Genomic DNA, 45,275 nt, shown 5'->3' on the forward strand with positions numbered 1-45,275 from the left:
AATCCGTTGGTTCAAAGTGATGTGCATGGCGGATAAAGAGTTCATCTTCCAATTGAGTACGTAGGCGAGTTAGGTATTTGCTGATAGAGGCTTCGCTCTTGCCCAGTGCTTTCGCAACGGGTTTCAATTGACGATGACGCTCCAGTAGCACCAGTATTTTAAGTAGGTTTAGGTCGAGATCTTTATTCACAGCACAGCTACCAAATAGGGTCAGAGATGAAAATTGAGTTCTTTATTTACCTTCAGCCAAATACACAGAAAGCAGCCTAATGAGTAAGGCTGCTTTACTATAGAAGACCAAAGTCACGTTTTGGTCAAGTTTATCAAACTCTTATACCGTTGCTTAATGACATTAAAGTCAGTTAAAGCAATTTTCAGGTTTAAGACACTGTCTTAAGTTAGTTACTTAGCTACTTAACCTACTTGGATACTGAGTTACTTGTTTACTTGGTTACTTAACTACGGTGACGCTTAGATTCATAAAGGTCCTCATCAGCGCGCATGATGACGTTGTTCAGCGTCTCATGTTCAGTGCTCATTGCAATACCAGTACTGACACTCACTTCTACGTCCATACTTTTTAAGCGATTTTCTTTCACTGCAGCGCGTAATTTCTTCGCCAAAATTAACGATTTGCTCTGACTGCAATCGGGTAATATCGCAATAAACTCATCGCCTCCCGTGCGAATAAGATAATCCGTCGACCGAAAGACCTTTTTCATGGAGTCAGCAATTATCGATATGACTTCATCTCCAACGTGGTGCCCAAATTTATCGTTAATTCGTTTAACTCGATCGCCATCAATGGCAATCACAGTAAACGGTGTCATCTTAATCTTGTTCTTAAAAGCCTGCTCTTTGAACACTTTTCGATTAAACAACCCGGTTAGCTCGTCTTTCGTTGCGTCGCTGATTGCGTTAGCCAGTTGAATTTTGCTCTCTTTTGACTCTTGCGCTTTTGAATAATACGCAAAGATCACAACAAAAAAGACAAAGAACAAACAGCCAAAATCGATAAGTATCTTGCTAAACGGGTATTTGTACACAATCAGGTTATTATTATCTGCTACGTACGTTTGAGTGTATGCAAACTCAGGCCAAGGATAATGAGGAAAGTACACCACAATGTGCTTATTTCCGTTATTAATATCGACTTTGAGTTGCTTTCCTTCTGCCTTTAGCGAATCGAGAAAGATTTGCTCTCCAAATTCACCAACCAACTCCCCTTTGAAGTAAACAGGGCTAATAATGCTAAAGGCTCGACTATCCGAATAGGTGGTTTTAAAAGGTTTAGAAATCAGAATGCGGTCAGACAACTGATCTTTCCATGCCGCCAACGAACAAGAATTTGTCTCTTTACACCAATCAATATCAAAAGGCTCCGTCAAATCTTGTAGTCCATCAATAGCATTTTCAAGAATCAACTTGTTTCCTGTGTATGAACGAAAATAAAGGACGATATCAATCCGCTCGTAGACATTGGATAGATAACCTTCAGCTTCATGTAGCACTTTACGCGCAACGGCTTCCACAAAGTCTAGCTCGCTCTTTGGCTCAAGCTTATAAATCGCATCTTGAAAGCTGAACTCGGTCGCATCAGTAATCTCCTTAGCCGAAATTCCTTCATAACGCGCTAGCTCAGACTCCAATAAGAGCCCTAGCATGATGACTTTTTGTTTGGTTTTTGAAATGCCTTGTGTGTAGATTTTAAATTGCTTCACCTCATGAGAAATGAGCATGGCTCCAATCATGGTCATTGAGGTCACAAACAAAAGCACAGCAAAGAAGAATGACAAATAAACGTTTCTCAGGTTCATTCTTTCTCCTATTACGTACCGAGGACTTTAGAGAGTTCAACGATATTCTTCACATTGTACTTATCCAAAACTCGGCGCTTGTAGGTACTTACCGTCTTATCACTGATCGAGAGTACATCCGCGATGTCTCGATTGGTTTTCCCTTGCAGTAATAACTTCATCACGGCACTCTCACGGCTGGATAACGCTGGTACATTACGATGCTCTTCAACGCTTTGCTTGAATTTGAAAAACGAATAACCTTTGGAAACAGCCTCAATCGCGTCTTTTAAGATTTCGTGGTTTTCTGATTTACATACATAACCATCAGCACCAGAGCGAAATGCCATTTGGCTATACATATGACTTGTCTCCGCAGAAAAGAAGATCACTTTTCCTGCAAAACCGTGCGATTTAATGCGCTTGTAGAAATCGTAGCCATCGCAATCAGCGAGATTTACATCCAAAATGAGCAGCCCAATTTGTTGCTCTTTCAATATTTTTAAGGCGTCTTTTGAATTGGTTACCGTTAAAACATCATTTGCAGTGCCTAGGCTCTCGACCAAAGATTTAATGGCAATGCAAACCAGCGGGTGATCATCAAAGATCAGATAGTTCAGTTTATTCATCATGCTTTTATTTCAGTATCGTTATTGCTTCTAATGGCATTGGTTTATCGATGTAATAGCCCTGACATACGTCAACCGTGTATTGGCGCATCGCGTTTAGCGTCGGTTCGTCTTCCACCCCCTCTGCGACAACACTAATGTTTAAGCTTTTTGCGAGTGCACAGATGGCTAATACTATATTTTTCTTTTTTGGGTCATTGACCAAACCTTGAATGAAAGATCGGTCTATTTTCAGTTCGTTAAAAGGTAGTTGAGCGAGCTTTTCCAACGATGATGATCCCGTACCAAAATCATCAATGCTGACCGTTACTCCACTCATTCGGAATTTAAGTAGGTTCTTGTAAAGTGCGGCATTGGTCTCAAACGTGTCTCGCTCAGTAATTTCTATCGTAAACTGGTCTGGACTGATGCCATGCTCACGGCAACGTTCGATAAAGCGAGTCGCAAATTCCGGATCTTCTAAGTTGTCATGATCAACATTCAGTGAAACATGTAACCTCAGCCCACGGTTTTTCATGTCGTATAACGCATTACTAAACACCGCATCAAACAACTCCGCAGATAAATGGCAGCGCTTGACAATAGAAAGGAAGTTGTACGGAGCTAAAACGCCGTAAATGGGATGAAACCAACGCGCTAAGGCTTCATAGCCTATGATCTCTCCCGTGTTTGCGTCCGCTAGTGGCTGGTAGTAGTTTTTAACTCGCCCCTCAGCCAAAGCAAACAAAAACTCTTGGTCTTGCACGCAAACTTGTTGCTGAAATGAAGTGAACTTCGCTGGTTGAACACCCGACTTGTTGAGCATTTCGACCACTTGCTCTTCATCGTAAGGTTTCAGAAGTTTACCGAGAACCTCGAAACTGAACGATTCGCACATCGCTCTAACGGTGGCGACAATCATCAGTTCCATTGCGCTCACTAACACAACCTTTCCCTGGTAGCCGATTTGGTTGAGCATCATCATCATGTCGACACCATCTTTATTCGGCATCTGCAAATCACAAAAAATAATGTCCACGTCCGATGTTTTGACGTGCTGAATCGCGCTATCAACATTATCGAATGTCGAGACGTCAACCCCATGCCGAGATAACATTTGCTTTAGCAAAGTGATTTGCAGTGGATGGTCATCAATCACCATCGCTTTAAGATCTTTATTCATGTGCTCTAATCCAATGTTCTGCAAGGTTGATTTCTTGTTCTATGCGCTCAATAAGGTCGGTGACATGAGCTTCAAACTCACCATCATTGGCCCTCTCGGCTTCAATGCATAACTCCGCTAAAATGGTTACTCCAATGGCGCCAAGCGCGCCTTTTATACCGTGAATAATGCGTTTTTTATCTTGTTTGCTTTTCGCAGCTTTTAGGTTTGCCACATCGTGCGCCATTGAGCTTTTAAAAACGTTGGCTATCTCCTTAGCGTCTTGCTTTCTAAATTTCTCAATCCAATCTGGCCACTGTGCCATTTTCTCTTGCCCTAAGAACGGCAGCAGTTTTGACCTTAACTTTTCAAGGTCATAAGGTTTATAAAGAATGTCATCGATGCCAATGTGTTTAGCCCGTTCGTTTGCTAAGCGAGAGTCTTCCGCGGTGACACCAATAACAGGTATTGAAGCCAGCTCTGGTGCTGCTTTGAGCTTCTTCACCAACTCAAAACCGTCCATTTCGGGCATGTGAAAATCTGTAAGAACCAACGCCACCTGATGATCGCGATTCACGTATTGCCATGCTTCAAGACCATTACTTACGATGACAGGCTCAATGCCAAGTTCTCGCAGTTGCATCGTGATCACGCTTTGGTTGATCGGGTTATCTTCCGCGACCAAAACAGTGCCGTGCTTCCAATCAAGATTGCTATTCGTGTCTTCCGTTTCAGCTGTCGGCTTTAAGGTGCAATCTTGACGCAGCAACGCCAGTAAGGTATCTGGATACTTGGCTTCTGACGGTGTTAACTCGCAGCTTCCTTTACTGCCACAATCAAGGTTTAGTCCTTGGTATTTCCCTTGCGGTGAAAACTGCCCCACCAAATTTGGCTTCACATCTGTCGACGCCATCCCCCACGCAAGGCACCAATCACGGACATTGGCAGGCAACATCGGTGAAAATGTATAAGACAGTGCCGCTTGAGGCTCTGGTTCACAGAAGGTAATAGGCAACTTCACAACCATCGTGGTGCCAAGACCGAACTGGGAATTAATACATAACTCCCCTCCCATGCAGTCCACGAGACGGTCGACAATACTCAAGCCAAGCCCTGTTCCTCCGTACTTGCGCGTAATGGTGTCATCTGCTTGAACAAACGGCTGCAAAATACCTTCAAGTTGCGCTTCCGTCATACCGATACCTGTGTCCGCGATTTTTAAGATCAATCGCCCTTCATGAACGGCAATGCTGACGCTGATTTCTCCTTCGTTGGTAAACTTAACGGCATTGGAGAGTAGATTGGTCGCGATTTGGACTAAGCGCACTGCGTCCACTTTCAACCATGGATTCAAGAAGGGTTTGAAGGTCACTCGATACTCTAACCCTTTACTGGACGCTTTTGGTTCAAAGCTACGAATCACGTCACACAAGGTGTTTACAACATGAGTTTTTACTGGCGTCACTTTCAACTGACCAGCTTCTAGCTTGGAATAATCAAGGACTTCATCCACCAGCAGGTTTAAGTGGTTTAGTGAGCGCATCGCTTGGGTGATAAGCTCTTTACTCCCCTCACTGCTGGTCTGACGGTCTAACAAGTCGAGTAGACCATGCGCAGCGGAAAGTGGTGTTCTTAACTCATGGCTCATGGTTGCCAAGAAATTCTCTCGAGAACGAACCGCAGTTTGCGCTTTTTCTTGCGCATCAATTAACGCAAACTCTCGCTCTTTTTGCTCAGTGATATCTTGAAGTACGGTCAGGACAAATTTCTTTTTGCTACTTGGAGAAAGAATGGCTTTACGTTCTCGGTAAACATGCTGAATACCAAGCTTACAACCATTGGATGCTGTTATATCTGCGATGCGTTTACCTGCAATCACCTGACGCAATTCGATCACATTGTCGACCAAAGGTTTGGCACTTTTTCGACTTTGAATCGTGCAGCCTTTGCAACGATGGTTTTTATATAAAGAGCAATTGCTCATTTGAATTTGGTTATCTTCGCCGTGAATAAAAACAATGCTGTTGATTTCTTGAATAATCTCCATCAACCACTGCTTCTCTTTCTCCTCATTCGTTGCGTTTAGCTCTGCCAAATTGACTTTGAGCTTAAGGTGCGCCAACACGAAATACGCAACCGCCAAGAGGATCACAAACACAACCACAACAATCAGTATCATGGTGAAGATATGTTCTTCATCGTAACCGTAGACGAGATTGAAGTTTCGGTAAGTTCTATTAAGCTTTTCTATCTCTTTGGCATCAATGGTATCAATGATGCTGTCGAGTATTTTCTTTAGCTTGGTGTTATGGTCCGCTACCGCAAAAGCAATCGACAAGGTCAGTGTATCTTTTTCACTGATCAGCAACCCATCAATGTTGTCCTGCGCGATCATGCTATGCACGATGTCATCAGGGATATACGCAACTTCAATCTTGCCCTGTTTGAGGTCAGTCAACAGTTGCCTAAGGTCTTCATAGCGAGTAAAGCGCTCTTCCTTCCATGAGTCGAGATTGACCAAACCTTGTTTTTTTAAACTCATTAGAATGCCAGATCGCGCGTCGTGTGCGGGATGCTCTTTCGGGTCCAATGCTTCTATTGCAACAAAGTTGTTGTGCATGAACGGCTTGGTGACTAACCAATCTGATAAGGGTGGATTCTCTACATAAGCCACAGGAACTAAGTCGGCATTGAACGCCGTCAATCCACTGTTTAAGCTGCTGCTAGGCTTTTGATATTCGAACTTCAAGCCAGTGCGAGACTGGATCAAATCGATGAAATCAGGCAGAAACCCGTCCAACTCATCGGTGTGAGGGTTTCTAAATAAGAAAGGAAACGCTTCTTCACTGCTGCTGTAGGTAATGATTTGCTTGTTTTCTAAATCTCTTCGGTATTCCACCAGCAGTTTGTCGTTGACATGATATGGGTTCGTAGACGCAACCGAGCGAATGTTTTTACCATTGCGTTCCCAGCTTAAAATTTTGTTAATACGGTCAACAAGCGCTTGGTTTGATTTGGAAGCTATAAATCTCGATTCTTCTTCATTCAGCCAATTGGGAATATCAACCGCACCATTGACAATGTCGTTCTCGTCTAAATATTGGTTGATAGCAACGTAACTTGAGATCAAAGCGTTTGCGCGACCGCCTCTGACTTCTTCAAAGGCTTTAAGGCGACTTTCCACTGTGCGGACTTTCGTCGCTCCCATGTCTTCGAGGTATTCACAGTAAACGGTGCCGATAACACAAACCCATTGGAGTTCTCGTGGATCACGTTGGTAATAGCTGTCTTCACGATACCAAACCGCGATGGTGCTAGAGAAAAAAGCATCCGAGAAGATAAAGCGAGATTCTCTGTCCGGCGACTTACTAAAACCAACAGCACCGTCTATCGTGCCATTCTCAATATCAGCGAACAGTTCTGGAATCGTATTGTATGAACGTAACTCAAGTTCAAGATTGAGCACTTTGGCGATGTTAGTCAGGTAATCGAGGTTGATCCCATAATAAGTGCCAATTTTGTTGCCGATTTCTGGATCTTCTGAGCGTAGCGCTATCACACCGACAAGCACGGTTTCACTAGACTCATCGCTAGCAAAGGAATATGACGGAGAGATTGTGCCGATAAATGCGACAAAAAGTATGACGGTTTTTCTTAAAATGCTGAACATAACGACTTCCACAACTTGGGAGATCAGACTAATTTGCACAGCATAAATGTCAAACTTCGACAATTTTTGAATTGTGTTTACTTCATTGTTATAAAAGCATTTTTTTGATTTTAGTCAGGACATTCTGACAAGATTATCCACCTTGGACTACAACATATTTGGGTAGGATATCCCATCATTAAACTGAAATGTGCTGTTCAACAACTAAACAGCTCAACGTTTATCGCATGTTCAACAAATTGCGTAATATAAAAACCATGCCCAAGGACATGGTTTTCCGTCAATCAAGTAAACAAACCGTTTCAGCGCCGCTGTGGTACCGGTTTTTCCCCGCTTTTTTCGCTAAATACATCGCAACATCCGCTTCGTTGATCTTTTCATCTAACGTCGCAGAGTCTTCACGAGACCAATAACTGATACCTATGCTTGCAGAAACTTCACACGTCACGTCTCCCAGAAGAAACGGTTTTTCGAGGCTCTCGATGATCCTCCTAGCAATAGGCTTACTGCTCGACGCATCACGGACCCCAATCAAAAACTCATCTCCTGCCAAGCGCGAAACCAGATCGCGTCGTGCGACACAGTTCATTAATCGTTGCGCCACGACCTTCAACAATTGGTCTCCAACTGCATGTCCATATTGGTCATTAACGGCCTTAAAACCATCCAAGTCCACAAATAAGATGTGTTGTGATGCGCCAACATCATGCTTCTCTTGGAGTCGACGAACCGCTTTAGCGCGGTTGGCAAGACCGGTCAGGGGATCATGGTTTGCCTGATAATTGAGACGTTTGAGTTCAATATCTATCGTCAAATCAGTAAAGGAAACCACAAAGGCTTCAGCTCTGCCCGTTTCACTTTTTAATACTCGCACTTTCAACTCACATGGTATCACCCGACCTTGCTGGTTTTTCAGCTCCACATGCGTTTTGTAATGTCCTGTTTTTAATAAGCGTAACTTGATCGCTTTTGTTGCTTCAAATGGAGAAAGCAATTCCAGTGTTTTAAGCGCATCCACTTCACCAAACCACTGCGTCGCTGAGTTGTTCTGCGTCTTAATATTCAAAGCACGATCGAGTACTAAAATAGCGTCTTGGTTTTGGTCAAACATCAAATCCAAAAGTTTGCGTCTTTGTTCTGACAGCGCGTGCTCCGTGATATCTCGAAGCTGAATCAGACTGCTCTTTTCAGTATCCATCGGGTTGCAAGAAATAAGGTAGCGCTTAGTTTTATCGACACTGCGTACCTCGATTCCTTCTACCGTGGTATGCGTGTCAATAGCAAACATAATGCGCTCGATTTTTAGCTGAGGCTCAAAGTAGTTCATCAACAAATTGCGGGCATTGGAGTTCACTTCTATGCCACGAAGTTCGCTTTCTGCCACTGGGTTGAAATAGGTTACTTGCTCATTCGACGATACAACAAGAACGCAACGTTGCATCGCATCGAGCGCGCTTCGAATATAACGGTTTTTGTCTTCAACTCGTTTCAATACTTGAGCCACTTGAGATTCTCGCTCAGCAAGGCTCATTGTCATTTCGTTAAAACACTCGGTCAGTTTCCCCACTTCATCTTGATGATAAACCGGTAATGCTTTGCGAATAACACCGACCCGCCCCATATGTTCAACTGAGCGATGTAAAGACAACAAAGGAAGCGAAATTAATGAATGCAATAATTTGGCTAATGCCCAAGCACAGATTGAGAGTAACAGGACAATCACACCCAAGGATAACCACATTTTACGTTCATGAATTAGCAAGCTTTCAAGCGAAACCCAAATCTCAAGTGCACCGAGCTTCTCCCCTCCTAACAATACATCATTGTGGCGCATGACTACGCTTTGATTAGCGCACAACAATTCACGACCATGCCAAGCACACTCTTTTGGTAAATCTTCAATAGAAGCGATGGTTTGGTCGTGTTGGTTGATCACCACAGCAGAAATAATATCTGGGTCAAAGCTTAAGTTAATCAATTGCTCTTTTGCAGAATACGCATCGTCAAACATCAGGGATGCTTGAAGTGTATTTGCCACGCCTTGACCAAGGATATTGATTCGGCGATCTAAAGCACTCTCTTGCGCAATCACCAAGTATTGTATGGCTAAGGTGCCTAAACCAATCACGATCAAAGTTATCATCAACCATGTTGGAAGCATCATTTTGTGGCGCAAAGGCAGCCGAGCAAGGCGAGAACGGATCATGGAGCCACCTCATCTTCAGCTAAGATAGAAATACTCAACAATTGCGCGCGTAGTTGGACTTTTGTTGGAGCAATGTGGCTGCGAGATATCATGGGCCGGATGCGGTTGTTCTCTTTCACAAATGCCACCATACCGCCTTTTTTAATAAACTTATCTCCGTCACCAATTAAGAGTGAATGGGGAAACTGTTTTCGTCTGGTGGCTATTTTTGAACTATCCGCCTGAGTTAAATATAAAATATGGCAAGAACTTGGCGTCTCGCCTTTGGATAAATCATAAAACCGTGACAATTGAGGTTTGCGTGCGACGATCCGTTGGAGGTGCTCTGCGACCGAGTCATTTTCAGATACGCAATATTCTACAGGAGCAACAGGTTCGCCCGTCGCCACCCAATCCGCCAACAGGGCAAAACGATACAAATACACGGCTTTTAAATCCGCATCTTCGTAGTGAGCAAACGCAAATGTTGCACTAAGCAGCGCCCAAAAAGCTATCAGCCATTTAACGACGACAACCTTTTCTGTTCGTTTTACCATTTGGCGTAATTCCAATCTAGCGTTAGCCAATATTGAGTGCCATTAGCAAAAGAGCTGTAGTTAGTTGGAAACTCTTTGCTCTGGTCAGCGCCTAAATTCTCTACTGATGCCGTGATCTCTGGCAGGCAGTCGTTATACTGCCAGCTAATGGATGCATCAAAAGACACGACTTCGGGCCAGTTATAATCTTTGTTCGCCACGTTGATTGGGTTTAGTGCAGACTCGTAGTCTTTATGCAACTTGGATTCAGACACATATTGCCCGCTGACACTCACCCACCATTGAGCTGTGATATCCCACATCACTTGCGCGTTCACAAAATGATTTGGCTCGTTTTCGATACTGCGTTTTACCGCATTGTTTGTACCACAAATATCACCTTCACAATGACCAACAATGCGTTTGTAACTGTAGTTAGCATTGATCTGTACATCATCTCGGGGCTGCCATTTGACCGCAACTTCACCACCAAAGCTTTCACTCCAAATAGGATCAACCAGCATGGAGGTATATTGCTCCACAACGGTGCCAACCGTACCTGGAGAAGAACCACCCGTGATGATGTTCTGAGTAGCAGATTCTGTCTTATAAACTCGAATATTCTCATGGCGGGTATAGAAACCTCCCACGCTAAATTGCAATGCATTGTCATCCCAAAGACGATAGCCCACTTCATAAGTCGAGACTGACTCTACATCTAAATCTTCATTTCCTTCGAGAAGCACACTGTAGTAATAATCGTAATATTGGTTATTGCTAAATAGCACATGTTGCATGTACTGATTTTCACGCATGTAGGTACTCAGCTCCAAACGCGATGGGGTTACGATTGCTTTACCCCAGCCAGCCCAAATCCTTTGGTTATCGGCAAGCTCATAGCTCAAGCGGACTTGGGGTTGTGGGTCGATATCATGAGTAAGGTTGTTATATTGCCATCGACTACCAAGGGTTAATTTGGTTCTGTCCGTCAGTGGCACACTCCAGTTTGCGTATAGACCATAAGATTGATTTAAGAAATCAGGATCTTCTGCCACGCGCAAATATGGCATGGTGAGTTCATCATACTTTGAAAACGTACCGAACTTTTCGTCAATAAGGCGAATGTTTCCACCAATGGTAAACTCCGTTCCCCAAAGATCGGAAAAGGTATAGTGAGAGTCTAAGTCGGTTCGAAAAAACTGCGCATTGGCATGAGTGCTATTATTAGAACTGTACGTAAACCAGACTTCGTTTTCCCAGCTATCACCATTGGCACGATCGAAAATATGATGACCGCCGACGAAATACTCCTGCATCGTCATTTCTGTTTCGTAGGTACGCATGGGTTCAGAGCCCGGCATGATCATATGCGGCTGATAATTACCCCAGTTGTAATCTTCACGAGAACGAATACCGCCGGCTTGGACACTTAGGGTGTGTTCACGCTTCTGGTAATCCAAACGCCCACCAAAACGCTCGGTATATACATTGAAATGTTGAAACGGTTGTACCCTAGCCTCTTCACTGGTCCAAGGCATATGGTCTACAAATTCACCATACAGACTGTAATTGGCATACTCACCAACTGCACCAGCATGATGAAGTTGATACTCACGATAGTCGTAGTTGCCGAAACTGGCGGCTAGCTGCCCTTTTGGTGAGCCCTCTGCTTCTTTTGTAATAACGTTAATTACCCCAGTGACGGCATTCCCCCCCCAAACCGTCCCAACAGGACCGAGTACAATCTCGATTTGAGCAATGCTGTCCATACTGACTGGAATGAGATCCCAATCCACACCAGACGACATCGGGTTGAACACGCTACGTCCATCGACCATCACCAACATTTTATTGTTGAGCGTTTCGTTATTGCCTCGAACCGTCACGCCCCAATCATAGTTAGAATATTTAGCGACATGAAGACCGGGTGCCAAAGATAACGCATCAGCGACAGAGCGAGCTCCTGAGCGCTTGATCTCTTTAGCGGTGATAACATAAACGGACGCTGGCGTATCCGCCAAAGACTGAGAGGTACGAGTAGCTGAGACCACTTTGGTTTCCGCTAGAGAGCACAAAGGCATCTCCAACAGAGAATCGAGGTCATAGTTGGCAAACACAGGCGTAACAACGCCAAATGAAGAAGCAAAAACGAAGCTGAACAACAAACGCATAAGGTATTTCTCAACGTTTGAACGCTTGGTTAGCTAATTAGCGGGGGGAGTGGTTCAAACGCTAAATGACAATGTATCTATATGAGTACAGTGTACCATTAGCACCCTATCGGTTCATTTTAAACCACCTTATTTTACGCTGAGTAATTTTTATCGAAACGATTAAACTTGTAGCAGTTTTCAATCAACAGCAACCAATAATTGGTCACTGTTGAAGGGCAAGTTATCTTGCGTCTATTAGACAGCAACACACATCGGAGTATCAGAAATCGGGTCACGGAATACTTTCGCTTTCAGGTCAAAAACCTCATCAAGTAATGACTCAGTAAACACTTCATCCGGTGACCCCTCTGCAATAAGTTGACCTTGTTCAAGGACAATGAGATGGTCGCAGTAACGGCATGCTTGGTTAAGATCATGCAAGACAACCACCACGGTTTTTCCATTGGCATTCATTTGTTGCATCAAATTCATCAACTCGACTTGATGCGACATATCAAGGTAGGTGGTAGGTTCATCTAACATCACGACCTCTGTATCTTGTGCCATGACCATCGCAATCCATGCTCTTTGACGTTGCCCGCCGGATAATGATTCAACCGGTTTATCGGCAAATTCGAATACGCCTGTATCATGCATTGCTTGTTCCACAATCGTTTTATCATCCTTCCCTAACCTTCCCCAATGGGACAAATAGGGAGAACGCCCGTACTCAACCAGTTTTCTTACTGTGATTCCTTCTGGGCTTACTAAGATTTGGGGCAATAGTGATAACGAGCGAGCTAGGCGTTTATCTCCATAACTCGATAACGGTTTTTCATTAAAAAAGACATCACCAGATAAAGGTTTGTTAATCCTTACTAAGGTCTTCAATAACGTCGATTTACCGCAGCCGTTTGGTCCTATCAACGCGGTAATTTTCCCTTTTGGGATTGAGACTGACAAATCCGGAATGATTGTATTTTTGCCATAAGTGACGGAAAGGTTCTGCGTCTTTAGCATGATTACCAACCTCGATAACGATATAGAAGAAAAATAAAATAAGGCGCTCCGATAACGGACGTAAGCACACCGGCAGGTAATTCAATCGGTGGTTGAAGCCCACGAGCCAAGGCATCAGCACAAGTAACCAGTAATGCGCCAACCAATGCAGATCCTGGAATCAACAATTTATGGTTATGCCCAAACAACAAACGGGCCAAATGTGGCGCTAATAGTCCGACGAAGCTAATCGTTCCGGCAACAGATACACTGATACTGGCTAGAAGCACCGCTGCTAACAACGCAACCACTTGGATCTGCGTTGGCTTCGCCCCTAAAGTGGTTGCGCTTTCTTCACCCAACCCCATGACATCTAATCGCCATGCTAACCACAGCGCTAGCGGTATCAGCAATAAGAGCGCCCCCCAAATGAAAGGCACTTGCTGCCAGTTTCGCCCCCAAAGGCTACCTGTTAACCAAACCATCGCAGTGTTGATTTCAATGGGATGCGTGACCAACAAGAAGTCGATACCACTAGCGAGAAAAGCACTAACGGCGATACCAATTAACGCTAATCTTGCAGGTGTAGGTTTTGAACGCCAAGCCAGCATCGCAATGAAACCTGCTGCAAATAGACCTCCTGCCATTGCAATCAAAGGTAGCCAACTGAGTGAGGTATTAGGAAACCATACCAAACTTGCCGTTGCCGCTAACCCCGCTCCTGCGCTAATTCCCATCAAGTCCGGAGAAGCTAGCGGATTTCTAATCACACCTTGAACTAATAATCCTGATAACCCGAGCCCAGCTCCAACGCCAATTGCGAGTAAAGTGCGAGGAAAGCGGTATTGATGAATAACAAAGTCGTCGTTTGAAAATGAAACAAGGAGCGTCATGACTTGAGAAGCAGAAAGCGAAGCGGCTCCAACTAATAAGCTCGCAACAGCAGCCAAAGCAACAAACCCAAACAACAATGCCAGTTTTGTTTGATGAAGCATTAAGACCTCCTCATCGCAACAAGGATAAAACAAGGTGTGCCAATCAACGCGGTAAGCACGCCAACCGGTGTTTCAGTGGGAAACGCGATGGCACGTGATAATGCATCAGACCAAGCAACCAGAGCTGCCCCGATCAGTGCCGAGCATGGGATCAGTAAATGATAGTTATGACCGACTATTGGTCTTACTAAGTGAGGAACAAGAAGACCAACAAAGCCAATAGGCCCCGCAATGGCAACGCACGTTCCCGCCAATAAAACAATAGTGATGCCCGTAACGAGCCGAGTCATCTGGATGTTGCTACCTAATCCAACCGCGACTTCTTCTCCAAGAGCCAGTAAATTGAGATTGCGAGCCAACCCCATTGCGAGAACCAATCCAGTCAATGCTGGCGGCCACAGTTGGTTCCATTGTTCCTCGTCCACACTTGCTAAAGACCCCGTCAGCCAATGCAATACACTGTAAGCCATGTCATCCGCAAGAATAAGCGCCGCTCGGGTAAGACCAAGCAGTAGAGCGCTAACTGCTATACCTGCTAAAACCAAACGCAGAGGATGCGAGCGAATAGAAAAAAAACCACCAAGCATCATTACAGAAACGCCACTAAGTAGTGCGCCAAGTACAGCATTAAGAATTGGGTTGATATCGCTGACTATCGGCACGCCAATGGCAGCGAAAGCCATAAAACACGCTGCACCAGCGTTAATACCTAAAATTGAGGGCGATGCCAACGCGTTGCGCGTCAAACCCTGCATCAATAAACCAGCAACAGCGAGGCAAGCTCCAATTGTTAACCCAGCAAACGCTCTCGGAGCACGTAACGTAGCAAGGATTTGATGGCTCATGTTGGTTTCATCAAATGAAAACCAATACCCCATTAAATCATTGAGTGTGAGTGAAAAGTTTGACCAGCCAAGCATTGAAGCTACGTACCCTGTCAGAACCAAAGCCAAAACAATAGCGACAACAAACATCGCTTTCCATGGCACATGAGGCTGATGAGGGCTTTCTTTCAATATCGTTGCTTTGTTCATGACGAACCCAAAATCTGTTCTAAGTTCTGCGCCATTTTCTCTGCTGCTAGCATGCCTCGATTAAGAGACCAAAGCTCCGGTGATACTTCAACAATATGTTGTGCTTTTGCCGAAGATAACAACTTGAACAACGGGTTCTTTTTCCATTCATCAATGATGTTTGGTTGCGAGTATGCACCAATCAGCAACCAATCCGGGTTTGTTTTTAATAGCAATTCAAAGCTCGCAGGCAGATAAGCCTTTTCCGTAGCCTGCACTAGTGGGCTCGTAATGCCTAGCTCGCTAAGAACACCACCAGCATAGGATTTAGGACTGTGGAGCCACATACCTTTGTCTGACACCACCGCAAACTGTACCGTCTGTTTAAGCGCAAAATGCCGCTTATACTCAGCCATGGTTTGTTGATGCAATTGAATACGCTTGTTCATCGCTTTTTGCTTGTTAAGTGCGATTCCTATCTTACGCGCAGACTCTAGATTTTCATGATACGTTTCACCACGGCTTTTTAGCAACAACGTGGGTGCGATGCGATTGAGGTCTTGATAGATCGTGCGGTGGCGCTCTGCATCCGCAATGATCAAATCCGGTTTTAGCACAGCGATAGCCTCTAAACTCGGCTGAGAACGCATACCAACAGATTGCCATGGCTGAACTAAATCACGTACTGCTGTGATCACTCTTGATGCATCGTTGTCATCTGCAACACCGACGGGCGACACACCAACTGCTGCTAACGCATCCACAAAAGAAAACTCCAAAACGACAACGCGTTTGGGTGTGCTTTCTAATTTAAATGTCCCCTGTTCATCTTGTACGACACGAGTTTTTGCTGAACTTGGAAAAGACATAACGCTTATGAACAATAAGAGAAATGTAGCAAGCCGTAAGTTCATCGATAGAAACCGAGATTCGTTTTCCATGTTTTTATATCCCCAACACTAAGATCGTGAAAGTCGCCAACGTAAATTGGCGACTTTGAATTGTGTTAACATCAAACAATAACGAGTTAGAACTGGTAATTCAGATCCAAAGTGTAAGAACGTCCCGGCGCCGAGTATCGACCAACAGGGCTGGTATCAATACCTCGGAAATAGTAGTCCTCATCAAACAAGTTGTTCACGGCAACATTCATACGTAGCTTACCCTTGTCATCCTTGTACAGATCAGTACCAAGGTTGAAGTTCCAAACCATGTAAGCCGGTACTTTACCCTTCGCACCTGTCGCGTCTTCGTCACTCGTATTTGCGTTGTCAGAATATGCGTCACTGAAGTAGTAGCCAGATAGTGTTGTATCTACTTTTGAGAACGCGTAGGTAGCATCCCAGCTAAGCTGATGTTTTGACGTATAAGGAAGTTGATTGCCCTTATTTGCGCCCTCTTCTTCTAACGTTGCGTCTAAGTAGTTGTAGCTTGCACCTAGGCTAAGTGCTTGTACGGATTCAGGAACGTAACGAGCCGATAGCTCAATACCTTGGTGAAGCGTCTTACCAATGTTTTCAAAGGTTTGGGTTGCACTTTGCCATTGTAGTTGGTCTTTAAAGTCAATGCGGTACAAAGCAGCGTTAAAGCTGGTTGAATCATGTGTATAACGAGCACCCAACTCGTAGTTCCACGCAAGCTCACTACCCTCTTTACCTAAACCTCGAATGTATGCAATTTGAGGTGCGCGCAACGATTTCTGAGCGTTCGCATAACCAACCCATTGCTCAGTCAGATTATACGCGACCGTTAGACCCGGTAGCCATTCCGTCACTTTGTTATCTGTACTCTGTGCTTTTCCTAAGTCATCAAACGTCATGTCGACAGACTCGTAGCGAATGCCCGGAGTTACTTTTAACGTATCATTAAACAGACCTACTTCATTGCTAATATAGCCAGCAAATGCATCGGTATCCAAATGCCAATCACGAGGTACTTTCGTCGCACCGCCAGCAATTGGAGTTTGAGTCAGCTTGTAGTCGATGTCTTCATTTACATAGCGAGCACCAACGATCCAGTTTTGCGTCACCGCACTGCCTTCGCCAAAGTGCATCGCGAGCTTAGGTTCTACTCCATATACTTTGAACTCTCGTGGAGAAGTACGCACGTCAGTTGAAGGCAAAGCTGGATCTGCCCAGTGACCACCTGCGCCATTAAAGCCCCACTGGAAGAAACGCTCAGAGTTATGACCAAAGGCTTGAACTTGCAGCTCTGCACTGTCCGCAATGTTTAAGTCTTGAATGTATTTCAAACTCCAACGCGTTGATTTCCCCTGATATTCATCGTAAGGACGCTTAGATTGGTTGCGATCTTTTTTATAATCGTCTGGCGACAAGGCACCGGGCATTTGTGTGTCCGCATCATACCTTTGAATGAATGCTTGCAACTCTTGAGTGTCGCTCAATAACCAGTTTGCTTTAACTTGGAAGTTTTTTACGTCTGTATCAGAATGTTCTCTGAAGCTTTCGCCTTTTAAAAAGTTACCTTCTAATTGAATTGCAAACGTATCCGTTAACCACCCGCCCGTTCTTAAATAGAAGTCGTTCAGTGGCGTATCGCCGCCTTCAAACACAGTTAAGCGGTTACTTATTTCAGTCTGCCAAGTGTTTGGAATCGGTTTAGTCACCAAGTTAATGACACCACCCACGTTGTTTGGACCATATTGAACAGCCGCACCACCACGTACAATATCGATGCGATCAATCATGGATAACGTTGCTGGGAAAATGGATTGTCCGGTGTGACCATATGGCGCCAGCGTAAGAGGGACACCATCCATCAAAAACTGAGCATGACCACTGCGACTTGCTTTTAAGCCTCGAACCGAAATGTTAGGCAGTACACCGGTGCCAGTTTCATCTTGCACCTTAATACCAGGTACACTTTGCAGCGCTGAATCGATTGAATGAGCAGCCGTCTTTTCGATTTGCCCACTCGTCAGGACCGTACGTGCTCCTGGGTATTCTTTTACATCTTCTATTGCTGAATTGCCGATAACACTCGCAGTGACAACAACCGTCTCCATCGTAGTGGTTTGAGGTTCAGAGGCAGCAAGTGCATTCATGGAGGTGACAGAAGCAATCGCGGTCGCAAGCACGCTTAAACGCAGCTTAGCTTGGGGGTTACCATCCATATTTTGGTAAAGCATGGGGGTCTCCTTTAAGAGAAGTAAGGGTCAAAGAGAAAAAAGCGGCTTTGACCCTATGGGCTATCAATCCTCAAAATGAGGCAAGAAAGCTCGCTAACCAGTAGCGAGAATTCGAAAATAATTAGAATCGGTATCCATAGCTGAGCATGAATTCTGCTGGCGCACCGTAACCAATCTGGTTCAATCCAGACTTGCCATTGGTGGCACCTAGGATGTATTTCTCATCAAACACGTTGTAAGCGTTTGCTTGGATTTTGTGACGGCCTGTTGTGTAGGCAGCCATCAAATCCACTGTAGTGTAATCACCCAGTGCTACAGCTTCATCGTTACCAGCGTAGCGGTCACCTACGTACTTAACACCACCGCCTAAACGCCAGTTGTCATCAAGCTGATACGTGCTCCACAATGAGAACAGATGGTCAGACACGTCATTTGGTTTTTTACCCGTGTCTTTGTCTTCCGCATCAAGGTAGCTATAACCAACTGAGATATCCCATTGCTGCGTGATCTGACCGCGCGCTTCCAATTCGATACCCTGATGGCGAGCTTCAATCTTATTGATCACATCACCATCGATATTGGTTTGCGGTTGTTCTTGGTCGATTTGGAACACAGCAGCGTTCAGCATTAGAGCGTTGTCTAATAGATAGGCTTTTGCGCCAACTTCTTTCAGGTCGGTATGGAAAAATTCAGCCAGTTTTGGATTGATGTAAATACCAGAGTAAGGTAACTGCCATGAACGCGCTAAACTCGCATACACAGACATGTCATAGTTAATTCGGTAGACCAAACCAGCACGGTAGCTGACTTTGTTATCGTCGAGATCTTCTTTCGCTGCCCCGGCTTTTTGCTGCTCAAGATCCATTGAGTCATAACGCACGTTACCAATCACAGAAAGATCACCAAACGTGTAAACATCTTGAATGTAGATGCCCGCTGTTGTGGTCGTGTTATCACGGAAAGGTTTAAAGCCAGGGTTTGGCGTTGGTCCTACTGTAGGGTTGTAAATATTTTTTGGAGGCAGCGTCTTGTCACTGGCTAAAGTCAAATCAATATTGATCTGGTTATAGTCTGCGCCAATCATCATTTGGTTGGATTCTGTCTCCCAAACTAACTCAGATTGCAGAGTCGTTGTTGTGCGAGGGTCGTAGCCAAAATTGTTCACCGTTTGAGAAACTTCATCACCCACAACAGCACCTTGACGAGTGCCCTTTTGTTCCAGTTCAATGCGGTTGTATGAAGCACGGTTTGTCCAAGCCCATTCATCGTTTAAACGCCATTCATAATTAACTGCAATACGAAGGCTGTCCGATTCTTGGTAGTCATTGGTTCCACCAAAGAACGTGCTTTCTGAAACGTCAACTGGCTTGCCGTTTTTTGATGGCACACCTCGGTAAGGAACTAGCTCTTGATGGGCATATTCAACATCAAAATCAATGGTATGCCCATCAGCAGGCAATACGCGAATCGTCGGTGCAATAAAGAAATCATTAGAATCGATATGGTTTACGTAAGAGTCTGCTTGGCGATACTCTAAGTTAATACGACCATTGACCTTGTCGCTAAATGCCATAGAACTATCAATCTGACCAACAAATTGATTGTTACTGCCAACACTGCCATTCACATTCGTGAAATTGTCACCATTAGCACGTTTGGTCACCAAATTAATGATGCCACCCGCCGAGCCTCTGCCATACAGCGCACCAGCAGGTCCTTTTACCACCTCGACACGTTCAATGTTTGCCAGACTACGGTAGGACTGCAATGTACCGTCATCTCTCATTCCATCACGATACATATCATTAAGGGCGTCGAATCCACGAATCACAAACTGATCTCGGCTACCCTCGCCTAAGGTATTGTTCACACCAGCGACACCATCTAGCGCATCAACTAAGCGCACTGCTCCGCGATCTTGCATTTCAGTCTTAGTCACAACCGATACCGCTTGCGGAACGTCTAACCATTCAACGTCCGTTTTGGTGCCTGACTGTGGCATGTGCTCGGCGTAACCTTCGTACCTATGACCAACAACTTGTACGGTTTCATTCGCTTCAACGTTTTCTGATGCCGATACACTCGGCACGACTGCCACTGCAGTTAACGTTCCACCTATAGCTAACGCTAATGGGGACAAGGTCAACTTCATTTCCATTTTTTTAATTCCGTTAGTTTATAAAATTGCCAACAGGTGCGAATGTAAACCAATATCATTTGTGTTTGCAATATAAAAATTATGATCTATATTTGTTTGCCCCATGTAACTGGGGAAATAACAAAATAATCAATAAAATCAGAATAATAATAAAACCTTTCCCTAAAATACCGCGAAAGAGACGCATTGGAAGCCGGCTGTGAGCACGCAGTAACAACGTTAGAAAAATTAGGAAAGTCCCATGAAATCAACGATGATCATCGTGAGTCATGTCGTTAATGATGCAGTCACCCACGGCTTCGTACCTGCAGCAAAAGCGATGGGTCTTCACGTCGTGTTGATCACTGACCATAAGCTCAACCATCTCAAGTTGGCCAGTGAAGATAACCAGTTCAACCCCGATGACATTCTAGAATGTGATGTTTTCAATCCACTTGAACTCATCGAGGTCATCACGGAGCACGAATTACACCCTAGCGCTATTTTTAGTAACAGCGATCACTTGCAAACCTCAACGGCTATCTGTGCTCAATTCTTTAACTTGCCGGCTAAAGACTGGACTGTGACGCTAAAAGCTAAGAACAAGCACCTAACTCGCCAAGTCCTCAATGACAAATCATTGCCAAGCACACCAAGTATCTTGCTGCATCAAGGTGACTCATCGCCTCGCAAGACACTCAATTTCCCTGTCGTCGCAAAGCCAAAGGAAGGCGTTGCAAGTTTGGATGTTCAACGCTGCGACACCGATGCCGCACTTGGGGATTATTGCGATGCATTCTGGCAAAAACACCCAACCACTCCTGTCTTGGTTGAAGAGTTTTTGCAGGGCCCGCTTATCACAATAGAAACATTAGGGGATGGCGATAACTTACTCGCCGTTGGTGGGTTTGATGTCGAACTGTCTGCCCCACCGCACTTTATCGAGATGGCGGCGTGTTGGAATGGTACTCACAGCGTCCAATTTCGTGACGAATGCCTCCGCCAGTTGAAAGTCTTTGGTGTCGGATTCGGCGTGTGCCATAGCGAATTTATTATCACCGATTCCGGTCCCGTGTTGGTGGAGGTCAATTATCGCAGTATCGGAGATGGACGCGAGTTTCTACTTAATAACCTGAGCCATCATCAGTGGTTTAGCACCATTTTAAAACTGCATCTTGGCGACAAACTTGAACTGGACTTCACTATCCAAGGTAGCGCTCAAGTGCACTATGTTGTCGCCGACACGAGCGGAACCATAGCAGGTACATCAACATCTTTCATTCATCAAGAAGGCGATATTGTTACGCAACAACAGATTCTTAAGCCCGCTGGAGAGCACATCCAACAAAGCTATTCAAACAAAGACTACCTAGCCAGGATTTCCATTAGCTCACCATCCGGACAGTCATTGCAGCCTTCACTCAAACAGGCTCTCGCCACTTTCAACCTTGTGCCAGTCGAAGAGGTAACGGCATGAACGACAACGTTTTATATCTCACCCAGCGTTTAATCGATACGTGTCTACGCGAAGATTTATTTGGTTTAGTTTCTCAAGGCGCTTTCATTAATGCTTTACCCAACAAATTGAACATCAATGCTTATGGCGCAGACCAAACTTGGCTCGCCTTCTCAACACAAGATTTAAATCTTTACTTACCTGTTACGCCTTTTTATTACATGCAGCGATGGGTCTACGGCGTGACTAACCACCATGCGCCAACCTGCTGGTTTGTAGAGAAAAATGGAACCGTTGAATCACAGCAACATTACCGCGATTGGATTGAAGTATTAAAAGCTTGTGCTCACGAAAGCTCTCATTCGTTACTCGATGGATATCTACAAGAACTCGAATGTGCGGAAAAGCATAAAGGCTTATGTGACAAAGCATTCGAGCAAAACTCAGCAGCATTGATGCAGCCAATATCGGAACTCAATGGTTGGGAACGTAAACTGTTACAAGCAGACCAAATCGCTTCATATTTGGATCATCCATACTATCCGACAGCTCGAGCAAAATTTGGACTGAGTGATAATGACTTAGCGCAATATGCACCGGAGTTTGCCAAGAGTTTTACTTTGCGTTGGTTAGCCATTGATAAATCACTAGTGACCTTAACCTCTGCGCCTCCTGAGTGCTGGCCGACAATGGAGCAAGTTGGATTGCCTGCCGACTTTTCACTGAGTCATGACTTGTTCCCTGCTCATCCATTGACTTTACGCAGTTTAGAGTCACTACCTGAAGGCGTGATTGAAGCGCCACTCGCTTTTCTCGAGGTGACACCAACCTTATCGGTGCGCACTGTGGTAGTGAACCAAACACCGAATGTTCATATAAAAGTGCCACTTATTATGCGTTCGTTAGGAACTAAGAACATTCGTCTTATTAAACCATCGACACTGTATGACGGTCATTGGTTTGAGCGTTTGTTAACGCATTTAGAGCAAAGTGATAGTGAGCTAAGTGGCACGCTTTTCCACTGTAACGAAAAGCATGGTGGGCACGTTGGCGATGATAAAACGTTCGCTTACATTGTGCGCGAATACCCTGTTCACCACTGCGAAGACCAAGCATTAGTGCCTGTTGCAGCCCTTGCCAGTCCAATGCCTGATGGTCGCTTATTCCTTGAGCATCTCGCTGAACAATACTACCAGCAAGATACATTGGCTTGGTTTACCGACTACGTTGATCTGTTATGTAAAGTGCATCTGACTCTTTGGTTGCGTTATGGCATTGCTTTGGAATCCAATCAGCAAAACGCCATCATTGCATTCAATAAAGAAGGCAAAATGACGTTAGCTATGAAGGACAATGACGCCGCTCGTATCTGGTCAAATCGTTTCAAAGCGTTTGAACAGCATTCCCCTGTTCAGTGCGATCAACTACTGGATCAACGAATTAAGGTCGATAATGAACTCGCGTTGGGTCAGATGTTTACCACGATTACGCTACAACTGGATATTGCCGCGATTGTAGAGGCAATGGCAGCGAAAGGGATTGCTTCAAGCGCCTCTTTGTACGCAGTAGTCGCACGAAGCCTCACTTATTATATCGACAACTTAGGCGCACAAGGTCACGAAACAAAATTGGCACGCGAACTCTTGTTTGATTCCCCAGATTTGTACGCCAAATATTTGTTGAGCTCAGGGAGCCTACTTTCCAAAGAAGCATCAGGTGCAAGCGATATCAACAAATATTATGGGTTATCCGCGCCCAACTTCTTGTTGTTAACCAGCGAAGACGCTCAACATGCTTATCTCACTGCCATTAAACAGAGCGTGAGCTAATTAATCATGACCAAACTCATCTACAGCGTACTGCTTTGCCATTTTATCGCTGCATTTGCTGCGTTAGGCATGCCGTTGTTCTTACCGACGGTGTTACCCACTTTGGGAGCCCACATAAATGCAGACTGGGCAGGTGTTTTGTTCATTCTCCCTACCTTCTGCACTGCTATGGCCGCTCGTTTTTGGGGGCAGTTTGCCGACCAATACGGCAGACGCCGTTCTCTACTGCGCGCTCAAGTTGGTCTCGCCGCGGGGTTTATGCTGTGTGGCTTAGCAACAACGCTACCCATGTTTGTGTTTGGTCTCATTATTCAAGGAACGTTTGGCGGAACAATGGCAGCGTCTAATAGCTACCTTTCAAGCCAAATAGAAGATGCGAAAGCGCTGAGTAAAACGCTCAATAAAACCCAACTATCTGCTCGTTTGGCTCTGATAGTGGCACCCATTGGGCTAGGATGGACGTTATCGGAATCCAACCCGCTGAATGCATACCTGTGGTTAGCCGTATTGCCACTTGTGGCATTTGCGATCACGCTTACCCTACCCGTCGATCAAACCGAAACACCTTCCCCCCAATCGGACGCTCTTGTAGACAAATCTGATGTTATGTCGGACTGCTCGTTACGTGCTCTATATTGGGTGTTTGGCGCTCAGTTTAGCTTTGCTTTCGCTATGGTAGTGACCTTCCCGTACTTCTCGCCTTATGTTGAGCAATACGGCAACGTGAATCCGGCATGGATCGGCGTCTTGTATGCGCTTCCGCATGGTGTTTATCTTGTGTTTGCAACCAAGATTCATGCACTTTCAGAGAAGATCAACCGCCACCAGCAGCAACGTACACTTTGGTTGGGGTTTGCCTTACTCTCCCTCAGTTGCCTCATGCACCTCGTTCAACATGAAGTCTTAGTGATCGTAGCTCGCATCGTGTTTGGCTGTGGCATGGTTTGCTGTTACCAAGGTTTACATCAAGCGCTTGCAACCCGACTTAATAGGCAACAATGCGGCAAAGTGTTTTCTCGCTTTGATGCAATGTCTAAATGGGGCGGAGTTGCCGCAGGTCTTAGCGCATCTTCTATTATCCGCTTCTATTCGCTCGACGTTCCTTTTCTCCTTTCTGCGTTGGTCAGTGCTTTGACTCTTATCGCACTGATCATCCATTCAAAATTTGGGCATCAACATGTTACAAACACCATTGTCTCCAAGTGAAACGCTTGCGAAAAGCCAAGCACAACTCAACAATAGAAAAGCTCAGCTCAACACCATAACGGGCGTCGTCAACTGCTATCTACGCGAATACGCGATCCCTAACAAGCAAGTTGAATGGCAGTACCGTTCAACATCTTTACCACAAACATTGAAGCGTAACTATTCACAACAACAGCGCGTGGGCATCCATCTTCCCCATCAAAACGGTGTTTTGTTGTTGCCTGCTGAGTACGTGAGTCAGCTTGGTAAAGTCAAACTGATTGATATGCCCTGGAGCAAAATGCCGGGCTCTGGATGGCATAAATTAGATGCAATCCAAACACTGACACTGTTACTGAACTATCTAAAACAAGTGTTAACGATTCCATTCAACAACGAGCTTGTGGCTCAAATGGAAAACAGCCTGCTGGTAACGGAGCAATTTCTAAACGCAAACGCAAGACCTCAACAGCACAATGCTTTTATCGCTTCAGAGCAGTCATTGCTTTGGGGGCACTCCTTCCACCCAACGCCAAAAAGCCGTTCCGGCGTGAGTATGGATGATCTATTAGCATGCTCACCAGAAGTGGGAGCCAGCGTCCCGCTATATTGGTTTGAAGTGGATAATACATTGCTCGATGTGCTTCGCTCGGATGAACGTCATACTCCTAAGTCGATGATTGAGCAATTGGCACCAGAAAAGCCGCACTCTGGAGACGCCACCCTCTACCCTTGCCATCCATGGGAGAGCTACACGATCTTGCAAAACCCATTAGTTCAACGAGCGATTGAACAAGGCAAAATGACGCCATTAGGGCTAGGCGGAGAAAAAATGCTGCCGACATCATCGGTGCGTACCATGTACCACCCTGAAACAGAATGGTTCGCCAAGTTCTCGATTAACGTCCGCTTGACCAATTGTGTCCGTAAAAACGCATGGTATGAACTCGATAGTGCGGTGCAACTGAGCTCGATTTTGCATCCGATAAAAGAAAGTGAGCAATTACAGAATCCGGTTTTCAAAGTGATGACAGAACCTTTTGCCACCACCATCAACTTGGAATCGATTGATTCCGAGCAAAAAGAAGATCTGACGAAAGCCCGAGAGTCGTTTGGTATCCTATATCGAGAAAACCTATCCTTGTGTGAAATTGATGTACTAGAACCAACGTTAGCGGGAGCACTATTTGCCTATGATCGCAATGGCGACAGCTGTATCGCTGCTCAATTAGAAACCAAAGCACAAGCATCAGAAACAACGTACCACGACATCGCGACTTTATGGTTTGAGCGCTACTTACACTGCTTAATTCCCGGCGTATTCAACTACTACTTTAAACATGGCGTCGCATTTGAGCCTCATTTGCAAAACACACTCATTGGGTTTGAAAAAGGCATGCCTTGCTGCGTGTGGATACGCGATCTAGAAGGCACCAAATTGCTTCCAGAATTCTGGTCACCGGAGTCATTGAACCAGCTTTCTGAACGCGCTCGCCAATCGGTTTATTACAGCCGGGAGCAAGGTTGGAATCGTATTGGTTACTGTACCTTCATCAACAACATCAGTGAAGCCATTTTCTTTATTGCGGAAGGAGACCAAACGCTTGAGAAAACGCTTTGGAACTCGGTTAAAAGCGCAATTGTTCGCTGGCAATCCGTCAATGGCAAACAACCTGAGCTTGAATCCTTAATAAACGGCGGCAGTTTCCCGAGCAAAAACAACTTTACTACACGCTTAATGCAAAGAGCGGATAAAGAATCCAACTACACCCAAGTTCCAGTGCCATGGGCGAATCACCAAGGAGCCATTCATGCTTAATTCTTCACAGCTTCCGTTGCACGTCCAACAAGAAGTTTTGCAATTGGCAGAGCAACACATGCAGCCACTATGTGCCTACCTTTATGACCTAAAGGCGCTGGAGCAACACATTAAACAGATGAAACACGTTCTACCCAAAAATGTAGAGCTGTTTTATGCCGCAAAAGCCAACCCATCAGAGCCAATCTTGAAAACACTCGCGCCTTATGTCGACGGTTTCGAAGCTGCATCCGGCGGAGAGCTTACTCATCTACACGAACAGCAACTCAATATGCCCTTGATCTTCGGTGGTCCGGGCAAAATGCCAAGCGAACTTGAGCAAGCGATTGAGCTCAACGTAGATGCTATTCATGTCGAGAGTCTCACTGAATTGCATCGAATTGGTGGATTAACAGAAAAGCTGAACCGTTCTGCCTCGATTTTTCTACGAATGAACATCGATATTGGCGATATCACTTTAAGCAAACTCGCCATGGGTGGGAAACCAACGCCTTTTGGATTGGATGAAAGCGAGTTAAGTAACGCCCTCACTCTGCTGCGTGATTTTCCAAACGTGCACCTAAAAGGTTTCCACTTCCATTTAATGTCTCATCAACTCGAGGTAGATCGTCACCTAGCATTAATGCAACGTTACTTCCAAGTCGTTAAAGCTTGGCAAACACAATTTGAGCTGGATGAAGTAATGATCAACCTTGGCGGGGGCATGGGCATTAACTACCAAAATAATGAGCAGCACTTCCCTTGGATTGAGTTTTGCGACAAGTTAGAGTTTTTGATCGCGAAAGAACAAGTTCAAGATTGGAAACTGCGATTTGAATGCGGACGTTACATCTCTGCACCATGCGGCTATTACGTTATGGAAGTGTTAGACATCAAGCAAAACTTGGGCGAGAACTTTGTCATTGCGCGTGGTGGTACACATCACTTCCGCACCCCTGCGGCACAAAGTCACGATCATCCATTTGCGATTTTAGCGAGTAATAAACCCAAAGTCATATCACAGCCGATTACGCACTCACACGCGACATTCGTCGGTCAACTTTGTACGCCAAAAGACGTTCTTGCTAGAAATCAAAACATCACTCACCTCGATATTGGAGATTATGTCGTGTTCACGCTTGCTGGCGCCTATGCTTGGAACATCTCTCATCAAAACTTTTTAATGCACGAACCTCCACTATTCCACTATTTCTAACACTCGCTATCCAATAGTTCCGCAGAATAAATGGTTCCACAGAATAAGCCCCTATCGCTAGGGGCTTTCATACCAATTTTTTATGGCACATTTCTCATCAAGTTCATGTCACAACTCGTATACACATACTGATTTGCATACTTTCTTGCGGCGATAAAACGCTCAGGCTTTCACAACCAAAGTTATGCGCATCAACATAATGACTTTGAGGCTCAAGGCAAAGGAAGTTGCTTTCACCCGAGGGCTTATAAACTTGCAGGTAACGGCAAGGGCTCGACACTAATACCGACACGCCATTTTTGTGCCTTAGCATCGCCCTAACTCCGCTATCACTCATCTGATATCCATTATTGATCCATAAATCGGGCACTGTTTTTTTGCTATTGAAGTTGTAATCTGAAGGTATATGCCTAACGAAACGCTCAGGAAGATTCTGCTTATCTTCAAACCAAAAACCTATCGCCCGGAACTCTACAAGTGTATCTTGCTGAACTGAGAAAAATGGATGGAAGCCAGCCCCGAAAGGAAAAGCATCATCCCCAAGGTTGGTCAGAACCATGGTAACAATAAGGGTGTCATCACACAGTTGATAAGACTGTTTGGCATGGTATTCACATACGCCGTCGATACTTGACGTTAACTCTAATTCCAAAAAGTCATCACCTGCGTTTTTGGTCAGTAATCCCCAATCAGAAATCCATCCATTTCCATGCAAGAAAAACATATCATCGATGGCACGACTAACCGGCAGCACGACTTTATGCCCACGCCAAACAAATTGATTTCCGCGAATACGATTCGCCATTGGCAGCATGGGAAACATACTTGAATCTCCGGCAAAGCCGTTGGAAGTATTGACTCTGGCTCTCAACACATCAAAGGTGAATCCGTTAATATACTGAAATGAATCAACGCACCCTCCAGTCTCATTCACGACCAACTTCAACTTGCCATTATTCAGAGTGTGAGTAGCCATCGATAAACCTTCACTTCATTATGATATGTTTGTTTATAACTACTTTATGCAGTTAGATATTCAACAACTGATAACAAAGTCACATAGATAACTAAACAGAATTTAGTTAGCGCCTTCTACATTAAATCATCCAAGAGCCATGTTCGAACAATGCCTAACAAACCATTTCAATCTGGCGCCCATAAGGGGTTGAATAATCAAAAAGTTCGACACTACAACTGTCGCCTTGTGATGGCATTGCTGTATAAAAGCAAAGGCATGACCAAATCAGAGTTAGCTCGTGAAACGCAACTTAGCATTCCTGCTATTAGTAAGATTGTTGATGCTTTAGTTGAGCAAGGTCGAGTAGAAAACTTCAGTGTATCCAAAGCAACAAAGGGTAACTTTGGCGGCTTGTACAAAGTATCAAGTGATCGCCCTTACACCGTGTGCATGAGTGTTTCTCCTACCCGTATCCAAGCGGTAATGGTCGATAATGAAATGACGCCCTCTTCGGACTTTATTGATCAAGCTATTACCCCACAAACACCTGACGAACTAATTGAGGATATCGTGACGGCTATTGTTGCTTGCCGTCAGTCCAAGCCAAATACCAGTTATCGACTCTCTATTGCCGTACACGGGCAAGTGGATACTCATGTAGGATCTTCCATGCGAATGCCGCAAGCTCCTTGGACACAACCTATCGAGCTAAAATATCTTCTTGAGCAACGCTTGCTCGTTGAGGTCCTAGTCGACAATGATTGCGTCATGCTAGCCTTAGCTGAAAAGTGGTTAGACGGGCATCACGGTGAAGATTTTTGCGTACTCAACGTTGATTACGGTATCGGTTCTTCTTTCTTGATCCACAATGACATATACCGAGGAAAGATGTTTGGCAGTGGGCAGATTGGTCACATTAAAGTCGCGAATAACGGCATCATTTGTGGCTGTGGTCGAGAAGGTTGCTTAGAGACGGAAGCCAGTTCCACAGCGCTTTGTAAGCAATACCTTTCCCGTCAGGAAAACGCATCCAAGCTTGTGCATATCGATGACTTTGTATTCGATGATTTTGTTAAGCTGTATCAAAACGACGACCCAATTGCACAGGGAGTTGCAATGCACGCAGCCACAATTCTTGGACAATCTCTCTATAACTTTCTTATCACACTCAACATCAACAAAATCATCTTGTATGGAAACACTTGTGCTCTAGGTGAATGTTGGTTAAAGACAATCACACAACAAACACTCATTAATCCATTCGAAGACGAGAATGCTCGTAAACAAGATCTCACCGTAGTCTCGTTCGGGCATTTAACGCAAATTGAGCGAATAGTCGGGATGAGCTACCTATGGGTTGAGCAAGAGTTAGATAACCTCTATACGTAACTCCCAATTTAAGCGCAAAGAAGGTCACCTTAATAGCGACCTTCTTGAAGCTTACTCTGTTATTTTCACTCAATAGAGAGCACTGAGTGAGTTATGCGTTCACCTCTTTACCTACCGCAGCTTCACGAGTAACAAGGATTTTTTCCAGTTCTTCCAAAGAGCGCCCTTTCGTTTCTGGAACGCGTTTGTAAATGAACACAAAACCACAGGCACAGATAACACCGTAAAGTAGGAAGGAACCTGAAGCACCTAACCCCGCATTAAGCAGTGGGAACGTATAAGTGAGTGCGAAACACGCGACCCAAAGTGCCAACGTGCTGACCGACATCGCGGTGCCACGAACCTTATTCGGGAACATTTCAGAAAGAAGAACCCAAGTCACTGGTGCCAACGTCAAAGCGTAGATAGAAATCGCGATAAGGACGAGCATCAATACCGGCAAACCAAGCATTCCATAGGCATATGCGGCTGACATCAAACCATAAATCACCGTCAAGCCAGCCGACCCGATAATCATCAACTTACGTCGACCAATTTTATCAACAAAAGGAATCGCCAAAATGGTGAACACGAGATTGATCAATCCTGTTGCAACGATCGACTTCAAGGTATCGTTGATATCAAAGCCTGCAGAGGCAAAGATTTCCTGTGCATAGTTAAAGATGACGTTGATACCACACCACTGCTGGAAAGCAGCAAGAACAACACCGATCACCAAAATTGGCTTCACATCTGGCTTAAACAACGCACTAAACGGAAGTGAACGAGTTTCTGCAGACAAGGTACTTTCGATCTCTTGCACAGTGCGAGACGCATAACTTTCGCTACCAATACGCAGTAATGTAGCTTTCGCTTTGTCTACCATGCCCATTTTTACTAACCAACGTGGAGATTCAGGCACAACAAACATGAGCAGTAAAAACGCAAATGCAGGCACAAGTTCGGCGCCAAACATGTAACGCCAACCCATTTGACCATTCCATGATTGCAAAATATCCGCTTGCGCTGCATTGGAAGCAACAGGCTCCGCAATCAATAAGTTAATGATTTGAGCAGCAAGCACACCAATAACGATGGTCAGTTGGTTTATCGCGACAAACTTTCCTCGTTTATCAGCAGGTGCAATTTCAGCAATGTACATCGGTGACAATGCTGACGCTAAGCCAATACCAACGCCACCTATAATTCGGAACACCACAAACGCATTAAAACTATCGGCAGCGGCCGTTCCCCATGCAGAAATAACAAATAACAGTGCCGCTAAAATTAACGGACGTTTACGCCCATATTTGTCAGACACGGTGCCGGCAATAAATGCCCCAACCATGCAGCCGATTAACGCTGAGCTCATTGCCCATCCAGACAATGACGCATTCGTAATGTTGAAATAAGCCTCATAGAATGGTTTGGCACCACCGATTACGACCCAATCATAACCAAATAATAATCCACCACAGGCGGCCACCAGACTGATGAGCCATATGTTTCTCATATTGAGTTGATCGCTTGTTTTACGCATAGTAAATCCTTGTAGAGGTACATATCTATTAAAGTTATTGTTTTAGAGTCACCCCAGGTGATAGGTCACCCGGAGTGACCTATCCATTAATTTTGACTGTTACAGCCAAACGCATAGCGATGTTGTGCGATTTCTTTTAATAGATTCGCTTTTGTATGAGCAGGCGCTTGTCCTAACAGTGCCTGCAATGTAAGTTCAAAATCTTCAAATCCATGACGTTCATCTGTCAAAGCTAAGCCAAATTGACCCATTGCTTTTACAAATAAACAGTGTTGCTGATGTTCTGTTGTTAAATTGCTATCAAAGACAATTAACGCTGGGAGTGATACAGCAAAAAAGTCGACCTCTACGGGCGCATTCCATTCTGAGTCGGCCCAAGACACCATATCCTCAAACAGTGATACTGCTTGTGCGGTATCTCCCAATTGGTGCATTGCAGCCGCTTGATAGAACAAGTAATCAGCGGGTTGATCGTTATAGTAACGGCTTTGGTTAATCTCTTGTTTACCTTGAGTTGCAAGAGCAAAGTGCTGATTGGCACACTCTCTTTCGCCTAACTCTTGGTAGCAACGCCCTAAGAAATAGTGGATATCATTGTCAGTTTGGCCAACGAGGCGACCTTCACCCAAATTTGTTGGATAAGTCAGAGCGTCATTCAATAACTCAAGCGCGTTATTGAAGCTCCCTTGTTGCATAAACTGCAATGCGTATCTCAGCTTATTGACGATGAACTGCCCTGTCACCTTACCTTCTCCCCCTTCCCAAGGGTGGAACTGCCTTGTAGATAAGCATGTCTGTGCAAGTTCGAGCTCACCACAGATGTTATACAAATTAAGCAGCTCTGCAGTTAAGTCATCTCGCTGATTGACCACTTCTAGATTTGCCCTCAAGAAAGCAAGTCGTTCTAATGGCGTATCACCCGCCGCTTTTTTCAAGTAATCCAGTTCATAGAGAACTCGGGCATCGCTCGGAAACAATTCGAATGCTAACCCCATCAAAGAAATCGCTTTATCCAGCTCTCGACGCTTGTTATAGGCATGGACAGATAGATTTCGAAGTACGGGCGCATAGTGTGAGTTGAGCCTTAGTACTGTTTCCCAATGATATACCGCTCTTGAATAGCTTCGTTTCGCATAGAAGAAGCAACCCAGTAGATATTGGGTAAAGTAATGCCCTGAAAAAGCACTTAAAACTTCAACTTCGGCTAAGGTATTCGGAAATAAAACATTGTCGTTAAATCGATCGGCAGCGACATCTAATAAGGCTTCCGCCTGTTCGGGTTCATCGACTAAATACGCTTTATAAATCAAACTCATTGAACCTGTGCTCTCGTTCAGAGCTAAGACCGCTTTAGCGCGTTCTTTTGCATCAATCGAAAGATAAAAGTTAACAAGATGAATCGTGTTAGCTTCTCTTTGATTCATGAGTTGCTTAAACGCCGATAAGTCAATATCAGAGCGAGTTAACTGATACTTTTCGAATGAAATACCATAACCAAGAGGCTGCATCTCACTTTGTTCATCAATAAAACGAAGAGCCTCTGCGTGTCGGTTCAATGCACTAAGCAAAAACACCTTCAATGTTGCAGCTTGGTAGTGAGTACCATTCAGTTCCAGTGCTCTTTCCGCGTATTCTAATGCTTCATTTAAACGGTCTTGCTTTGTGGCAATGCGAGCAGCGGCGAAAAAGCCAGTATCACGACAATTACTACTCCACGTTGCTTTAAATACATCGCTAAAGGCAGAATCAAGACGCCCCAGTTTTTCATTTGCACAGCCACGAAGGTAGCTTGCTCTGCCGCATAAAGGGTTTTTGTTGAGCTTGTGAGCACGCTCCAAAGCGGCATCAGAATATTTAAGTGTGCCTTGGTAATCCGCGCAATCATAAGCAAGCGAAGCCATCGCGACGTTGGTTGCATAATGATTTGGGTCGCGTTTGAGGGCTTCTTGGTAGTAGTCCGCTGGATTACTCGTTGCATGGTGATATTGCTGTAAATGCTGTCCGATGAAATACAGTTCTTCTACGCTCGATACATCTTCAGGTTTTTCTGGTGCGGAGGCAGGATCGGGCGTTGGTTCATCTTTAGCGTCAATATGCTCTAGATAGGACAGGCATACTCTCCCCTCCTCATTCAAGATTGTGATGGTTAAGCGCGTGCTCTCAGCAAGCTCTATGCTTTCTTCAACCACATCACCTGGAGTCATTGTCAGTTGGTGTTTAGCGAGTACACTCGCTTTGTCCGAAATAACTACCTCGTAGTTGGCAATCTCAGAAATAGCGTAAACTGCCCATTCAACGAAACTCCCGCTTCGATCCAACTTAATCGCGACTTCCGTGTTCGCATTATGAACGTTGTCTAAATTGCTATATGGAAGGAAATGTTGAGTGAATTTTTTCTCTTCATGACTATCAATCCAAGTAAAATCCGGTTGGTTATCGGTGTAAACCCCAGTCATCAATTCGATGTAAGGTCCATTGCTGTCGGTCAACTGGCGATCCCAGGCTAATCCAAAATCACAGTTTCCCCATGTCCATTGCTTTTTGCCAGGAGAGACATGGTGATTAGCCACATGCAACAACCCTCCTTTCTCATCATGACTGTAAGCGCCAACAAAGTCATAAGCGGACTTATCTGCCATATAAGAAGTAGGAACAGGCAAATTCTTGTAGCGCGAGATGTCCGTACCCGGCGAATAGTCGACTTTGTAATATTCCCCAGTCGCTATTGGGAAATCCGAAACATCTCGTTTGCCATGGTCATATACCGCAGTGACATCTGGTGGGAAGATACTTTGATGATCATCACCACCTTTTACCGCTGGGTTAGACCACCATAGGAACTGTCGAGGAGTATCGTTGCCGTTATATACCTTGCCTGTTATCTCGACAAGCGCCTTGTTCGGATAAAGTTTGAAGCCAGCGGTTACTTGCAAACCGTACATATGTTCAACTTCACCAATCCAAACGGTAACGGCTCCATCTTCATGCTCTTCAATCTTAAAATCTGTAGGCATGAACGTTGTCGGACGATGATGTTGAGGCCAGTTAAACTCGATACCACCAGAAATCCAAGGACCAAGTAGTCCAACTAAAGCCGGCTTAACGACTTCGTTGTAGTAAATAAAATCACGCTTTTTCATCTTGTCGTACGCACGATGAATGCGCCCACCAAGCTCAGGCAATAGCATGATTTTTATATAATCATTTTCGATATATACCGCTTGATATGTCTGTTCTATTTGATGATCAGATATACTGTCGATCACGCCGTAAGGGTATACGGAGCCAGAAGAGCCTTGATAAACACGGTTTTCCAAAAATAACGGATTCGAGTCAACTTTGCCCGTCGGGTAAGTCGGTAAAACAATCTCTTCTACCCATGCTTTTGCATTCGTACTCATAATCTAAAACTACCTGTAAGTCGTTGTGATTGATTTACAGGCAGTATAAAAAGCGAACAGAAAAAAGGATGTATGAAGCAATCACGTGGTTAACTAAACGAAGTTTAGTAATAAATGTGACACTAAGACACTGGCTTTATAGAGCAACGTATATAGTATTTTTATTCATAGGTATTAAAAAAGCGCCTTTCGGCGCTTTCTATACATCTCTTACCCAAACGTCTTTAACGTCTTTTTTAAGAAGGTCAATCACACTTTGGTGAATAAACACTAAGCCAAAGTCTTCTTCTAGCTTAAATATTAATCGTTCTTCTAAGGGGATATTTTCTAATTTAGAGAAATCAAACTCTGTTGATTCAATGTCTAACCAGTTCAACTTACCGTATTGTTTTTCTTTGTCCGTCAATTTATAAGTTTGATGGATGTAAGACATACGATAATCTTCGTAAACTTTAATTTCATCATCAGGCGACTGGCTTGGAGAACAATCCCGCGAGCGTTTAACCACTCTACTCCGTGGACGACCAGTTCCTCCACTTTTGACGCAATATCACTGATGATAAATAGCTTTGGAGAAAAGGTCATTTCAAGTAGTAAATCAGGCTCAACTGGCCCTATTGACTTAGCGCTTTGTTGGAATGGGAAACTAGTAATGTCCTGCTTTGTTAGTACATGATATTGTTCTTTCATCTTAAGCCTCAAAACTTTGGAGCAAGGTCATCAGTGCTAATCTTAGCTTTTCTCAAAGAGTCAAATTCTGCCATAAAGTCAATCACATCAAACAATTCTTCACAAAAAAACATCGCCGTTTCAGCACCTTTTACTCGAAATGCTACTCTATTAGATAACGGAATTTGCTTTAACTTTTCTTCAGAAATAAATAATTCGTGGACTATCAGTTCACCGCTTCTTGGAGAGATTTCGATATCTGAACGCTCTTCATCTAGTACATCTATAATATTATTGATAGCTAAAATGTATCGATTCTGTACTTCTCCATCCTCCAACTTCAGCTGAGAAGGATAATATTCAATACCAAAAGGGTCGAAACTCATTAAGATTTCAGCAAATAGACGACTTACCGATAAATCACCACAATCAACTATCAGTCCAACGTTTTTTATACTTCCTCCTTCACTATCCGCCCACACAACAGGGTTTATCGATGAAGTTGGATGATAATGGTTTGTACTGTACAACGACTCTCTGTTATCTACAGAAGCAAAGTTAACACTTGAAGAGAAGTAGTTTTCGGAGATCAATGAAAAATACATATATACCCTACTTTATTTTTTCCAGCGACGACTACTATAGAAAAATGCTTTTACTTCTATAGTACTGGGAGCATTATTTTAGCTATTAAAATGGTTTATTTTCCTACCTTTAGACTCCATCTTGTAACAAATGAAAAAGCGCCTTTCGGCGCTTTCTATACATCTCTTACCCAAACGTCTTTAACGTCTTTTTTAAGAAGGTCAATCACACTCTGGTGAATAAACACTAAACCAAAGTCTTCTTCTAGCTTAAATATTAATCGTTCTTCTAAAGGAACATTGTCTAGTTTAGAAAAATCAAACTCTGTTGATTCAATGTCTAGCCAGTTTAACTTGCCGTATTGTTTTTCTTTGTCCGTCAATTTATAAGTTTGATGGATGTAAGGCATACGATAATCTTCGTAAACTTTAATTTGTTCATCTGTTGGTTGGCTTGGAGAACAATCGACACGAGCGTCTAGCCACTCTACTCCATGTACGACCAGTTTCTCTACTTTTGACGCAATATCACTGATGATAAATAGCTTTGGAGAAAAGGTCATTTCCAAAAGCAAATCTGGCTCTACTGGCACTATTGGCTTAGGGCTTTGCTGGAATGGGAAGTCAGTCAAAGATTGTTTAGATAAAACTATGTAGTTAGTCATTATTCTATTTACCTACTTACACTAGACTCGGGGCGTCTCTTCGGATGTATCAAATGAAAAGGCAACGATACTAGTACTTATTTTACCCTCCTCATCTAAACGGACAAGCGCTTCAAACAACTCGATTGAGAAGAACGTTTTTGTCATTCCGACAGGTTTAAAAACGTGCCTCTTGCTATCCGGAAGTTCCTTAATCTTTTCATCAGATAAGTAAAAACGGGTAGTTACGTCAGTCACTTTTATGCTTTTATCATAATCAACGACATCTACTAAGTTATCTACTGCTATTATGTAGCGCTCAGTTAACACTCCGTCTCCGGAACAGGTTAATTTTGCGGGATAAACTTCAACACCGTATGGGTCGAAACTCATAATTAGTTCAGCAATAGGCTTAGTGACATTAAAAGCACCACCTCTGATTAAATCTAATGCTTCAATTTCATAGATATCATCATCTTTCCACACAATCTCACTTATACAAGAAGTGGGAGTGAAATCATTATCATCATAGAAAGACGACCGACTATCAACGGCAGTAAATAATGATTCACCCTCGTTAAAGTCCTCATTTATGTATGCTATTTCCATCTTAAACCTATAATTTACTAGCAACCTTTAGATAATTGAACTTAAGGGCTTTCTTATAAAAAAGTCCACTCCATATTTCTTCTATCTCCGGCCAAGTCGTATTTTTGTGTGTTCTTTGCTGACAATCTGAGCTTCTACAACCATTTCCTTTTGGAGAAAAGTCATCTCCTGTATTGTGAAGCAATATCGTAAATTCACTTATCATGTCACAAATTCTTTCCGAAAGATCATTCAGTTCTTTTCGATATACAGGAGGTGGCATTTCACAGTGTAGCTTTTCCAACGTCTCTAGCAATTCTTGCTTTACAAACTTATGATAGGCTTTAGAAGGATATGCTTTAATCTTATTTTTGTCTCTGTTCAGCATACTAGCCCTCTTCATTGGATTCCCCCCATTTAACATCGAGGTAGGCTTTGAATTAGAGTACACTTGTTCATCACTCTTAAGATTCAGTTTACTTACTGTATTTCTACCCGTATGACCACTAGAATGCCAAGGCAAACGATACTTGCACGCAACCTTTTTAGCAGTACCTTTGTCACTGCTGGGAAGTATTACTATATTGTCTAAACTGTTCCAACTGTATTCTTTGTTTCGCATCTGTTCTGTTCGCTGAGTTGATAGCTTTTCGAACAAATTAAAGCTAATCAGATGATGTCCAGTAAGAGGACAATCACATTTTTCAGCTAATATATGATTGGCCTTTAATAATGCTTCACCAGAAACATGTCGAGAAAAACCGTTATTGCTCATACTCATTTTTTCCTTCCTGGAAGGACACATTTTTTCTTATGTCGTTTATCGGCAATTGCCCGCTTACACACTCTACAACGAACTGTTTTAGTCCCTTTCTCCTCATTTGCCTTCGCAGAGTTCTTTCCTGACTGAGCAGACTCACCGGTATTATGTTTTACTTTTGCTGGATACGTTTTCTCGCCCTTACCTAAGATGCGAGCAAAAAGATCATCAAACTCGCCCATCGCTTCTTTAAGCTTATCCGGTACCATCTTATCGATGATTTTTACCTCATCCGCTAGCTTCAAGAAATACGCACCAAGCTCATCTGCGCCCATTCTGTTTGCGTATGAAGCCAACTCAGTTGCCACTTCAATACAAGGTTTTAGAACATCGCTAACAATCTGGCTGGTTTGCTTGGCGTAATCCATCCAATCTAACGTACGCAAGAATTTTTCTGGATCGCCTTTACCCATGCCTCTTAAAACAGCTAACAAAGTATCTTTTGATGTTCCTTTACCGCCTTTTAGCGCAACTTTACACGTACCTTTTACTGCACTACCAAATGTAGGAACACAGCCGACAAGGGTAAGTGAAAGCGCTAACCAGTTTTCAGGCTTATCGCGCTCTTCTTCAGTCAACAAAGTCATAATGTTCGCAGATAAATCGCGCACGTCAGCGGCTTGGTCTACAACAGGAATCATTGTCAGCGCCGTATTGGCGATGATCTGCTCAACGGAAGCATCATCGTTGAAATCACCAAGAATCACGCCCCAAATCCAACTGGCGGCACCAGACATTCGCGTCCAAGCATTTTCCCAGAAGCCAACTTCACCTTTCTTTGTTTCTTCAATGATCAGTTGAGCGTTCGCACTTGGATTAAAGTTTGGATTGGTCTTCGTTGGGACATTCGGCATAAAGTCTCGGCTGTCCTCGCCGTACTCTATGGCAAACTCACCCGGAGCAACGCCACCGACCGAAGCCTTACCGTTGTTGTCTAGTGTTCCTTCAAATACGGCGCCAGATTGATCTGTGAGAGTGTAAGTTGCGCCTTGAACGGGTTCACCGTCTGAGTAAGAGAGGTACAAATCAACCGTATAGGTCCCTTCCTGATCTTCCGTAACAGAAACCGAGGGGTTTTGTGCGCCGCCAAGACACATGGTATTGGCTTTGTTCATGGTCATTTGGTCGGACAGGCGACATACGCCCTTACCTTCAAACTTGACTGTTGGTGAGGCTGAGATAAATTTTGCTTCGGCTTCTATAGTGCCGGATGCGACGCCTTTTTTATCACCGCCCGCATCACCGGTACTTTTTGAGAATGTACTGCCTTTGATCGCGACACTGTTGCCCCCATCCATAGAGATAGTCGTTGTGCCCCCAGCAAGGTCTGCTGATTTAGCATTGTTACCATAAGGGATAGGAACGATCGGCTTGCCGACCTTCGTTAAACAAACATCTGGGAGCGTTGCATTCGCTTCACCACCTGAGCCTTTATGAACTATCGAAAGTCCATTTGCACCAACTGTTACGCCCATAACCAATCCATTTGAATTTTGTTGATTGAATAATAAAAGAGATCGCATATTGCAATCTCTCTAAATACCTAGTGAATTTCACTAATAAGCTAGTAATACTCACGATAACGCTGAAAACTGGCAGAAGATCTCATTTTGAGTTCTCCTGTTTATCGATACACTTCAAGCAGTTGCTGGAATTTTAAATCGATGACGATGTAGGTCGCTGCATACATGATTGCGAAGGTAATCGCGCTGATACCTAAAATCAGCTTGGGTGAGACAACCCTTTTTAACGGCTTCTTAAGATACTTGGCCTTAAGGTTAACGAGAGAGACTTTCTCTTGCTCTGCCAAGCGTTCGTCTCGTACCAAGCGATAAATGGTATTGCCAATTTCAGCGAGCTTTTCGTTACCGCGTTCTTCACGACCGTATTTTCCCTGAAAACCGAGTTGAAGCAGTAAGTACAAAAATTCAATAACGTGACGGTATTTGCGTGGGTCGGCTTTTAAACGTTCGAGAATAACGAAAAACTTATCACCGCCAGATGTTTCATTGTGAAACTCGGATAGCAAACTGTTCTGGCTCCAATGACTGTTAGCGCCCCACTCTTGTCGGCAGACCGATTCATCAATCGCGGCACACAAACAGTAGCGGATGACCAAAATGGATGCGCGATCCAATTCCATTTCATTGAGCTTACGCTCGCCTTTTCTTATCTCACGAGCCACTTGCTCACGAAACGGCATTGGGTCATCAAGCCAAGGAATCGAAGACATGCAAGATAAACTGGCGATCAACCATGAGAACTGGTCGACCAAAGGGTTGATGCCCATGTTTTCGATGTTTAAGTCTTGTACCGCGATATTACGAGACAGGTCCGGCGCTGGCATCACCTCCATAGGTTTGCCAGGTTCTGGTTGGAATAAAACTACGGTAACGTCGGTTTCTGCGTAACTCATAGACGAACAGCCCATAGTTGCAATGATAAGTTAGCAAAGTCGCCGGCTACGTGAACCGCTATCGCAGCAGTGTTTTTCAGTGCCGCCCACTCTTCACCTGTCTTATCCAGTTCGAAATAGGTGTAGCCAGCGTGGTAAGGCAACGCACGAGGCACAACTGGCATTGGTTTTATCTCGATACCTGGCAGTTGCAGATTGATCAAGTCACGAATGTTGTCGATAGAACCGATCTTCGTTTGGCTAACAAACTGGGTGTGAAGAACATCCAAAGTAACATCTGCTTTAACCGCAAGGATAAAGGTCGTTGTGTCGATGATCTTACTGTCTGGAATCGCTGCAGTTCTAATACCGTAGTTTTGGTCTTTCAACGTCAGTGGGATTGCGCGTTGCTCTGACATCACACTCAATGTCATTTTTGCGCTATCAAGCGTACGCGATAGACAACTGGTTAAGTCGCCATGGTTGTACTTAGTGAACTCGACTGGCCGACGAGATGCAGAACACAAGGTTGAAAGCTCGCCTTCTGCTTGAAGAAGAATGCGATAAAACGACTCAGGGTGAATACCTTCTGCACTGGCGAAATGCCAAAACAATGGTTCATATCGGTTGAGAGCTTGAAGCAGCATAAAATCAGAAACTGAAGATACACCTTGCTGGTCAACAACACCTAAACGCTGAACGATAGACTCTGCGCGATGTTTCAACATAGAGGCAAACTCGGTGGCGAACTTGTTCAGTACAGTTGAAGCATGAATATCAATACAAGTCGGAATAAAGCTCTCATCTAAGATGACACTGCCATCTGGCTTCACTTCTGAGATCTTTAGAATTGGAATAGATGTGTACGCACTCTTGTCTTCATGGTCATACATCAAGCAAAAGTTAAGCTTACCGACTACGATGTTTGCCATGTCTTCCGAATCATAACAAGCGTCGACTGCTTCTTGCGATTCCATCGTATAACGAGCACCGTCTTTCTTAGTGCCGAATAGTTCAGAACGCTCAGAGGGTAATGGACAACAAAGATAAACCACTTTATCGGCAATTGAAGGATCGACATCTTTTACTTCTGGTAGTTCAGCGAGCAGCGGCAGGTCAAAAGGCGTTCGGTCTTGAAGAATGCCTTCAGCGCGGGTAATACCAATTTTGCCCAGCGCTAACAGCTGAGAGTTAATCTCTAAACGCTTAATTCCCCAATGCAACGGCGATGCATTAGCGCTCAACATACTCGACAGTTTACTTTGCGAACGATCGAGTTGCTGAAAGTGCTGCGGCTTCATGAACATTCCATCTTGCCAAACAACTGGATTGTATAAAGACATGATTTTATTCCTTAAAAGTAAACTTGTTCAATGCCGCGAGTGTTGTCAGAAATTAACTCACTGCCTTCTAACTTAAGTTTGATGTAGTACTCACTCTTCTCTTCAATCACTTCAACTTTGCGCCAAGAAGAGCCATCAATATCGCGAAACGCTACCGAAAATCCGACAGCGCGAGTGGCAGGGTCAAGCTCCAAAAATTCATGGATTTTGTCACCCGGTTGCATTTGGTATTCGTAACGTTTGATGTATTCATCGCCTAACGACGCTTTGTCGTTTTCAAACAGTGCGAAGAAATCTAAGCTGCGAAATAGCACTGGTGATGTCAGTTCATGAACACGCAAAATAACTGGGGAGGATTGACCACCTTCACGAACATTAAGCACAGAAGATGCCTCAATCACTAATTCGACTGAGGACGTTTCGGGTGTAATTCCCGTTGATTCTTTAAATTGGTCCCACATGGAACAACCGGATAGCAAAGCACATCCGAGCAACATCGCAATACTACGCATGACTTCCCTTAATCGCTTTGGTGTAGTTTTTCTTGATCAGACCTTTCAATGACATCTCATTCATCTGGCGACGGTTATTGGCGTAAAACTCCACATATTCACCCCACAACTTTGATTTAGTGGTGAACATAGATTTACTTGCCACATCGCTTGCAAACGTGACAGGGTCATTCGTCTCTGACTGCTCGATCAGCAACTCATTGAGTGCCTTATTAAAAATAATTTGATGGTCGTTGAGCTCATCCAGCATTTGCTCTACCAATTCGTTAGGAGATAGAAGGTTCTGGCTGTTTAGCGTCAACATCAGTTCCGCAAGATTCGAATCCGCTTCACTTAATCCCTGTTCACCTTTAAGTGATTCCACCTCATGAAGGTCTTTTTGCAAATTGTCGATACACAGACGAAGACACGTTCCCATTTGCTTAAACAGCAAGGCTTCGTCGCTGATCAAATCTGGATTACTGATCCCTAAACCCTCGTAGAAGGCTTTACTAATGTCAGAGGAAGCGCCTTCTTTCTCTGGGTTCAACGATTCATTGCTAACAAAGCCCACTTTCGTTTCTGTAGTTTTCACTTCTTGTTGAGACGATTGTGTCGAAGGAATAAAGGCTTGTGTTACCTCTTCCCACTTGTGACCGGCAGGCTCTGATCTTTGTGGAGACGACTGAATTGAGGGATTAGCGCGTTGCTCGAATGGTTGCGAACCATACTGATGGATTTCAGGTCGCCCCCTCTCTGTTCGAGATGCAAGAAGTTCGGAGTTGGCAAAATCCTCTGGGATAACCGTGCGATTTTGAGCGGACACTATTTCTGGTCCAACTGATGCCTGGCTCGTCTCTGTACCTGCCATCCAATCTTCTGGAATCAAATTAGGGATATCGAATTCTGAGTGAATGCTAAAGCTATCATCAACAACTTGTCGTGTATTTCCGATTGGTTTGGAATGAGAAGCATCTGGCTTTTCGACGTCACGAATAAGATGGTCGTCGTCGCGTTGCATCGAAAACTTCAGGTGAGCGATCGGGTCATCACTGTCCACATCGTCTTGTTTTGTTTCCATGAACAAATCTTCCAATGCACCGACTTTTTCCTCTTCCTCGACCACAGCCTCGCCAAGATTAACAAGAGGGTCATTGGAAACACGCTCTGGAGCAATATCCGCAGCAATGTCTTGAGCAGCCGAAACATGCTCCAATGAAACACCAATCTCGTATTGACCAAGAGAAATCACATCACCGTCCACAATCGAAACCGGCTGGTTCTTGAGGATCTTGTTACCGTTGACCATAGTGCCATTTGTAGACACATCACTGATGTAAAAAGTGTCTCCGTATACGCTGACCAAGCAGTGTGTACCAGAAATAAAACGGTTGTGATCTGTCAAAGCGAGAGTACAGCTTGGCGCTCTACCAACTGAACCACCACCTTCTGGCATTTCAATATGCTTGGCACCCGTGTATTCCTCTGGACACTTTGAAATGAATAGGACTAGCTGATGTGTTTGCATTGCTAAACCTTAAAATAGTAAAGAGACAGAAAGCTCTACCCCACCAACTCCGTCATTGACTACCGGAAGAATGTAGGAAGCTTGAGGAATAATCTGAATATGTGCATCTGGGTTACTGCCCAGTTTGATTGCAGTGCCGAGAGTAACAACTGCACCAAGTTCGAATTGGTCGATGTCATCAATACTTTCGTAACGAAAGCCATCCGAGTCTACTTTCCAGCGATTCGAATACTGCGAGTAACCAAGAGAAAGCCCGGCGCCAACGTATGGAGTAAAGATACTCCAAGAGCTCAGAGCGTATTGAGGAACGACACGAAGCTCATAGTTTGTGACCTCTTGGTAAATCCCATTTGAAGGAGCGTCAACATCCTCTGTAAGGTAATTAAGACCAAGCCACCAGCGCCAGCGGTTGTTGTTTTCGTCGATCGGACGTGTGTGCACAAGACCATACCGCAACGTATCTACGTCTCCGCTAGAACCTTCGTCATAGTCAATGCTCTCAATCGTAAGCATACTGACCGAGCCACCATACCGCTCACCTTTCGCGACAGCAAAAGTAGAGAACAAACACATGGCTGAGATTAGCCCAACTTGACTTGGTTTTAGCATTTCATCCCTCTTGGAAAACCTAGTAATAATATTCAGGGACGAAAGATATCAAGTCTCTTTTCTTTTTCAATATGGTTAAAAATAGCCCCATTAAATAAGGCAAATTACCTATAAATAAAAGCAATATAACTACTGATATATTCATAAAATCGGCAAAGGTTATTTGTACAGATATTGTGGTCACAATCAAAACAACTAAATTAGCGCGCTCTTAATTAGAAAACCCACTATCATCTAGATTCAGAAATGTTAAACAAATGATTAGTTTTCGATATTGAGACACTTTCGAGACCGACATTGTCTTAATTTTAATAATTTGATCTTAATTCAAAAAAATAACTTTTCTCATAACTACGCTTAATATTAGGAAATCCATTAATTTCATTTTTTGTCTCAACAATTGGAATATACATCACTAAAGCTAATACCAAACAAATCAACATAACCGACT

At 44.1% G+C, this 45,275-nt stretch carries 33 protein-coding genes and 1 pseudogene (1 of these 34 running past the window's edge); 6 read left to right on the forward strand and 28 right to left on the reverse strand.

Annotation, left to right across the window (positions count from 1 at the left end):
* The 14 genes from OH459_RS21275 to OH459_RS21340 form a co-directional block, all read right to left on the reverse strand.
* On the reverse strand, nucleotides 1–190 hold the beginning of the coding sequence (locus OH459_RS21275) for a LysR family transcriptional regulator (RefSeq protein WP_005449401.1). Its footprint begins 698 nt before the window's first position; the window shows 190 of its 888 coding nt (coding positions 1–190); its start codon is at nucleotides 188–190; its stop codon lies off the left edge, out of view.
* Between the two features lie 265 nt (nucleotides 191–455).
* On the reverse strand, nucleotides 456–1,817 hold the full coding sequence (locus OH459_RS21280; protein ID WP_269988605.1) for a GGDEF domain-containing protein: 1,362 nt from the start codon (nucleotides 1,815–1,817) through the stop codon (nucleotides 456–458).
* Nucleotides 1,818–1,828: 11 nt separating this feature from the next.
* Nucleotides 1,829–2,428: a response regulator transcription factor gene (locus tag OH459_RS21285; RefSeq protein WP_005449405.1), complete on the reverse strand. Its 600-nt coding sequence runs from the start codon at nucleotides 2,426–2,428 to the stop codon at nucleotides 1,829–1,831.
* A 4-nt stretch (nucleotides 2,429–2,432) separates the two neighbouring features.
* Nucleotides 2,433–3,587, reverse strand: coding sequence for an EAL domain-containing response regulator (locus OH459_RS21290; protein WP_009696149.1), 1,155 nt, complete (start codon nucleotides 3,585–3,587; stop codon nucleotides 2,433–2,435).
* Nucleotides 3,580–7,236, reverse strand: coding sequence for an ATP-binding protein (locus OH459_RS21295; protein ID WP_269988608.1), 3,657 nt, complete (start codon nucleotides 7,234–7,236; stop codon nucleotides 3,580–3,582). Before OH459_RS21295 ends, OH459_RS21290 begins: the two co-directional genes overlap by 8 nt.
* A gap of 280 nt (nucleotides 7,237–7,516) precedes the next feature.
* On the reverse strand, nucleotides 7,517–9,442 hold the full coding sequence (locus OH459_RS21300; protein ID WP_269988610.1) for a diguanylate cyclase domain-containing protein: 1,926 nt from the start codon (nucleotides 9,440–9,442) through the stop codon (nucleotides 7,517–7,519).
* On the reverse strand, nucleotides 9,439–9,978 hold the full coding sequence (locus tag OH459_RS21305; RefSeq protein WP_017819176.1) for a YfiR family protein: 540 nt from the start codon (nucleotides 9,976–9,978) through the stop codon (nucleotides 9,439–9,441). The genes OH459_RS21300 and OH459_RS21305 overlap by 4 nt, the downstream gene beginning before the upstream one ends.
* A complete protein-coding gene (locus OH459_RS21310) occupies nucleotides 9,972–12,128 on the reverse strand; it encodes a TonB-dependent receptor plug domain-containing protein (RefSeq protein WP_269988613.1) in 2,157 nt (718 codons plus the stop codon). The genes OH459_RS21305 and OH459_RS21310 overlap by 7 nt, the downstream gene beginning before the upstream one ends.
* A gap of 237 nt (nucleotides 12,129–12,365) precedes the next feature.
* Nucleotides 12,366–13,130 carry a Fe(3+) dicitrate ABC transporter ATP-binding protein FecE gene (fecE, locus tag OH459_RS21315; RefSeq protein ID WP_050935953.1) on the reverse strand — a complete coding sequence of 255 codons (765 nt, stop codon included), beginning with the start codon at nucleotides 13,128–13,130 and terminating at the stop codon, nucleotides 12,366–12,368.
* A 2-nt stretch (nucleotides 13,131–13,132) separates the two neighbouring features.
* The gene (locus tag OH459_RS21320) at nucleotides 13,133–14,104 is read right to left on the reverse strand and encodes a FecCD family ABC transporter permease (protein ID WP_269988616.1); all 972 of its coding nucleotides are present in this window, start codon (nucleotides 14,102–14,104) and stop codon (nucleotides 13,133–13,135) included.
* Nucleotides 14,104–15,078, reverse strand: a complete 975-nt coding sequence (locus tag OH459_RS21325) for a FecCD family ABC transporter permease (protein ID WP_269988651.1) — start codon at nucleotides 15,076–15,078, stop codon at nucleotides 14,104–14,106. Before OH459_RS21325 ends, OH459_RS21320 begins: the two co-directional genes overlap by 1 nt.
* 56 nt (nucleotides 15,079–15,134) lie before the next feature.
* A complete protein-coding gene (locus OH459_RS21330; protein WP_269988618.1) occupies nucleotides 15,135–16,058 on the reverse strand; it encodes a Fe(3+) dicitrate ABC transporter substrate-binding protein in 924 nt (307 codons plus the stop codon).
* 86 nt (nucleotides 16,059–16,144) lie between these two features.
* Nucleotides 16,145–18,265, reverse strand: coding sequence for a TonB-dependent receptor family protein (locus tag OH459_RS21335; protein WP_269988620.1), 2,121 nt, complete (start codon nucleotides 18,263–18,265; stop codon nucleotides 16,145–16,147).
* Between the two features lie 121 nt (nucleotides 18,266–18,386).
* Nucleotides 18,387–20,423: a TonB-dependent receptor gene (locus OH459_RS21340; protein ID WP_061066351.1), complete on the reverse strand. Its 2,037-nt coding sequence runs from the start codon at nucleotides 20,421–20,423 to the stop codon at nucleotides 18,387–18,389.
* A gap of 241 nt (nucleotides 20,424–20,664) precedes the next feature.
* On the opposite strand from OH459_RS21340, the gene OH459_RS21345 reads away from it, so the two are divergent.
* The 5 genes from OH459_RS21345 to OH459_RS21365 are packed head-to-tail and all read left to right on the forward strand — an operon-like array spanning nucleotide 20,665 to nucleotide 27,886.
* Nucleotides 20,665–21,879 carry an ATP-grasp domain-containing protein gene (locus tag OH459_RS21345; protein ID WP_269988624.1) on the forward strand — a complete coding sequence of 405 codons (1,215 nt, stop codon included), beginning with the start codon at nucleotides 20,665–20,667 and terminating at the stop codon, nucleotides 21,877–21,879.
* Nucleotides 21,876–23,687 (forward strand): IucA/IucC family protein, encoded by a 1,812-nt coding sequence (locus OH459_RS21350; RefSeq protein WP_269988626.1) that lies wholly within the window; start codon nucleotides 21,876–21,878, stop codon nucleotides 23,685–23,687. Before OH459_RS21345 ends, OH459_RS21350 begins: the two co-directional genes overlap by 4 nt.
* A 6-nt stretch (nucleotides 23,688–23,693) precedes the next feature.
* Entirely contained in the window at nucleotides 23,694–24,893 is a 1,200-nt protein-coding gene (locus tag OH459_RS21355) for an MFS transporter (protein WP_269988628.1), read from the forward strand.
* Nucleotides 24,865–26,691 (forward strand): IucA/IucC family protein, encoded by a 1,827-nt coding sequence (locus OH459_RS21360; protein WP_269988630.1) that lies wholly within the window; start codon nucleotides 24,865–24,867, stop codon nucleotides 26,689–26,691. The genes OH459_RS21355 and OH459_RS21360 overlap by 29 nt, the downstream gene beginning before the upstream one ends.
* Entirely contained in the window at nucleotides 26,684–27,886 is a 1,203-nt protein-coding gene (locus tag OH459_RS21365) for a type III PLP-dependent enzyme (RefSeq protein WP_110415873.1), read from the forward strand. The genes OH459_RS21360 and OH459_RS21365 overlap by 8 nt, the downstream gene beginning before the upstream one ends.
* A gap of 103 nt (nucleotides 27,887–27,989) precedes the next feature.
* On the opposite strand, the gene OH459_RS21370 is transcribed toward OH459_RS21365, so the two are convergent.
* On the reverse strand, nucleotides 27,990–28,862 hold the full coding sequence (locus tag OH459_RS21370) for an aldose 1-epimerase (protein WP_269988633.1): 873 nt from the start codon (nucleotides 28,860–28,862) through the stop codon (nucleotides 27,990–27,992).
* Between the two features lie 150 nt (nucleotides 28,863–29,012).
* Here OH459_RS21370 and OH459_RS21375 point away from each other — a divergent pair, with 150 nt between their 5' ends.
* Nucleotides 29,013–30,233: an ROK family transcriptional regulator gene (locus OH459_RS21375; RefSeq protein WP_269988635.1), complete on the forward strand. Its 1,221-nt coding sequence runs from the start codon at nucleotides 29,013–29,015 to the stop codon at nucleotides 30,231–30,233.
* 91 nt (nucleotides 30,234–30,324) lie between these two features.
* On the opposite strand, the gene OH459_RS21380 is transcribed toward OH459_RS21375, so the two are convergent.
* From OH459_RS21380 to OH459_RS21440, 13 genes and pseudogenes are all read right to left on the reverse strand, one after another.
* On the reverse strand, nucleotides 30,325–31,752 hold the full coding sequence (locus OH459_RS21380) for a sugar porter family MFS transporter (RefSeq protein WP_005449432.1): 1,428 nt from the start codon (nucleotides 31,750–31,752) through the stop codon (nucleotides 30,325–30,327).
* An 86-nt stretch (nucleotides 31,753–31,838) separates the two neighbouring features.
* Nucleotides 31,839–35,153: a DUF5107 domain-containing protein gene (locus OH459_RS21385; protein WP_269988638.1), complete on the reverse strand. Its 3,315-nt coding sequence runs from the start codon at nucleotides 35,151–35,153 to the stop codon at nucleotides 31,839–31,841.
* Nucleotides 35,154–35,352: 199 nt separating this feature from the next.
* A pseudogene (locus OH459_RS21390) lies at nucleotides 35,353–35,843 on the reverse strand (hypothetical protein).
* Between the two features lie 8 nt (nucleotides 35,844–35,851).
* Nucleotides 35,852–36,427, reverse strand: coding sequence for an imm11 family protein (locus tag OH459_RS21395; protein ID WP_045487616.1), 576 nt, complete (start codon nucleotides 36,425–36,427; stop codon nucleotides 35,852–35,854).
* Between the two features lie 155 nt (nucleotides 36,428–36,582).
* Complete coding sequence (locus OH459_RS21400; protein ID WP_005449451.1) at nucleotides 36,583–37,071, reverse strand: hypothetical protein; 489 nt, start codon at nucleotides 37,069–37,071, stop codon at nucleotides 36,583–36,585.
* A gap of 21 nt (nucleotides 37,072–37,092) precedes the next feature.
* Nucleotides 37,093–37,659, reverse strand: coding sequence for an imm11 family protein (locus OH459_RS21405; protein ID WP_005449454.1), 567 nt, complete (start codon nucleotides 37,657–37,659; stop codon nucleotides 37,093–37,095).
* Between the two features lie 7 nt (nucleotides 37,660–37,666).
* Nucleotides 37,667–38,413 (reverse strand): AHH domain-containing protein, encoded by a 747-nt coding sequence (locus tag OH459_RS21410; protein ID WP_100224515.1) that lies wholly within the window; start codon nucleotides 38,411–38,413, stop codon nucleotides 37,667–37,669.
* A gap of 2 nt (nucleotides 38,414–38,415) precedes the next feature.
* Entirely contained in the window at nucleotides 38,416–39,933 is a 1,518-nt protein-coding gene (locus OH459_RS21415) for a PAAR-like domain-containing protein (protein WP_080993213.1), read from the reverse strand.
* Nucleotides 39,934–40,082: 149 nt separating this feature from the next.
* A complete protein-coding gene (icmH, locus tag OH459_RS21420) occupies nucleotides 40,083–40,874 on the reverse strand; it encodes a type IVB secretion system protein IcmH/DotU (protein ID WP_025505396.1) in 792 nt (263 codons plus the stop codon).
* On the reverse strand, nucleotides 40,871–42,196 hold the full coding sequence (gene tssK / locus OH459_RS21425; protein ID WP_005449459.1) for a type VI secretion system baseplate subunit TssK: 1,326 nt from the start codon (nucleotides 42,194–42,196) through the stop codon (nucleotides 40,871–40,873). The genes icmH and tssK overlap by 4 nt, the downstream gene beginning before the upstream one ends.
* 11 nt (nucleotides 42,197–42,207) lie before the next feature.
* Nucleotides 42,208–42,708: a type VI secretion system lipoprotein TssJ gene (gene tssJ / locus OH459_RS21430; protein ID WP_005449460.1), complete on the reverse strand. Its 501-nt coding sequence runs from the start codon at nucleotides 42,706–42,708 to the stop codon at nucleotides 42,208–42,210.
* Complete coding sequence (locus tag OH459_RS21435) at nucleotides 42,701–44,215, reverse strand: FHA domain-containing protein (protein ID WP_269988646.1); 1,515 nt, start codon at nucleotides 44,213–44,215, stop codon at nucleotides 42,701–42,703. The genes tssJ and OH459_RS21435 overlap by 8 nt, the downstream gene beginning before the upstream one ends.
* 9 nt (nucleotides 44,216–44,224) lie before the next feature.
* Nucleotides 44,225–44,824 carry a hypothetical protein gene (locus tag OH459_RS21440; protein ID WP_005449462.1) on the reverse strand — a complete coding sequence of 200 codons (600 nt, stop codon included), beginning with the start codon at nucleotides 44,822–44,824 and terminating at the stop codon, nucleotides 44,225–44,227.
* Between the last annotated feature and the right edge of the window lie 451 nt (nucleotides 44,825–45,275).

The sequence above is a fragment of the Vibrio sp. MM46 genome (assembly GCF_027587135.1).
Classification (GTDB): Bacteria; Pseudomonadota; Gammaproteobacteria; order Enterobacterales; family Vibrionaceae; genus Vibrio; species Vibrio harveyi.

Bases quoted from the DNA above. Each gene is read 5' to 3' on its own strand.
- OH459_RS21280 (WP_269988605.1), bottom strand. From the start codon at position 1,817: ATGAACCTGAGAAACGTTTATTTGTCATTCTTCTTTGCTGTGCTTTTG.
- OH459_RS21285 (WP_005449405.1), bottom strand. From the start codon at position 2,428: ATGATGAATAAACTGAACTATCTGATCTTTGATGATCACCCGCTGGTT.
- OH459_RS21290 (WP_009696149.1), bottom strand. From the start codon at position 3,587: ATGAATAAAGATCTTAAAGCGATGGTGATTGATGACCATCCACTGCAA.
- OH459_RS21295 (WP_269988608.1), bottom strand. From the start codon at position 7,236: ATGTTCAGCATTTTAAGAAAAACCGTCATACTTTTTGTCGCATTTATC.
- OH459_RS21300 (WP_269988610.1), bottom strand. From the start codon at position 9,442: ATGATCCGTTCTCGCCTTGCTCGGCTGCCTTTGCGCCACAAAATGATG.
- OH459_RS21305 (WP_017819176.1), bottom strand. From the start codon at position 9,978: ATGGTAAAACGAACAGAAAAGGTTGTCGTCGTTAAATGGCTGATAGCT.
- OH459_RS21310 (WP_269988613.1), bottom strand. From the start codon at position 12,128: ATGCGTTTGTTGTTCAGCTTCGTTTTTGCTTCTTCATTTGGCGTTGTT.
- fecE (WP_050935953.1), bottom strand. From the start codon at position 13,130: ATGCTAAAGACGCAGAACCTTTCCGTCACTTATGGCAAAAATACAATC.
- OH459_RS21320 (WP_269988616.1), bottom strand. From the start codon at position 14,104: ATGCTTCATCAAACAAAACTGGCATTGTTGTTTGGGTTTGTTGCTTTG.
- OH459_RS21325 (WP_269988651.1), bottom strand. From the start codon at position 15,078: ATGTTTGTTGTCGCTATTGTTTTGGCTTTGGTTCTGACAGGGTACGTA.
- OH459_RS21330 (WP_269988618.1), bottom strand. From the start codon at position 16,058: ATGGAAAACGAATCTCGGTTTCTATCGATGAACTTACGGCTTGCTACA.
- OH459_RS21335 (WP_269988620.1), bottom strand. From the start codon at position 18,265: ATGCTTTACCAAAATATGGATGGTAACCCCCAAGCTAAGCTGCGTTTA.
- OH459_RS21340 (WP_061066351.1), bottom strand. From the start codon at position 20,423: ATGGAAATGAAGTTGACCTTGTCCCCATTAGCGTTAGCTATAGGTGGA.
- OH459_RS21345 (WP_269988624.1), top strand. From the start codon at position 20,665: ATGAAATCAACGATGATCATCGTGAGTCATGTCGTTAATGATGCAGTC.
- OH459_RS21350 (WP_269988626.1), top strand. From the start codon at position 21,876: ATGAACGACAACGTTTTATATCTCACCCAGCGTTTAATCGATACGTGT.
- OH459_RS21355 (WP_269988628.1), top strand. From the start codon at position 23,694: ATGACCAAACTCATCTACAGCGTACTGCTTTGCCATTTTATCGCTGCA.
- OH459_RS21360 (WP_269988630.1), top strand. From the start codon at position 24,865: ATGTTACAAACACCATTGTCTCCAAGTGAAACGCTTGCGAAAAGCCAA.
- OH459_RS21365 (WP_110415873.1), top strand. From the start codon at position 26,684: ATGCTTAATTCTTCACAGCTTCCGTTGCACGTCCAACAAGAAGTTTTG.
- OH459_RS21370 (WP_269988633.1), bottom strand. From the start codon at position 28,862: ATGGCTACTCACACTCTGAATAATGGCAAGTTGAAGTTGGTCGTGAAT.
- OH459_RS21375 (WP_269988635.1), top strand. From the start codon at position 29,013: ATGCCTAACAAACCATTTCAATCTGGCGCCCATAAGGGGTTGAATAAT.
- OH459_RS21380 (WP_005449432.1), bottom strand. From the start codon at position 31,752: ATGCGTAAAACAAGCGATCAACTCAATATGAGAAACATATGGCTCATC.
- OH459_RS21385 (WP_269988638.1), bottom strand. From the start codon at position 35,153: ATGAGTACGAATGCAAAAGCATGGGTAGAAGAGATTGTTTTACCGACT.
- OH459_RS21395 (WP_045487616.1), bottom strand. From the start codon at position 36,427: ATGTATTTTTCATTGATCTCCGAAAACTACTTCTCTTCAAGTGTTAAC.
- OH459_RS21400 (WP_005449451.1), bottom strand. From the start codon at position 37,071: ATGACTAACTACATAGTTTTATCTAAACAATCTTTGACTGACTTCCCA.
- OH459_RS21405 (WP_005449454.1), bottom strand. From the start codon at position 37,659: ATGGAAATAGCATACATAAATGAGGACTTTAACGAGGGTGAATCATTA.
- OH459_RS21410 (WP_100224515.1), bottom strand. From the start codon at position 38,413: ATGAGCAATAACGGTTTTTCTCGACATGTTTCTGGTGAAGCATTATTA.
- OH459_RS21415 (WP_080993213.1), bottom strand. From the start codon at position 39,933: ATGGGCGTAACAGTTGGTGCAAATGGACTTTCGATAGTTCATAAAGGC.
- icmH (WP_025505396.1), bottom strand. From the start codon at position 40,874: ATGAGTTACGCAGAAACCGACGTTACCGTAGTTTTATTCCAACCAGAA.
- tssK (WP_005449459.1), bottom strand. From the start codon at position 42,196: ATGTCTTTATACAATCCAGTTGTTTGGCAAGATGGAATGTTCATGAAG.
- tssJ (WP_005449460.1), bottom strand. From the start codon at position 42,708: ATGCGTAGTATTGCGATGTTGCTCGGATGTGCTTTGCTATCCGGTTGT.
- OH459_RS21435 (WP_269988646.1), bottom strand. From the start codon at position 44,215: ATGCAAACACATCAGCTAGTCCTATTCATTTCAAAGTGTCCAGAGGAA.
- OH459_RS21440 (WP_005449462.1), bottom strand. From the start codon at position 44,824: ATGCTAAAACCAAGTCAAGTTGGGCTAATCTCAGCCATGTGTTTGTTC.